The sequence below is a fragment of the Bacillus sp. CH30_1T genome (genome assembly GCF_008364765.1).
GTDB lineage: Bacteria > Bacillota > Bacilli > Bacillales > Bacillaceae_B > Rossellomorea.
The window spans coordinates 290,857-348,527 of sequence record NZ_VTUY01000002.1; the positions used below are offsets into that span (position 1 = coordinate 290,857).

At 43.2% G+C, this 57,671-nt stretch carries 56 protein-coding genes and 1 riboswitch (2 of these 57 only partly in view); of the genes, 19 read left to right on the forward strand and 37 right to left on the reverse strand.

Going from position 1 to position 57,671, the window contains the following annotated elements; all coding sequences use genetic code 11:
- The 11 genes from F0342_RS04520 to F0342_RS04570 form a co-directional block, all read right to left on the reverse strand.
- Positions 1-216: the 5' end (the start) of a sugar ABC transporter substrate-binding protein gene (locus F0342_RS04520; protein ID WP_149154825.1), read on the reverse strand. Its footprint begins 870 nt before the window's first position; the window shows 216 of its 1,086 coding nt (coding positions 1-216); its start codon is at positions 214-216; the stop codon falls past the left edge of the window.
- Between the two features lie 747 nt (positions 217-963).
- Positions 964-1,070, reverse strand: a riboswitch (SAM riboswitch).
- Positions 1,071-1,261: 191 nt separating this feature from the next.
- Positions 1,262-2,866: a CTP synthase gene (locus F0342_RS04525; RefSeq protein ID WP_149154826.1), complete on the reverse strand. Its 1,605-nt coding sequence runs from the start codon at positions 2,864-2,866 to the stop codon at positions 1,262-1,264.
- A gap of 494 nt (positions 2,867-3,360) precedes the next feature.
- Complete coding sequence (gene rpoE / locus F0342_RS04530; protein WP_149154827.1) at positions 3,361-3,915, reverse strand: DNA-directed RNA polymerase subunit delta; 555 nt, start codon at positions 3,913-3,915, stop codon at positions 3,361-3,363.
- A 160-nt stretch (positions 3,916-4,075) separates the two neighbouring features.
- The gene (locus F0342_RS04535; RefSeq protein ID WP_149154828.1) at positions 4,076-4,258 is read right to left on the reverse strand and encodes a hypothetical protein; all 183 of its coding nucleotides are present in this window, start codon (positions 4,256-4,258) and stop codon (positions 4,076-4,078) included.
- Positions 4,259-4,777: 519 nt separating this feature from the next.
- Positions 4,778-8,044 carry a fused isobutyryl-CoA mutase/GTPase IcmF gene (gene icmF / locus F0342_RS04540; protein WP_149154829.1) on the reverse strand — a complete coding sequence of 1,089 codons (3,267 nt, stop codon included), beginning with the start codon at positions 8,042-8,044 and terminating at the stop codon, positions 4,778-4,780.
- Positions 8,041-8,694, reverse strand: a complete 654-nt coding sequence (locus F0342_RS04545; RefSeq protein WP_262481640.1) for a TetR/AcrR family transcriptional regulator — start codon at positions 8,692-8,694, stop codon at positions 8,041-8,043. Before F0342_RS04545 ends, icmF begins: the two co-directional genes overlap by 4 nt.
- Positions 8,695-8,958: 264 nt before the next feature.
- A complete protein-coding gene (locus F0342_RS04550; protein WP_149154830.1) occupies positions 8,959-10,098 on the reverse strand; it encodes an acyl-CoA dehydrogenase in 1,140 nt (379 codons plus the stop codon).
- A 168-nt stretch (positions 10,099-10,266) separates the two neighbouring features.
- Positions 10,267-11,403 carry an acyl-CoA dehydrogenase gene (locus tag F0342_RS04555; protein WP_149154831.1) on the reverse strand — a complete coding sequence of 379 codons (1,137 nt, stop codon included), beginning with the start codon at positions 11,401-11,403 and terminating at the stop codon, positions 10,267-10,269.
- A 29-nt stretch (positions 11,404-11,432) separates the two neighbouring features.
- Positions 11,433-12,284, reverse strand: coding sequence for a 3-hydroxybutyryl-CoA dehydrogenase (locus F0342_RS04560; protein WP_149154832.1), 852 nt, complete (start codon positions 12,282-12,284; stop codon positions 11,433-11,435).
- A gap of 131 nt (positions 12,285-12,415) precedes the next feature.
- Positions 12,416-13,603, reverse strand: coding sequence for an acetyl-CoA C-acetyltransferase (locus F0342_RS04565; protein WP_149154833.1), 1,188 nt, complete (start codon positions 13,601-13,603; stop codon positions 12,416-12,418).
- Positions 13,604-13,944: 341 nt separating this feature from the next.
- Positions 13,945-16,062 (reverse strand): 4Fe-4S dicluster domain-containing protein, encoded by a 2,118-nt coding sequence (locus tag F0342_RS04570; RefSeq protein ID WP_149154834.1) that lies wholly within the window; start codon positions 16,060-16,062, stop codon positions 13,945-13,947.
- 303 nt (positions 16,063-16,365) lie between these two features.
- Between F0342_RS04570 and cls the strand changes: the two genes are divergently transcribed.
- Positions 16,366-17,571: a cardiolipin synthase gene (cls, locus tag F0342_RS04575; RefSeq protein ID WP_149154835.1), complete on the forward strand. Its 1,206-nt coding sequence runs from the start codon at positions 16,366-16,368 to the stop codon at positions 17,569-17,571.
- 11 nt (positions 17,572-17,582) lie between these two features.
- Positions 17,583-18,536 (forward strand): UV DNA damage repair endonuclease UvsE, encoded by a 954-nt coding sequence (gene uvsE / locus F0342_RS04580; RefSeq protein WP_149154836.1) that lies wholly within the window; start codon positions 17,583-17,585, stop codon positions 18,534-18,536.
- 109 nt (positions 18,537-18,645) lie between these two features.
- Here uvsE and F0342_RS04585 read toward each other — a convergent pair whose 3' ends face one another.
- The 5 genes from F0342_RS04585 to speE all read right to left on the reverse strand — a co-directional run bounded on the left by F0342_RS04585 (position 18,646) and on the right by speE (position 23,078).
- Positions 18,646-18,825 (reverse strand): XapX domain-containing protein, encoded by a 180-nt coding sequence (locus F0342_RS04585; RefSeq protein WP_149154837.1) that lies wholly within the window; start codon positions 18,823-18,825, stop codon positions 18,646-18,648.
- Positions 18,826-18,929: 104 nt separating this feature from the next.
- The gene (gene argS, locus F0342_RS04590; RefSeq protein ID WP_149154838.1) at positions 18,930-20,600 is read right to left on the reverse strand and encodes an arginine--tRNA ligase; all 1,671 of its coding nucleotides are present in this window, start codon (positions 20,598-20,600) and stop codon (positions 18,930-18,932) included.
- A gap of 4 nt (positions 20,601-20,604) precedes the next feature.
- The gene (locus F0342_RS04595) at positions 20,605-21,042 is read right to left on the reverse strand and encodes a YwiB family protein (protein WP_262481641.1); all 438 of its coding nucleotides are present in this window, start codon (positions 21,040-21,042) and stop codon (positions 20,605-20,607) included.
- A 208-nt stretch (positions 21,043-21,250) separates the two neighbouring features.
- On the reverse strand, positions 21,251-22,123 hold the full coding sequence (speB, locus tag F0342_RS04600) for an agmatinase (protein ID WP_149154840.1): 873 nt from the start codon (positions 22,121-22,123) through the stop codon (positions 21,251-21,253).
- A 124-nt stretch (positions 22,124-22,247) separates the two neighbouring features.
- The gene (speE, locus tag F0342_RS04605) at positions 22,248-23,078 is read right to left on the reverse strand and encodes a spermidine synthase (protein WP_149154841.1); all 831 of its coding nucleotides are present in this window, start codon (positions 23,076-23,078) and stop codon (positions 22,248-22,250) included.
- Between the two features lie 416 nt (positions 23,079-23,494).
- Between speE and F0342_RS04610 the strand changes: the two genes are divergently transcribed.
- A complete protein-coding gene (locus F0342_RS04610; RefSeq protein WP_149154983.1) occupies positions 23,495-25,561 on the forward strand; it encodes a transglycosylase domain-containing protein in 2,067 nt (688 codons plus the stop codon).
- A 496-nt stretch (positions 25,562-26,057) separates the two neighbouring features.
- On the opposite strand, the gene F0342_RS04615 is transcribed toward F0342_RS04610, so the two are convergent.
- Both F0342_RS04615 and F0342_RS04620 read right to left on the reverse strand, forming a co-directional pair.
- The gene (locus F0342_RS04615; protein WP_149154842.1) at positions 26,058-26,561 is read right to left on the reverse strand and encodes a YwhD family protein; all 504 of its coding nucleotides are present in this window, start codon (positions 26,559-26,561) and stop codon (positions 26,058-26,060) included.
- 28 nt (positions 26,562-26,589) lie between these two features.
- Positions 26,590-27,195, reverse strand: a complete 606-nt coding sequence (locus F0342_RS04620; protein ID WP_149154984.1) for a site-2 protease family protein — start codon at positions 27,193-27,195, stop codon at positions 26,590-26,592.
- A 292-nt stretch (positions 27,196-27,487) separates the two neighbouring features.
- Here F0342_RS04620 and F0342_RS04625 point away from each other — a divergent pair, with 292 nt between their 5' ends.
- Together F0342_RS04625 and F0342_RS04635 are read left to right on the forward strand one after the other, a co-directional pair.
- Entirely contained in the window at positions 27,488-27,673 is a 186-nt protein-coding gene (locus F0342_RS04625) for a 2-hydroxymuconate tautomerase (protein WP_034765056.1), read from the forward strand.
- Positions 27,674-28,009: 336 nt separating this feature from the next.
- Positions 28,010-28,198 (forward strand): DUF4083 family protein, encoded by a 189-nt coding sequence (locus tag F0342_RS04635; RefSeq protein WP_149154843.1) that lies wholly within the window; start codon positions 28,010-28,012, stop codon positions 28,196-28,198.
- 99 nt (positions 28,199-28,297) lie between these two features.
- Here the strand turns inward: F0342_RS04635 and F0342_RS04640 are convergent, their stop codons facing one another.
- From F0342_RS04640 to F0342_RS04650, 3 genes are all read right to left on the reverse strand, one after another.
- Positions 28,298-28,807 carry a YwgA family protein gene (locus tag F0342_RS04640; RefSeq protein WP_149154844.1) on the reverse strand — a complete coding sequence of 170 codons (510 nt, stop codon included), beginning with the start codon at positions 28,805-28,807 and terminating at the stop codon, positions 28,298-28,300.
- Positions 28,808-28,865: 58 nt separating this feature from the next.
- Positions 28,866-30,167 (reverse strand): HD domain-containing protein, encoded by a 1,302-nt coding sequence (locus tag F0342_RS04645; protein ID WP_149154845.1) that lies wholly within the window; start codon positions 30,165-30,167, stop codon positions 28,866-28,868.
- Positions 30,168-30,450: 283 nt separating this feature from the next.
- Positions 30,451-30,675, reverse strand: coding sequence for a YuzB family protein (locus tag F0342_RS04650; RefSeq protein WP_034765044.1), 225 nt, complete (start codon positions 30,673-30,675; stop codon positions 30,451-30,453).
- Between the two features lie 246 nt (positions 30,676-30,921).
- Between F0342_RS04650 and F0342_RS04655 the strand changes: the two genes are divergently transcribed.
- Positions 30,922-31,734: an RsfA family transcriptional regulator gene (locus tag F0342_RS04655; protein ID WP_149154985.1), complete on the forward strand. Its 813-nt coding sequence runs from the start codon at positions 30,922-30,924 to the stop codon at positions 31,732-31,734.
- Between the two features lie 114 nt (positions 31,735-31,848).
- Here F0342_RS04655 and lipL read toward each other — a convergent pair whose 3' ends face one another.
- Both lipL and pta read right to left on the reverse strand, forming a co-directional pair.
- Positions 31,849-32,691, reverse strand: coding sequence for an octanoyl-[GcvH]:protein N-octanoyltransferase (gene lipL, locus F0342_RS04660; protein WP_149154846.1), 843 nt, complete (start codon positions 32,689-32,691; stop codon positions 31,849-31,851).
- A gap of 338 nt (positions 32,692-33,029) precedes the next feature.
- Positions 33,030-34,001: a phosphate acetyltransferase gene (gene pta / locus F0342_RS04665; RefSeq protein ID WP_149154847.1), complete on the reverse strand. Its 972-nt coding sequence runs from the start codon at positions 33,999-34,001 to the stop codon at positions 33,030-33,032.
- Positions 34,002-34,309: 308 nt separating this feature from the next.
- Here pta and hemQ point away from each other — a divergent pair, with 308 nt between their 5' ends.
- On the forward strand, positions 34,310-35,056 hold the full coding sequence (gene hemQ, locus F0342_RS04670; RefSeq protein ID WP_148970657.1) for a hydrogen peroxide-dependent heme synthase: 747 nt from the start codon (positions 34,310-34,312) through the stop codon (positions 35,054-35,056).
- A gap of 293 nt (positions 35,057-35,349) precedes the next feature.
- Positions 35,350-35,781: a spore coat protein GerQ gene (gene gerQ, locus F0342_RS04675; protein WP_149154986.1), complete on the forward strand. Its 432-nt coding sequence runs from the start codon at positions 35,350-35,352 to the stop codon at positions 35,779-35,781.
- A gap of 48 nt (positions 35,782-35,829) precedes the next feature.
- Here gerQ and F0342_RS04680 read toward each other — a convergent pair whose 3' ends face one another.
- From F0342_RS04680 to F0342_RS04700, 5 genes are all read right to left on the reverse strand, one after another.
- Positions 35,830-36,201 carry a DUF423 domain-containing protein gene (locus F0342_RS04680; protein WP_149154848.1) on the reverse strand — a complete coding sequence of 124 codons (372 nt, stop codon included), beginning with the start codon at positions 36,199-36,201 and terminating at the stop codon, positions 35,830-35,832.
- Positions 36,202-36,234: 33 nt separating this feature from the next.
- Complete coding sequence (locus tag F0342_RS04685) at positions 36,235-36,528, reverse strand: YwdI family protein (RefSeq protein ID WP_149154849.1); 294 nt, start codon at positions 36,526-36,528, stop codon at positions 36,235-36,237.
- 130 nt (positions 36,529-36,658) lie between these two features.
- The gene (locus tag F0342_RS04690; RefSeq protein WP_149154850.1) at positions 36,659-36,835 is read right to left on the reverse strand and encodes a uracil-DNA glycosylase; all 177 of its coding nucleotides are present in this window, start codon (positions 36,833-36,835) and stop codon (positions 36,659-36,661) included.
- Between the two features lie 73 nt (positions 36,836-36,908).
- Positions 36,909-37,580, reverse strand: coding sequence for a uracil-DNA glycosylase (locus F0342_RS04695; RefSeq protein WP_149154851.1), 672 nt, complete (start codon positions 37,578-37,580; stop codon positions 36,909-36,911).
- Between the two features lie 15 nt (positions 37,581-37,595).
- Complete coding sequence (locus tag F0342_RS04700; RefSeq protein ID WP_149154852.1) at positions 37,596-38,363, reverse strand: DUF4230 domain-containing protein; 768 nt, start codon at positions 38,361-38,363, stop codon at positions 37,596-37,598.
- Between the two features lie 146 nt (positions 38,364-38,509).
- On the opposite strand from F0342_RS04700, the gene F0342_RS04705 reads away from it, so the two are divergent.
- From F0342_RS04705 to F0342_RS04740, 8 genes are all read left to right on the forward strand, one after another.
- Positions 38,510-38,860, forward strand: a complete 351-nt coding sequence (locus tag F0342_RS04705) for a YflT domain-containing protein (RefSeq protein WP_149154853.1) — start codon at positions 38,510-38,512, stop codon at positions 38,858-38,860.
- A 167-nt stretch (positions 38,861-39,027) separates the two neighbouring features.
- Positions 39,028-39,837 carry a pyridoxine/pyridoxal/pyridoxamine kinase gene (gene pdxK, locus F0342_RS04710; protein ID WP_149154854.1) on the forward strand — a complete coding sequence of 270 codons (810 nt, stop codon included), beginning with the start codon at positions 39,028-39,030 and terminating at the stop codon, positions 39,835-39,837.
- A gap of 175 nt (positions 39,838-40,012) precedes the next feature.
- Complete coding sequence (locus F0342_RS04715; RefSeq protein WP_149154855.1) at positions 40,013-40,360, forward strand: YojF family protein; 348 nt, start codon at positions 40,013-40,015, stop codon at positions 40,358-40,360.
- Between the two features lie 33 nt (positions 40,361-40,393).
- Positions 40,394-41,077 (forward strand): bacillithiol biosynthesis deacetylase BshB2, encoded by a 684-nt coding sequence (gene bshB2, locus F0342_RS04720; RefSeq protein ID WP_149154856.1) that lies wholly within the window; start codon positions 40,394-40,396, stop codon positions 41,075-41,077.
- Between the two features lie 182 nt (positions 41,078-41,259).
- The gene (locus F0342_RS04725) at positions 41,260-41,988 is read left to right on the forward strand and encodes an ABC transporter ATP-binding protein (protein WP_149154857.1); all 729 of its coding nucleotides are present in this window, start codon (positions 41,260-41,262) and stop codon (positions 41,986-41,988) included.
- A complete protein-coding gene (locus F0342_RS04730; RefSeq protein ID WP_149154858.1) occupies positions 41,978-42,994 on the forward strand; it encodes an ABC transporter permease in 1,017 nt (338 codons plus the stop codon). Before F0342_RS04725 ends, F0342_RS04730 begins: the two co-directional genes overlap by 11 nt.
- 34 nt (positions 42,995-43,028) lie before the next feature.
- A complete protein-coding gene (locus tag F0342_RS04735; protein ID WP_149154859.1) occupies positions 43,029-43,676 on the forward strand; it encodes a TetR/AcrR family transcriptional regulator in 648 nt (215 codons plus the stop codon).
- Positions 43,677-43,975: 299 nt separating this feature from the next.
- Positions 43,976-44,770, forward strand: a complete 795-nt coding sequence (locus F0342_RS04740; protein WP_149154860.1) for an SDR family NAD(P)-dependent oxidoreductase — start codon at positions 43,976-43,978, stop codon at positions 44,768-44,770.
- 52 nt (positions 44,771-44,822) lie between these two features.
- Here the strand turns inward: F0342_RS04740 and F0342_RS04745 are convergent, their stop codons facing one another.
- Entirely contained in the window at positions 44,823-45,200 is a 378-nt protein-coding gene (locus F0342_RS04745; protein WP_149154861.1) for a hypothetical protein, read from the reverse strand.
- Positions 45,201-45,379: 179 nt separating this feature from the next.
- On the opposite strand from F0342_RS04745, the gene F0342_RS25135 reads away from it, so the two are divergent.
- Positions 45,380-45,478, forward strand: a complete 99-nt coding sequence (locus F0342_RS25135) for a putative holin-like toxin (protein WP_220154059.1) — start codon at positions 45,380-45,382, stop codon at positions 45,476-45,478.
- 74 nt (positions 45,479-45,552) lie between these two features.
- Here the strand turns inward: F0342_RS25135 and F0342_RS04750 are convergent, their stop codons facing one another.
- Both F0342_RS04750 and F0342_RS04755 read right to left on the reverse strand, forming a co-directional pair.
- Positions 45,553-46,650, reverse strand: coding sequence for a PQQ-dependent sugar dehydrogenase (locus F0342_RS04750; RefSeq protein ID WP_149154862.1), 1,098 nt, complete (start codon positions 46,648-46,650; stop codon positions 45,553-45,555).
- 55 nt (positions 46,651-46,705) lie between these two features.
- Complete coding sequence (locus F0342_RS04755; protein WP_149154863.1) at positions 46,706-47,578, reverse strand: Cof-type HAD-IIB family hydrolase; 873 nt, start codon at positions 47,576-47,578, stop codon at positions 46,706-46,708.
- Between the two features lie 203 nt (positions 47,579-47,781).
- Between F0342_RS04755 and F0342_RS04760 the strand changes: the two genes are divergently transcribed.
- A complete protein-coding gene (locus F0342_RS04760; RefSeq protein WP_149154864.1) occupies positions 47,782-49,095 on the forward strand; it encodes a short-chain fatty acid transporter in 1,314 nt (437 codons plus the stop codon).
- Between the two features lie 141 nt (positions 49,096-49,236).
- On the opposite strand, the gene sda is transcribed toward F0342_RS04760, so the two are convergent.
- Positions 49,237-49,368 (reverse strand): sporulation histidine kinase inhibitor Sda, encoded by a 132-nt coding sequence (gene sda, locus F0342_RS04765; protein ID WP_149154865.1) that lies wholly within the window; start codon positions 49,366-49,368, stop codon positions 49,237-49,239.
- Positions 49,369-49,780: 412 nt separating this feature from the next.
- Between sda and F0342_RS04770 the strand changes: the two genes are divergently transcribed.
- Entirely contained in the window at positions 49,781-51,142 is a 1,362-nt protein-coding gene (locus F0342_RS04770; RefSeq protein ID WP_149154866.1) for a YjiH family protein, read from the forward strand.
- A gap of 180 nt (positions 51,143-51,322) precedes the next feature.
- On the opposite strand, the gene F0342_RS04775 is transcribed toward F0342_RS04770, so the two are convergent.
- From F0342_RS04775 to F0342_RS04795, 5 genes are all read right to left on the reverse strand, one after another.
- Entirely contained in the window at positions 51,323-52,567 is a 1,245-nt protein-coding gene (locus F0342_RS04775; protein WP_262481644.1) for an ATP-binding protein, read from the reverse strand.
- Between the two features lie 54 nt (positions 52,568-52,621).
- Positions 52,622-54,172, reverse strand: coding sequence for a hypothetical protein (locus F0342_RS04780; protein WP_149154868.1), 1,551 nt, complete (start codon positions 54,170-54,172; stop codon positions 52,622-52,624).
- 452 nt (positions 54,173-54,624) lie between these two features.
- The gene (locus F0342_RS04785; RefSeq protein ID WP_149154869.1) at positions 54,625-55,566 is read right to left on the reverse strand and encodes an L-threonine 3-dehydrogenase; all 942 of its coding nucleotides are present in this window, start codon (positions 55,564-55,566) and stop codon (positions 54,625-54,627) included.
- A gap of 106 nt (positions 55,567-55,672) precedes the next feature.
- Positions 55,673-56,863, reverse strand: a complete 1,191-nt coding sequence (locus F0342_RS04790; RefSeq protein ID WP_149154870.1) for a glycine C-acetyltransferase — start codon at positions 56,861-56,863, stop codon at positions 55,673-55,675.
- A 309-nt stretch (positions 56,864-57,172) separates the two neighbouring features.
- Positions 57,173-57,671, reverse strand: the end of a protein-coding gene (locus F0342_RS04795; RefSeq protein ID WP_149154871.1) for a MalY/PatB family protein. The gene runs 680 nt beyond the window's last position; 499 of the gene's 1,179 nt are visible here — the last part of the coding sequence; its start codon lies off the right edge, out of view; the stop codon is at positions 57,173-57,175.

Consider the following 57,671-nt stretch of genomic DNA (forward strand, 5'->3'; position numbering starts at 1 on the left):
TACCTGCTCTTTGACACCTTCTATGTATTGAGCGGAAAATGTCCCTAAATTGATTTGCATAATTAGGGCAATCTTTTTATTGGCTAACGGATGACCAGACGTTGCTTCCTTCTTATCTCCACTGTCTGCGTCCGCCTCCTGGGATACCTTTGGCTGACAAGCCACTAAACTGAAAATAAGTGCGAGTAATACGAGTAATGATGTCGTTTTTTTCATCTTTCTTTTCTCCTCCCGAGGTGATATACCTCAATTTTTTAAAATACTCTTTTCATAAAGATAGTTGTTGTTTTAAAACCGGGATCTGCAAAGGCTCTGTCAACCAGTATGTGCTGGATGGTGAGGGGAACCGCTCCGCTTTCCGCGGACGTACGGCCGAGCCTCCTCAGCTTCGCTTCCGGGGTCTCGGCACGCCCGTTTTTCCGCAGGAGTCTACGCAGTTCCCCTCACCATTTAAACAAGATTGGCGTGACAGAGCTCAGTAGTGACAGAGCACTGTAAAGAAAAGTATCTCTACTTTTAAAGCTATTATCGACCTCCGAACATCTGGAAAATACTGTTTGTGCTGTCTTGTAGGTATTTATATTTGTCTATTTTTCAGGACTCATGCTTAGAGTTGATTGGAGCGAAGGTGCTCGTCTCCTGCGGGAATAGCGGGAAAGTACGAAAAGCGTAGGCGGCTCGCACAGCCCCGACAAGCATAAGATGAATGGACCGGGAAGGCGTTTTTTGCCTTCCAGGGCCATTCATCTTATGACCTCGAGGGGCTAGCCGCCGGAGCTAGACAGGTGAGACCCACAGGGCAATGCCCGAGGAGTCTCAACTCACGCCTTGCGGAAAGCGAGCACCTGGAGGGGAAATCAACCAGCACTTTCCCTTTAAAAGCAACAAAGTTTACGAAAACATTCTTCAAATAAAAAAACCCCTTTTCCCAAGAGAAAAGAGGTTTATATATAAATAAACGCACTCTTATCACTCAGGAAAATCTTCCTGCAGGTTTTAGCACCTTTCCGTGTGTACGGTAGGTTGCCGGGCGTCATCGGGCCAGTCCCTCTGCCAACTCTTTATAAGAGATTATGAAATTTGGTATAGTTCGCTTCGCTATAATCGATATATTAACGATATGTGGGAATATTGTCAATATTCTTTTTTAGGAATTTTCTATAGAGGATTAAAGAGGAGTTGACGAAATTTGTCTTAAATTACCCTATAAAACAAAAAAACCGCCCTCCCAAACAAGGGAGAGCAGTTCCGAAAGAAATCTTTATTTCTCACCATACGCAAGTGATGCTTCCACGAAGTCTCTGAATAGAGGCTGCGGTCGTGTCGGGCGTGATGTGAATTCAGGGTGGAACTGAGATGCGACGAACCATGGGTGGTCGCTTAGCTCGATGATTTCCACAAGACGGCCATCAGGGCTTGTGCCTGAGAAGATGAAGCCGGCTTTTTCCATTTGCTCACGGTAGTGATTGTTGAATTCGAAGCGGTGGCGATGACGCTCGTAAACCACTTCTCCATCATAGGCCGTATAGGCTTTTGAACCTTTCGTCAGCTTACATGGGTATAGTCCAAGGCGCAGTGTTCCACCAAGATCTTCGATGTCCTTTTGTTCCGGTAACAAGTCGATGACCGGATATGGCGTTTCAGGATCCAACTCAGCAGAGTGAGCTCCTTCCAGACCAAGAACATTACGTGCATATTCTACAGACGCCAGCTGCATTCCAAGGCAGATTCCAAGGAAAGGAATCTTGTTTTCACGGGCATATTGAGTCGCAGCGATTTTCCCCTCTACTCCACGGTCACCGAAACCGCCTGGTACAAGGATTCCATCTACATCCGCCAGTTTTTCTGCTACGTTTGCGCTGTCGATCAGCTCAGAGTTCAACCATCTTACTTCAATATCGCTATCGAAATGATAACCGGCATGACGAAGGGCTTCCACTACTGAGATATACGCATCCTGCAACTCAACATATTTCCCTACCAGGGCGATTCTTGTTTTACGAGACAGGTTTTTCACGCGATCAACGAGTTCATTCCACTCGGTCATGTCTGCTTCATGGCAGTTCAGCTTTAAATGCTGACATGTTATTTCATCAAGCTTTTGATCCTGAAGCGCAAGTGGTACAGAGTATAGTGTGTCTGCATCCATTGCTTCGATGACAGCATTTTTATCAATATCACAGAATAACGCGATTTTGTCTTTCATGTCTTGAGTCATTGGCATTTCTGTACGCACGACGATGACATTTGGCTGGATACCTAGACTGCGAAGCTCTTTTACGCTATGCTGAGTCGGTTTTGTTTTCATTTCACCCGCTGCTTTGATGTAAGGTACAAGAGTACAGTGGATGTACATCACATTGTCACGACCTACATCGCTCTTGATCTGGCGAATCGCTTCAAGGAATGGTAGAGATTCGATATCCCCGACCGTTCCACCGATTTCCGTGATCACGACATCTGAATTCGTCTCGCGTCCAGCGCGGTATACGCGTTCTTTGATTTCGTTGGTGATGTGTGGGATAACTTGTACAGTACCACCAAGATAATCACCGCGACGCTCTTTTTTCAGTACAGTTGAATAGATTTTACCCGTTGTCACAGAGCTGTATTTCGTCAGGTTAATGTCAACGAAACGCTCATAGTGACCTAAGTCAAGATCCGTTTCCGCACCATCATCTGTTACGAATACTTCACCATGCTGATAGGGACTCATCGTTCCCGGATCCACGTTGATGTATGGATCGAACTTCTGGATCGTGACACTCACTCCACGGTTTTTCAATAGTCTTCCAAGGGACGCTGCTGTGATCCCTTTCCCTAGTGACGACACTACGCCGCCTGTTACGAAAATATACTTAGTCATGTATATGTCCCCCTTCAAAGTAAGTTTGGTTCAAAAAAAGTAGAGGGTGTCTATTGTAGGTATGTCATGAATTTATCTTGTTCAAAGAAGGACAAGTCCATTCTCTTAATATAAATTCATCTGCATACTCAAGCTAAAAGACAGCCTCTTATTATCAATATACATAAAAATGTAAGGGGTCTTAAAGAATCGATCCGCCACACATAAAGGTATAGACCATACCCTGTTACGGCAAAAGCTTTCTTCTTATAAAATAAAAAAAGCCCCACTTACAAAACATGTAAGGGGAGCATTGTATACATAATTCGTCCTTTTTTAAGGAGCCCAAATAAAATACTACCTTCCTCAAAGAAAGAAGTCAAGCATAGAATAATGAGGGAATTTTCAATCAATAGCATCACTCGGTCCACAAGGTTCAAGACCATAAAAAAACCTATCAAAAAGGCAAAAAGCGCTTTTTGATAGGTTCGTCTGATGTTTAACTGAGGTGACGATTACTTATCGTCCTTTTCCTCATCAAGATCTTCTTCTTCGTCTTCATCGAATTCATCGATTTCAAGTTCTTCCTCGTCTTCATCGATGTCCAGATCTTCATCTGCATCGTCGTCAACGGCATCTACATCGTCATCATCTGTCAGATCATCGTCATCGTCCGTGTCATCAAGATCATCATAATCAAGATCTTCATCGTCCAGGTCATCGAAATCTTCAAGATCTAAATCTTCATCGTCTTTTTTCTTCGCTTTTTTCTTTTTGCTGGATTTCATCGTTGGAACGGTTTCTTCCTCGATTTGATCCACCGGATACCATTCTCTTAATCCCCAACTGTTATCGCCCATGGCAATAAAACGTCCCTCGACATTAAGATCCGTGTAGAATTGAAGTAAGCGGCTGCGAACCTCTTTTTCAGAGATTTCAAGCAAACCTTTAATTTCTTTGACTACGTCTTCGAAAGGCATCGCTTTCTTTTTCTCTGTTAAAATCTCATGTGCCAACTCAATGAATGATGTTTGACGTAATTCTTCTTTGGATAACTGCTTAAGACTCAATTAACGCACTTCCTTTCTCTATTTCAGACTCTACTAAGTAGAGTAAAAAAGGGCAAAATTTCTCCATTATCAATTTTAACCATATTCATCATTATAAACAATAGAAAAGACTTTATGCTATACCTATCTGGTTTTTCTTGCATTTTTTTCACAACTGGGGTCAGGAGGGTCTGCTGCTTTCCCATTTCTCTTCTTTTTCACCGTTTCGAATCACACGGAAGGCTTCATAGAAAAGATAGAAAGAGAGTAGAAAAAAAGGAATCGCTCCTAATTGCAATTGATATAGAAGTACTGCAGCAAATATGATGATGGTTAATAGTATATAACGAAAAATGGTCTTCACAGTCTCACATCCAAACGTATGTATCGTTCTTATCCTCTCACTAATCTGACAATTCTCATTATATAGGAAATGATACCTGACTACTATTAAGATCGTGTTAAAATTGGTTTATTTTGTTTAAAGGATAGACGATATTTGGATTTTTTAAACTTGTTGGGTTATTTTTATTCTCGACTGCTCTCATAAACTTTATCGATATTGAAAAAAGCGAGTAGTGGTTGATTTCCACTCCAGGTACTCGCTTTCCGCGGTGCATGAGTTGAACCTCCTCGGGCTTTGCCCTGTGGGGTCTCAACTTTCCCGCTATCCCCGCAGGAGTCGAGCACCTGCAGCGAGAATCAACTTAGCTAATATTACTTTCTAATTCACAAGGCAGACCTATTTATTATAGAAAACAGTCTTAATAAAACACAACTCCCCCATCGCTATGAATATGTCCATTGATCATCATATTGATTGCCCGCCTAGAGAAAGAGACCACTGCACCCCTACAGTAGTCTCCTCTTCTTCATGATTTCTTTACATATTACGGCGATACTGTCCGCCTACTTCGTAGAGGGCGCGTGTTATTTGGCCGAGACTGGCTACTTTTACTGTTTCCATGAGTTCTTCAAAGATGTTTCCTCCGTTCACTGCAGCTTGTTTTAAGCGGGTCAGTGCTTCTTCGGATTGATCTTTATGTTGTGATTGGAAGTCTCGCAGGTTATGGATTTGTGTTTCTTTTTCTTCCTTCGTTGCACGTGCAAGTTCCATGCTGTCCATTTGTTCTTCTGAAGGTGGAGTTGGATTCAGGTACGTGTTCACTCCCACAATTGGAAGTTCTCCGGAATGCTTTTTCATTTCGTAGTACATGGATTCCTCTTGGATTTTCCCTCGTTGATACTGAGTTTCCATCGATCCAAGTACGCCTCCTCGATCATTCAGGCGATCAAATTCGGTCAGAACCATTTCCTCCACCAGATCGGTCAGCTCTTCTGCGATGAACGATCCTTGAAGCGGATTTTCATTTTTGGATAATCCGTGTTCTTTCGTGATGATCATCTGGATCGCCATGGCACGGCGGACGGATTCCTCTGTAGGTGTCGTGATAGCTTCATCATAGGCATTGGTATGCAGGGAGTTACAGTTATCCTGCAGGGCCATCAAGGCTTGAAGCGTAGTACGGATATCGTTAAAGTCAATCTCCTGGGCATGAAGAGAGCGACCGGATGTTTGAATATGATACTTCAGCTTTTGACTTCTCTCATTGGCGCCGTATTTATCACGCATCACCGTTGACCAAATGCGGCGGGCCACACGGCCGATCACTGTATACTCGGGATCCAGACCATTCGAGAAGAAGAACGATAAGTTTGGTGCAAACGCATTGATGTCCATTCCGCGACTTAAATAGTATTCTACGTAAGTAAACCCGTTCGCCAGTGTGAAGGCAAGCTGTGAAATCGGATTTGCTCCCGCTTCTGCAATATGGTAGCCGGAAATCGAAACAGAGTAATAGTTTCGTACTTTATGATCGATGAAGTACTGCTGAATGTCACCCATCATGCGAAGGGCGAATTCCGTTGAGAAGATACAAGTATTCTGTCCTTGATCTTCTTTTAAAATATCTGCCTGCACGGTACCACGGACGACTTGAAGGGTTTGATCCTTCACTTCCACGTATTCTTCCACTGTCAGGACTCGGCCAAGCTCCTCTTCCTTCATGCGGATCTGCTGATCGATCGCCGTGTTCATATACATGGCAAGGATGATCGGTGCCGGACCATTGATCGTCATGGATACCGACGTAGAAGGCGCACATAGATCAAAGCCGGCATACAGCTTCTTCATGTCTTCAAGTGTACAGATGCTCACTCCGCTCTCTCCGACCTTACCATAAATGTCCGGGCGGTGATCCGGATCTTCACCATATAAAGTCACAGAGTCAAAGGCTGTACTCAGGCGTTTCGCATCATCATCCTTAGATAGATAATGGAAACGGCGATTCGTCCGTTCAGGTGTGCCTTCCCCTGCAAACTGACGCTTCGGATCCTCCCCTTTTCGTTTAAAAGGAAAAACTCCTGCTGTGTATGGGAACGACCCTGGAACATTTTCTTTATATACCCAATCCAGAATCTGACCGTAGTCTTTATATTTCGGAAGGGCCACTTTCGGGATATTAAGCCCCGATAAGCTCTTTGTCTTTAACTCGGTGACGATTTCTTTATCACGGATTTTTGTGATGAATTGATCTTTGCTGTAGGTCTCTTTTAAAGAGTCCCATTTCTCTAAAATCTGTTTCGATTCTGCTGTTAATTTATTTTCGACTTCATCTTTCAACGTCTGAAGAGATGTAACGACCCCATCATTCGTTTCCTTTTCGTTAACGGCTTCGATTGCCCCTTCTAATTGGAACAATCTTCGGGCGAGATTCACCTGCTCTTCGGCTTTTTTATGATAGTTCCGGACCGTTTCCGCAATCTCCCGCAGATAGTAACGGCGATTGTTTGGAATGATGACGTTTTGCTTTTCCACATCCACGTCTTTGGAGAAACCCGTTTTCCAATCCAGTTCCATTTTATTATTCACGGTTTCAACGATCGCTGCAAACAAGGCATTCGTACCTGGATCATTGAACTGACTGGCAATCGTTCCGTATACCGGCATCTCATCTAAGTCTTTATCAAAAAGCAAATGACTGCGCTGATACTGCTTTTGCACTTGACGTCTTGCATCCTCTGAGCCTTTGCGCTCAAATTTATTGATTACAATAAGGTCGGCAAAATCAATCATATCGATTTTCTCAAGCTGGGACGGAGCACCGAACTCACTTGTCATCACATACATGGACATATCACAGATTTCAGCGATTTCCGCATCTCCCTGACCGATCCCGCTCGTTTCAACGACGATCAGGTCATAACCTGCCGCTTTGACCACATTGATGGCATCCTTGATGGCCAGTGAAAGCTCTGTTTTCGACCCACGGGTAGCAAGACTTCGCATATAGACACGAGGGTTGAAGATGGCGTTCATACGAATGCGGTCCCCAAGAAGGGCTCCTCCCGTTTTCTGTTTCGTAGGATCGATGGATAGGATCGCGATCTTCTTTTCAGGAAGCTCGTTGATGAATCGACGGATCAGCTCATCCGTCAAGGAACTCTTCCCTGCTCCACCCGTTCCTGTGATCCCTAGTACAGGAACTTTTTTCGCTAAGTTCTTTATCTCAGAAAAAACGGTTTGGGCCGTCGCTGCCACTTCTTCATTCGCCCCGACTTGATACTCGGCAAGTGAAATCAACTTCGAAACCGTGTTCACACTCCCAGTCGAAAGCTTTTCAACCTCTTGATTCACACTTCCCTTGATCGTCGGGAAATCACACTCCTCGATCATGTTGTTGATCATCCCTTGAAGACCATGCTTTCGACCGTCTTCCGGTGAGAAGATACGGGCAATCCCGTATTCGTGCAGCTCCTTGATTTCACGTGGGATGATGACGCCCCCACCCCCGCCATAAATGCGGATATGAGACGCTCCTCTTTCTTTCAAAAGATCATACATGTATTTGAAATATTCAACGTGACCTCCCTGATAGGACGAAATCGCGATTCCCTGCACATCCTCTTGAATCGCAGCATTGACGACTTCCTCCACGGAGCGGTTATGACCTAAATGGATAACCTCAGCTCCACTTGCCTGGATAATCCGACGCATTATGTTGATCGACGCATCATGTCCGTCAAACAGACTCGAAGCCGTGACAAAACGAACATGGTGCTTTGGTTTATAAATTTCAACCGTGCTCATATTACTCCCCCTGTTCTCCCTTGTTTTTCAAACCCTTTGACGCCTGCAAAAGTGAGTTCGATTTGAAGATTGATGTATTCATCGAGTGTAAAACGCTTCTGCATTGCCCAACGACGGAATCCCCACATCTGTCCCTGGACGAATACATTTTGAGCCAACATATGGATCTGATCTTCATCAAGCTCAAGCTTTCCACTCTCGACACAGCCTACGATGAGATTTTCCACCATCCCCACCATTTCAAGTTCTTTACGCAGTACATATGGAAGGGCGTCCTTCGATAAGGATTTCGCCTCCTGATACATGACGAGGACTTCATCCTGCATACGATCCATCACTTTAAAATAATGAGCGATGCCAAGCCTTAAGCTCTCAAGTGTCCCTTTTCCGACATCCAGCTCCTCAAGCTCCAACCGAACCTGCTCATAGATGCTGTCACACACTAAATACAGGACATCTTCCTTTGTTCGAATATATTCGTATAGCGTCCCGATACTGAATCCGGCGGCCTTTGCGATCTCTCTAGTCGTGGTGCGATGAAACCCCTTTTGTTTAAATAGAGAGACGGCCCCACGAATCATCTGATCACGCCGCTTTTCTACTAAACGCTCATCCTTAACCGAAGCATGAACTTCCCTCTTCTTATTCAAAACAACCGACCGCCTTTACTATCCATTTCTCCCATTGACCTGAAGTCCAAAACCACCTGCTCTATCCCCAACAAAGCAGATACCAATCTATCTCTCTAACCACATATCTATACATACCGAGTCTGGCACCCTAAAGTCGCATGCAATAATACGAACCCCTTTACGCCATGAAGCATCTAAAGAACCTATCAGGTGCCTGACACGCTTCAGGACGACCAAGAGATCCTCTTAAAAAATCCTCACATACAACCCCAATCAAGTACCCTACTTCGTCACCATCCGAGAAATAACCAACCTCTGAATCTCCTGCGTCCCCTCATAAATCTGCGTAATCTTCGCATCACGCATATAACGCTCTACCGGATAGTCTTTTGTATATCCATATCCACCAAAGATCTGAACAGCTTCCGTTGTCACTTTCATCGCTGTATCCCCGGCCATCAGCTTCGACATTGCCGATTCTTTTCCGTACGGAAGACCTTCTGACTCCAACCAGGCAGCTTGATAGGTTAGTAGACGTGAAGCTTCGATGGACGTCGCCATATCGGCAATCTTGAATGAAATTCCTTGGTTCGCTGCAATCGGCTTCCCGAATTGCTCACGCTCTTTTGCATAATCGACAGACGCATCAAGGGCCCCTTGCGCAATCCCGACCGCCTGAGCAGCAATTCCGTTACGTCCGCCATCAAGAGTCATCATGGCAATCTTGAATCCATCGCCTTCGTTCCCTAGCATGTTTTCTTTCGGTACCTTACAATCTTCAAACACGATCTCAGTCGTTGGAGATGAACGAATCCCCAGCTTCTTCTCTTTCTTCCCTACAGAGAATCCTTCAAATTCTTTCTCTACGATGAACGCACTCGTTCCACGCTGACGCTGAGATTGATCTGTCAAAGCAAATACGATGTACGTATCGGCAATTCCACCGTTCGTGATGAAAATTTTAGAGCCGTTCAATACGTAGTGATCACCTTCTAAACGAGCCGTCGTTTTCATACCGCCGGCATCAGATCCTGAACCAGGCTCAGTCAATCCGTAAGCCCCGATTTTTTCACCTTGCGCCATTGGACGAAGGTACTTCTGCTTTTGCTCTTCTGTACCGAATTTATATACTGGCCAGCCTGCTAAAGACGTATGAGCGGAAAGAGTCACTCCTGTAGATGCACATACTCTTGATAGCTCTTCAACAGCGATACAGTATGCCAGGTAGTCACTCCCGATTCCACCGTACTCTTCCGGCCAAGGAATCCCCGTCAGCCCAAGCTCAGCCATCTTCTTAAACAAATCCATATCAAAGCGCTCTTCCTCATCACGCTCGGCAGCAGTCGGCGCCACCTCATTCCGCGCAAAATCACGCACCATCTTACGTATCATTTCATGCTCTTCCGATAACTTAAAATTCATCTCAATTCCCCCATAACTAAATTTGTCCGGGTCTGGCACCCTTACAAGTCAGGCGATGCCCCAAACCCCTTTACGCCACTAAACATCGCAATCTAAATCGGGTGCCTGACACGCTTCAGAATGTATGCCCGACTACACTCTTCCAAAAGGTTAAACCCACCCGATCCATCAAACCAACAAATTCTTCCCAATCACCATTCTCTGAATCTCACTCGTACCCTCATAAATCTCCGTCACCTTCGCATCACGGAACAAACGCTCAACCGGATATTCTTTTGTATAACCATATCCGCCGTAGACTTGAATCGCTTCGGTCGACACTTCGACCGCTGTTTTAGAGGCAAATAACTTTGCCATGCTTGCTTCTTTTGCACAGGAAATGTTGTTTGAACGAAGATTTGCCGCACGGTACACAAGAAGCTTCGATCCTTCAACAGCCGTCGCCATATCGGCAAGCTTAAATCCAATGCCTTGCTGGGCTGCGATCGGCTTACCGAATTGTACGCGCTCTTTGGCATAAGCGGTGGAATAGTCGAAAGCCGCTTCAGCAATCCCTAATGCTTGTGCTGCGATCCCGATCCTGCCGACATCCAGATTCGCCATGGCGATTTTGAAGCCTTCCCCTTCTTGACCCAGAAGGTTTTCAACCGGGACTTTCATATCTTCAAAGGTCAACTGAACCGTTCTCGAACCGTTGAGACCCATTTTATGTTCGTCTTTTCCAATCACAAGGCCCGGTGCATCTTTCTCTACGATGAAAGCTGATACTCCCCTGCTCCCTTTTGACGGGTCCGTTGCAGCAAAGACAATATACGTATCCGCTTCGCCACCATTTGTAATAAAGACTTTTGAGCCATTTAATACATAGTGATCGTCACGTTTTTCGGCTTTCGTTTTCAAGCTTTTCGCATCCGATCCTGCACTTGGTTCCGTTAAGCAGAAAGCGCCTAAATATTCCCCGGTCGCAAGCTTAGGAAGATACTTTTGTTTCTGATCTTCGTTTCCGAAATATAGAATCGGATTTGTTCCTACTGAAGTATGCACAGACAGGATCACCCCGATGGTTGCGCTTACTTTAGACAGCTCATGAATGGCAATGATATAGGATGTGAAATCCATTTCAGAACCACCATATTTCTCAGGAATCGTGATTCCCATCAGGCCAAGCTCAGCCATTTTGCTCAAAATCTCCCTCGGGAATTGTCCCTCTTCCATCTTCTCGATAAACGGCTGGATTTCCGTTTCGGCAAAATCCCGTACCATTTTTCTCATTATCTGTTGCTCTTCCGTGAATCGTAACTCCATGAATGGTTCCTCCCTGATGTTCGTCGTTATTACTCGTATGAATAGAAACCGCGGCCTGTTTTACGTCCCAACCAGCCTGCTTTCACATATTTTCTAAGTAGCGGGCATGGGCGATATTTGTCATCACCGAAGCCTTCATGCAGTGTTTCCATGATGTATAGGCATGTATCAAGTCCGATGAAGTCTGCAAGAGTAAGAGGACCCATTGGATGATTCATACCGAGCTTCATCACTTCATCTATCGCCTCTTTACTCGCGACTCCTTCATACAGCGTGTAGATCGCTTCATTGATCATCGGCATAAGGATACGATTTGAGACGAATCCAGGAAAATCTTCAACTTCAACCGGTACTTTGTGGAGGGATTTCGTCATGTCTTCGATCACTTGATACACTTCATCCGTTGTTGCAAGGCCACGAATGATTTCAACTAGTTTCATGACCGGTACCGGGTTCATAAAGTGCATTCCGATTACTTGCTGGGGACGCTTTGTTGCTGCAGCGATTTCTGTAATCGGTAGTGATGAAGTGTTAGAAGCAAGGATCGTGTGCTTTGGTGCAATCTCATCCAGTTGAGCAAAGATTTTTGTTTTGATATCCATGTTTTCAACTGCTGCCTCGATGACAAGGTCTACTTGCTTCGCGTCGTGAATATCGGTTGAAGCCGTTAACCGGTTCACTGTAGCTGTTCTATCTTCTTCTGACATTCTTCCTTTTTCAACGGAGCGCGTCAGATTCTTTGTGATCACGCCGATGCCCTTTTGTACAAATTCTGCTTTCAAATCGTTCAGGTAGACGTCGAATCCTGCTTGCGCACACACTTGAGCGATCCCTGATCCCATTTGTCCTGCCCCGATGACCATTACTTTTTTGATGTTCATTATTTTCTCCCCTTTGTTATAGCTAACACTAGTAATCTAGTTGGATTCGTTTGTAATTGAAGTTGTGGCCGATCACATTTATGCGTGCCAGGCATAAATTAGCCGTTTTGTACTGGTACAATCCTATCGCCCTACTGCTTCGCGACCTCTATCATAATCGCATCCCCTTGACCACCGCCGCTGCAGATCGATGCAATTCCTACACCGCCTCCGCGACGCTTCAGTTCGTATGCCAGTGTCAGGATGATACGTGCTCCGCTTGCTCCGATCGGATGACCAAGGGCGACTGCTCCACCGTTCACATTGACTTTTTCCGGATCTAACCCGGCGATTTTCCCACTTGTTAATGCAACAGCTGCGAATGCTTCGTTAATTTCAAACAAGTCGATTTCTTCAAGTGATTTGCCTGTTTTCTTCAACAGCTCATTGATGACGAGTCCCGGTGTTTGCGGGAAGTCCTTTGCTTCAACGGCAATTGCTGTATGTCCAAGGATAGTAGCTAATGGCCGCTTTCCTTCTTTTATGGCTCTTTCTTCGCTCATGAGTACCATTGCTGCCGCCCCGTCGTTGACCCCTGGTGCGTTCCCTGCTGTGATCGTTCCTTCTGATCCGAAGACCGGACCTAATTTGGCCAGAGCTTCGATGGACGTTTCTTTGCGTGGGGCTTCATCTTTACTGACTACTACTGGTTCCCCTCTACGCTGTGGTACTTCCACCGCGACGATTTCTTCCCCCAGAATACCTGTATCTGTCGCTTTAAGAGCGCGTTCATGGCTTCTAAGTGCCCACCCGTCCTGCTCTTCTCTTGATAGTTCAAATTCCTTCGCTGTTTCATTTCCGTACGTTCCCATGTGAACATTGTTGAAGCTGCATGTTAATCCGTCATGAACCATTAAGTCCTTCACTTGGGAATCCCCCATCTTGAAGCCCCAGCGAGCTTTCGGAAGGATGTACGGTGCATTTGACATGGATTCCATTCCCCCCGCTACGATCACTTCGCCGTCACCTGAACGGATGATTTGGTCACCCATTGTCACACTGCGCATTCCTGAAGCACATACCTTGTTGATGGTTTCCGTTTTGACGTTCCACGGTAATCCTGCATGACGGGATGCTTGTCGGGACGGGATCTGCCCCTGCCCCCCTTGTAGTACAGATCCGAGGATCACTTCTTCTACCTCTTCGCCTTTTATTCCTGATCGTTTCAGGGCTTCCTTCACGGCAAAACCGCCCAGCTCTGAAGCTGTAAAACTGCTTAAGGTTCCACCAAATTTACCGAATGGCGTTCTTGCTCCATCTAAAATAACCGTTTTTCCCATCTCAATCGCTCTCCTTTATATCTGAATGATTTGATTCGACAAAAACAAATTGTATACGCTTTCAACTGTTCTTAAAAAAATAGGACTTACTAATATTCGACTGAACGCTCGCTCAACCAGTCCCCAAAAGAGAAGGGACAGATTTCGTCCCTTATATACCTTTATTGTACTTCATATTAGGATAGAACGTAATGATTTTTTAGAAAGTTTTTATTTTTCTTTTAATTATATTATTGTAGAAAAACAACAGGAGTGAAACGCAGGTAGAGGCTTTTGTTTCACTCCTGATTCTTCAACTACTGAGAAGCAGACTTTTCATTATTAAACAGATAATATTCTTTTTACGATGCAGCTGGCTGATCTTTTTGATCGCCACATACCGCTTTTTCAAGGATTTCTGCCACATCCTGAGTAGAGACGGTTTCTTCTACTTCCTTCGCTTTCGTTCCATCAGATAGCATCGTTAGGCAGTATGGACAACCCGAGCTGATGACCGATGGGCTGACCTCAAGTGCCTGCTCTGTACGGGAAACGTTCACGCGGTGACCTGCGTCTTCTTCCATCCACATGAGTCCTCCACCCGCTCCACAGCACATGCCTTTTTCACGGTTACGTTCCATTTCAACCAATTTCACGCCGGAGATCGATTTCAGGATTTCCCGTGGTGGATCGTATACTTCATTGTAACGTCCCAGGTAACAGGAATCGTGGAAGGTGATCGTTTCATTCACTTCGTATTTCGGCTTCAGACGCCCTTCTTTTACCAGGTCATACAGAAGCTCCGTATGGTGATACACTTCTGCTTCCAGACCGAAGTCCGGATACTCATTCTTAAAAATGTTATACGCATGTGGATCGATCGTAATAATTTTCTTAATTTCATTCTTTTCAAACTCGGCGATGTTTTGACCTGCAAGCTCCTGGAATAGGAACTCATTACCGAGTCGGCGTGGTGTATCACCGGAGTTCTTTTCTTTGTTACCTAAGATTGCGAATTTCACGCCTGCTTCATTCAGCAGCTTGGCAAAGGATAACGCAATTTTTTGGCTGCGGTTATCGAATGAACCCATGGATCCAACCCAGAATAAATATTCGAAGTCTTCTCCCGCTTTTTTCATTTCTTTCACCGTAGGAATATGAACGTCTTCTCTCGCTTCACGCCAGTTTTCGCGTTCTTTCCGGTTCAGACCCCAAGGATTCCCTTGGCGTTCGATATTTTGCATCGCGCGTTGTGCATCTGCATCCATCTTTCCTTCTGTCAGGACCAGGTAACGGCGAAGATCGATGATTTTATCCACATGCTCGTTCATGACTGGACATTGATCTTCACAGTTACGGCACGTCGTACATGCCCAGATCTCTTCTTCTGTGATGACGTCTCCGATCAGGCTTGGACTGTACGTAGCTCCAGCAGCCGCTTCTTCCGCTGCTTGAGTGGCACTCGCCATCGCCAGTTGATTCCCTTTAGTGCCATTGAATGCAAATGTCGGCACCCAAGGTTTTTTCTGCGTAACGACAGCGCCATGATTGGTCAGATTATCACGCAGCTTGACGATTAAATCCATTGGGGAAAGCATTTTCCCTGTTCCTGTTGCAGGACACATATTCGTACAACGACCACATTCCACGCAAGCGTAGAAATCGATCATTTGATGTTGCGTGAACTCTTCAATCTTCCCTACCCCGAAGCTTTCCGCTGACTCATCTTCAAAGTCGATGGGCTTAAGCTTTCCAGGGTTGTCTAATCGATTGAAGTAGACATTCGCAGGACCTGCAATTAAATGGGCGTGCTTGGATTGTGGAACATATACAAGGAAAGCCAGTAAGAATAGTAAATGGATCCACCAGGCCACATAGAAGATGAGGATGGAAGCTGTTTCTCCAATGGCTCCAAGTGCTCCTGCAATGAGTGACGCTACAGGCTCTGTCCAGGCAAGCTCTTCACCGTGCCAGATAAGGCCCATTCCGTTCCCTACAAGGACCGATAGCATTAATCCACCGATGAATAGGAGAACCAATCCTGATTTAAATCCTCTTTTTAAACGAACCAACTTCTCCACATAGCGGCGATGGAAAGCCCAAACAACCGCTACCAGGATCATCAGTGTGACAAGCTCCTGGAAGAACGTGAATCCGGGATATAACGGTCCCAGTGGTAAGTGACTACCCGGTGCCAGTCCTTTCCAGATGAAATCGATGGCTCCGAATTGAACTAATATGAAGCCGTAGAAGAACATGACATGGATCGCTCCACTCTTCTTATCCTTCAAGAGCTTCTTCTGTCCGAAAACATTGACCACGATCTTCTGGAATCGTTCTTTGAATCGCTGGTCGAACTCTACTTTCTTTCCGAGCTTAATATATTCAATTCTCGTCTTTACTACATACACAAACAGACTAAGTGCGTAAACGGTCACAAGAATAAATGCAACCCAATTGAGAATGAGTAACCCATTCATTGAAAAACACTCCCCCTTCTTTGGTTCGATTGAACTTCCCCTTTGTTCAAACTTTTACAAACCAAATTAATATTCTGAATAGTCCATATATCCATTATATTATGAATGAGCATTCAGTCAATGGTTTTTACTAAGAAAAATGAAAACCTTTACATGAATAGTCATTCATTCCTTGGAAGCAACCAGGACTTTTTGTACCCCCTATAGGTTTCAATATGAATATTTAAGGTAAAAGAAGAAAGAGTGCAAAGTAGGTAAGGTTTAAGGGCATACTAATGCCAATGCAGATGAGAGAGTGATTATATGTGGTGGTTCATCCTACTGTTCATAATAGTTGTTGTCATAGGCTGGTTAATGATCGACTTTAAGCTGGGGAGAAGTCGTTTCATCCGGACACGGACAAGAAGAGATTATGAAAAACGAAACAGCAATATTAAGTTATTTTCCAGAGGTCCCGAGCTTTTTGATCAAATGTTTAAAGAAATGAAAGAAGCCAAGTCTTCCATTCATGTTTTATTCTATATCGTACAAGATGACCACTTTTCTTTACGGTTTATGGAATTACTGAAGGATAAAGCAAAAGAAGGCGTAGAGGTCCGCCTGTTAATGGATCAGATCGGAAGTCATAAAGTACCTAAATCAAAAATAAAAATGCTACGTGACGCAGGTGTGGAGGCAGCATTCTGCGAAAAGGTGCGCCTCCCCTTCCTATTCTTCTCCTCTCAACAGCGTAACCACCGAAAGATCACGGTGATCGATGGCAAGATTGGATATCTGGGAGGTTATAACGTCGGGAAAGAATATATTGATGAAAATGACAAACCCGAGCTTTCTCCTTGGAGGGATTACCATCTTCGTTTAGAAGGGGAAGGTGTGCACGATTTACAAACAGAATACTGCATTGATTGGTTCAGAGCGACGAAAAAGGATCTGAAAGACGAACCAAAATACTTCCCTTCAGCTGAGAAAGGAAGCATTCCCCATCAGGTTTTCCCGACAGAAGGAGTGAATATCGAGGATTTCTTCAAGAATTTTATCGATGAAGCCGAGAAGGAAGTCATCATTGGGACTCCTTATTTCATTCCCACCCCTATTTTAATGGAGGCACTATGTGATGCATTGGAACGCGGTGTTATTGTAAGGATCATCACTCCAAATTATGCCGATCATATGTTAGTGAAGGAGGCCGCATTCCCTTACTTTAGAACCTTACTGGCTAAAGGGGCAAAGGTGTACCAATTTATGAACGGTTTTTACCATGCGAAGGTAATGATCGTAGACGATCATTTCTGTGATTTAGGTACCGCCAATTTTGACAAAAGAAGTTTCTTTATTAATCTTGAAATTAACAATCTTATTTTCGACAAAGAATTTATTCACACATTGAAAAAAGAAATGGCAAAGGATATGGAAGCATCCGACATGCTGAGCGAAAGCGATCTTGGAAATGTTTCCTTGCTCACCCGTATAAAAGAGCGTGTCGCTTCATCCATTTCAATCTTACTTTAGGAGGAGATCACATGAAAGTCAGACTGGGGTTCGTTGCTAATTCCCTTTCCTTATGGGACGCGAGCCCTGCCAAATCCATGACCTTCAAACGATATTCTGTTCTTCCCAAAGAGGAACGAATGGATCGTTTGAAGGAAGTAACAAGATTAAACCTGGAACATACGAAACGCATACTGTATCTGTGTGCAGCTCATGAAATTGAAGTGTACCGACTCTCAAGCTCGCTTGTTCCATTAGCTACTCACCCGGAAGTGGAATGGGATTTCCATACTCCTTTTAAAAAAGAATGGAAAGAACTTGGGGAACTGATTAAGAAGTTTGGAATCAGGGCAAGCTTTCACCCCAATCAATTCACTTTATTCACTAGCCCCAAGCAGCATGTCACTGACAACGCCGTAAAGGATATGGTATATCATTACCGCATGCTTGAGTATATGGGGATTGAGGATAGCTCTGTCATTAACATTCATATTGGTGGAAGCTATGGTGATAAGGAAGAAACGCTGATACGTTTTCATGAGAACCTGAAAGACCTCCCGACTGAGGTGAAAGAGATCATGACCTTGGAGAACGACGACAAAACCTATACGGTAGAAGAAACATTAGGTGTTTGCCAAAAAGAAAACATCCCCATGGTCCTTGATATCCACCATCACGAGGCCAACCTTAGTGAGAAGCCTCTGGAGGATTATCTTGAAGCGATTTTTGCTACATGGAAAAAGAGAGATCTGGTTCCAAAAATACATATCTCCTCCCCAAAATCGGAAAAAGCCTTCCGCTCTCACGCTGATTTGGTCGATGCGGGCTTCGTAGAGGGGTTTTTCAAATCACTCAAGACGTTTGATCAGGACGTTGACTTTATGATTGAAGCAAAGCATAAGGATTTGGCCATGCTGAAACTGATAGAGGACCTCTCGACGATTCGGGGAGTGAAGCGGATTAGTGGCGGGGCATTGGAATGGTAGAGGGAAAGATGAACACGCTGTTGTTCGTCTTTTTTTGTCTATTCCAGGAACCGGTAACTTTCAAGATCGTTGGAAGCCACCGGAAATGGAATCGATTCCCATGTGAATTTTATTTAAAGACCGATTCAATCCAAGGCTGAATGGACGTGAAGGCTTTAAATCCAAGATAAATGCCTACGATTCCTGCAATTCCTGCCAAGGCAGGCGGTGCAGGAATCGGAAGCTTGAATAAAGCAAAAATAAATCCAACCAGGAAACCGGTCACAATTGCTAAGATAACTGTTTTCATAACATCCTCCTGAACAATATGTCTACTTTTATTATACGTAAAAGCTGGAGAAATATAAGAAAAAAGGTCCACCCCGAGGGACGGACCTTCTTCATCTATCGTCATTACATTTTTTCCGGAGCGGCAACTCCGATTAATGCAAGAGCGTTTTGTAATGTGACTCGAACCACTTTTACAAGAGCCAGACGTGCCGTTGTAAGTTCACGGTTTTCTTCGTCAAGAACCTTATTGGCATTGTAGAAGCTATGGAAAGCTGATGCCAGGTCGTTAATGTAATTTGCTACACGGTGTGGTGTACGTTTCTCCGCTGCATCGGCAACCATTTGTGGGAATTCACCTAATTTTTTCAGTAAATCCACCTCTTTTTCCGTGCCGATCAGCTTTAAGTCGATCTTATCTTCGGAAGCGAGTCCCTGCTCCTCTGCTTGACGAAGAATGCTGCAAATACGCGCGTGGGCATATTGAGCATAGTAAACTGGATTTTCATTTGATTGGGATACCGCTAAGTCCAAATCAAAGTCCATATGCGTATCCGCACTTCTCATGGCAAAGAAATAACGGACTGCATCCAGGCCGACCTCTTCTACAAGCTCACGTAAAGTGACTGCTTTACCTGTACGCTTACTCATCTTCATCTTCTCACCATTTTTATAAAGGTGAACCAGTTGAATCACTTCTACTTCTAATTTCTCACGGTCAAAACCAAGTGCTTCAATCGCCGCTTTCATACGAGGGATGTATCCGTGGTGGTCAGCACCCCAAATATTGATCAGCACATCGTGTCCGCGTTCGAATTTATCCTGGTGATAGGAAATATCCGGAGTCAAATACGTGTACGTTCCATCATTCTTGATGAGAACACGGTCCTTGTCATCGCCAAGTTCAGTCGAACGGAACCAGGTTGCGCCTTCTTCTTCATAAACGTGACCATTGTCTTTTAGTGTTTTTAGCGCAGCGTCAATTTTACCGTTTTCGTAAAGAGATGTTTCAGAGTACCACACGTTGAACGGCACACGGAACATTTCCAGGTCCTTTTGAAGCTTGGCCATTTCGATCTTCAGCCCGTACTCACGGAAGAACTTGTAGCGCTCTTCGTCACTTACTTCCGCATATTTCGAACCGAATTCTTCCGCTAGTTTCTTCCCGATTCCGATGATGTCCGCCCCATGATATCCATCTTCAGGCATCGCTTTGTCTTCTCCAAGAGCTTGGAAATAACGGGCCTCGACGGAAATCGCCAAGTTATGAATTTGGTTTCCTGCATCGTTGATGTAGTATTCACGCGTGACTTTATAGCCGGCTTTTTCAAGAACGTTACATAGGGAATCACCTACAGCCGCTCCACGGGCATGCCCAAGATGAAGGTCACCTGTCGGGTTGGCAGATACAAACTCGACGTTCACTCTCTCGCCATTCCCCGCGTTAGATTGACCGTATTCCTGGTTTTGATCAAGAATCAATGGAATCAAGTCGGTCAGGTATTCATTGTTCATGTAGAAGTTAATGAATCCAGGTCCTGCGATCTCCATTTTTTCAATTGATGCCTTGGACTGGTCGAAGTTTGCCATTATGTCATCTGCAATCATGCGCGGCGCTTTTTTCGCTACGCGTGCAAGCTGCATCGCCATATTGGTAGAGTAGTCCCCGTGGGATTTTTCTTTCGGGACTTCTAAAATAACATCAGGAATCTGATCCTCTGTTGCGAGTCCCGCTTTCAGAACCGCTGCTTTTATTTCGGATTTCAGGTTTTCTTGTACTTTTTCGACAATATTCATATCGCTATGCTTCCTCCTTATAGTGAATGGACATAACATAATCCCCTACTGGACTATCTTGCATCTTTAACTCGTAAGAAAGGTTGAAATCCCCTTCCAGTTTGGAGTTACTTTGTGTATGTGAAAGTTTCTTTGTTTTGGTTGTAAGTAAGAGAGTACCCATCTGGCTTTCATATGAACCATTTTGTTCCTCCCGTTCGTTAAAGGCCATTCTCATTTTCACTGCACCGCTTCTGAGAATAAGAGCTTGTTGATCCGAGACTTTAACAATCGTATGGGTGGTTCCTTCCTCTTGCACCTCATCGTACTTCAGGAAAACGGCATCTCCTTTTTCATAGTATCGACCAAATGATACCAATTCAAAAGAGTCACTTTCCTCTCCTATTGTGATTTTGGTTTTCAAGTGAACTTTGACAGGGGTGTAATCTGTTTTTGCCGTCAAACCACTCACATCCTTTTCTATTTTAGGGTCCGATCAAGTGATAGGTCCGTCCCTCTTTTAGACGTCCCTTCCTTCTAACTAATTAAGTATAAGAAGTATTGTGGGAAATTGCAATGGAACACGGGGAGTTTTCCTTTTCCGGAGTGGATGTAAGCGGATTTATGGTAAAAGAAAAGCCTCTTCTGTCAAAAGAAGAGGCTTTTGGAATTTATTTTACCCAGCCCAGGAGCATTTCGCGAATCAGCTTACTTGCTGTATTGGCTGTTTGCTCGGACGGATCATAGATCGGGGCAACTTCTACAAGATCTGCACCTACTACATCCACGTCAGAGTGAGCGATGGCATGGATAGATGCCAGTAATTCTTTAGACGTAATCCCCCCGCAATCCACGGTTCCTGTACCAGGAGCGTGGGCAGGGTCTAATACATCAATATCGATCGTCACGTACACAGGACGTCCTGCAAGTTGAGGAAGAATTTCCTTCAACGGCTCAAGTACTTCAAATTTCGAGATGTGCATGCCGTTTTCTTTCGCCCATTGGAATTCTTCTTTCATCCCGGAACGGATTCCGAATGAGTAGACATTCTTTGGTCCGATATGCTCAGCGATTTTGCGGATTGGAGTTGAATGAGATAATGGCTCTCCTTCATACTCTTCACGAAGATCCGTGTGAGCGTCCATATGAATGATCGCAAGGTCCGGGTATTTCTTAGCGACTGCTTTCATGACTGGCCATGAGACCAAGTGCTCTCCACCCATTCCAAATGGGATTTTCCCGTCTCCAAGAAGACCGTCGATATAGTCTTCAATCATATCAATACTTCGCTGCGGGTTACCGAATGGCAATGGAATATCCCCGGCATCAAAGAATTTCACTTCTTCAAGCTCACGGTCTAAATAGGCACTGTACTCTTCTAAACCGATCGATACCTCCCGAATACGGGCCGGGCCAAAACGGGAGCCCGGGCGGTAACTCACCGTCCAATCCATCGGCATACCGTAAAGAACTACCTGGCTGTCTTCATAAGAAGGATGACTCTTAATAAACACATTACCTGAATAAGCCTCATCAAAACGCATACTTTTCAACCTCTCTTTTTAGAGGGACGGACCTCTAGGAGGTGCTTAACACCTTCTGAAGGTCCGTCCCTATCCAATTTGAACTATTTTCATTGAAATTTGAGGTCCGTCCCTCAAATTTTCTTTATTTCGTCAGGTCTTTAACGAATTTAGGAAGGGCGAATGCTGCTTTGTGCAGTTCTGGTGTGTAGTATTTTGTTTCGATTTCATGGAAACGGTCTTCCGGCACTTCGATTGGGTCGTGCTTTTTCGAACCGATGGTGAAAGCCCATAATCCACTTGGGTATGTCGGGATATTCGCAGTGTACAGACGTGTAATCGGGAAGATTTCCTTTACATCGCTTTGTACTTGGCGAATAAGATCTGCTTTGAACCAAGGATTATCACATTGAGCGACAAAGATCCCGTCTTCTTTCAGTGCTTTCGAAATTCCTGCATAGAAACCTTTTGTGAATAGGTTTACTGCTGGACCGACAGGCTCAGTCGAGTCAACCATGATCACGTCATATTCATTCTCACTTTTCGCGATGTGCATGAAGCCATCGTCCACTTGTACGTCAACGCGCTCGTTTTCCAGTTCCCCAGCAATCTCCGGAAGATACTTCTTAGAATACTCGATTACTTTTCCGTCGATTTCAACAAGTACCGCTTTCTTTACGCTTGGGTGCTTTAACACTTCACGGATTACGCCACCGTCTCCGCCACCGACAACTAATACTTTCTCAGGATTAGGGTGAGTGAATAAAGGCACGTGAGCTACCATTTCATGATATACGAACTCGTCTTTTTGGCTTGTCATCACCATTCCATCAAGGAATAGCATGTTACCCCACTCTTCTGTCTCTGCCATTTCAAGATATTGAAAATCCGTTTGCTCTGTATGTAAAGTTTTCTTGATTTTCATCGTGATTCCGAAGTTTTCTGTTTGTTTTTCTGTGTACCAAAGTCCACTCATTGTTTCAACTTCCCTTCCTGTTTTTTGTTGATTTTTCCACAATTTCCGTTCTTCGCTGTAAAAAACATATACCACTAGTTTGAGTTTTCACACGTTCATCTCAGGACAAAATAGATCACTCAGTTAAGCGAAAGCCTGTAATGACGGGCTTTACTCCTATTTATAAAAACGTCCGCAACAGACGTCATTTTTATCCTTCCCTATCATGATAAATACAAACATGAGAAAAAGTATAGTGGAATCTAGCAAAATTTCAAGTGAAATTTTTTCTAAATCTTTGACGTTTAAAAACTCGTAAAACTTTTCATACTGATACTATACGCTAAACATAATATAGGATGTTTACTATTGTCTAAATACAAACCAAGGTCCGTCCCTAAACTTACGGACCTTGGGAGGAGAAGGTGGGGAGAGGTATGGAACTGATGGCACGAATGGAGAAAACAAAAAAGTATGCCAGAGTGGCAGTCGTTGCAGGTTTATTGGTTACGGTCTTGATTCTTGGTGGGCTGATCGGAGTTTTAACATACGCTAAAATCCAGGGACCCCCTCCGCTTGCCGTGCCTCAATCCACTTTGCTCTACGGTGAGGACGGTTCGGTTATAGGGGAAACGAATACAGGAGAGAAACGATATTGGGTGAGCCTGAAAGAAATCTCCCCTGCGCTCATTGAAGCGACCATCTCCATTGAAGACAAAAGCTTCTATCAGCACTATGGCTTCGATATCAAACGTATGGCGGGAGCAGCACTTGCCGACTTGAAAGCCATGGCAAAGGTGCAAGGAGCCAGTACCATTTCCCAGCAGTATGCTCGCAATCTATTTTTATCCCATGACAAGACATGGAAAAGAAAGATTTCAGAAGCCCTCTATACGATTCGGATCGAGATGAACTATTCGAAGAAAGAAATTCTGGAAGGCTATTTAAATACCATCTATTATGGACACGGAGCTTACGGAGTCCAGGCAGCGAGTCAATACTATTTTGGCAAGGATGCCAACCAATTGAGCGTAGCCGAAGCTTCAATGCTTGCCGGCATCCCGAAAGCACCGACGTACTATTCACCCGTCGCCAATATGGAGAATGCCAAGAAGCGCCAGGAACTGATCCTTAAGTCCATGACCGAGGACGGCTTCATTACAAAAGAACAACAGGCAGTTTCAAAGGCAGCTCCGATTACCATAACAGGCGAACATGCACACCAAAAGGCAAAAACGGCTCCGTATTTTCAAGACGTTGTGAAAAGCATTCTGCGCTCTGACTTAGGCATAGAAGAGCGGACTATTGAAATGGGCGGACTGAAGGTATACACCACCCTTCATCCCGACCATCAAAAAGTAGCAGAAAAAGTCGTGAAGGATCAAATCCCTGATGAATCTGATATTCAACTGGGATTTGTATCAATGAACCCTAAAAATGGTTATGTAACAGCGCTTGTCGGTGGAAGAAGCTATGAGGAAAGCCCATTTAATCGTGCGGTTCAGGCCATTCGTCAGCCGGGATCGACGATTAAACCGCTCCTGTACTATTCTGCCCTGGAGCAAGGTTTCACCCCATCAACGACGATGAAAAGTGAGTTAACTTCATTCACATTTGATGATGGCAAAGCGAAATACACACCTCACAACTACAACAATAAATATGCAGGGGATGACATCACCCTTGCTCAGGCCATTGCTCTTTCCGATAATGTGTACGCAGTGAAAACCCACCTTTTCATTGGTCAGGATACCTTAACGAAAACAGCACAAGATACATTTGGATTAACAACAAAGGTAAAAAAGTATCCTTCCTCTGCACTCGGTACTTCAGGGGCAAGAGTCATCGATATGGTCAACGCCTATAATATCTTCGCAAACGGAGGCTATAAGGTAAAACCGGTATTCATTACACGTGTGGAAGACTGGTCCGGTAACGTCATTTACGAAAATAAATCTGAAAAAAAACAGATTTTGGACCCTGATCAGGCGTACGTCATGACACATATGCTGAGTGGTATATTTGATCCAAAGCTCAATGATTACTCCACGGTAACGGGGATCCAGATCCGGAAAGACGCCACCCGTCCCTATGCCGGAAAATCAGGTACCACTAACACAGATAACTGGATGATCGGCTACTCACCTCAGCTCACTGCAGGGGTGTGGACCGGATATGACAAAGAAAAAGAAATCTCCCTGGTCGACGATAAATATTTAGCCAAGAAACTCTGGGTGAATTTCATGGAGGAAGCGCTGAAGGATGAACCCGTTAAAAATTTCAAGCCAACGAAGGGTGTCGTCGGCGTAGCCGTGAACCCCCATAACGGGAAACTAGCCACAGAGGACTGTCCCGTGCAGCGCTTCACGTACTTTGTAAAAGGAACCGAACCTACAGAATACTGTCATGACCACCTGGGTGAAAATGAAGCTCCGAAAGAAAAGGCACCAACGAAAAAAGAAGAAAAGCCTTGGTATGAAAAAGTGAAGGATTGGATTTTTTAACCGAAAAGCGGAAGGGCTTTGCCCAGAGGCGACAAGCATAAGGCGAACCTGCCGAAAAGGCGGGTTTTTGCCTTTTTGGCAAGTTTGACTTATGACCTCGAGCCCCAAGCCCCTGGAGCTGGACATATCGAAAAGCGGAGGCAGGTTGGGCAGTCAGAAAAGTCGGTGGTCACAATTTGGCGCAACAAAGTTCAATAGTGGCACAAGTTATTTCGAAAATGCCGCAAGTTTAGCCGATTGTACCGCAACAAACCTAAAAAGCACCGCAAGTTTGTCCAAAAATGCCGCAACAAACCCACATCGCGCCCCCAAATCAGGCTAAATATCTATAAAAACGAAAAACCACGGGTTTGTGCGAACCCGTGGTTTTTCATGTCCTAGTTTATGTGCAAACTGTGATTTAAGTGTACTTTTTTTCAAGCATAAGGGCAAGATGTGAACGACATATTCAAAAAAATGTCATAGTTTGTTCACAAAAGAAGTTTTTTCTAGGATTTTAAACTTTTAACGCTTCCTTTAATTCATCTTTTGAGCGTTCCCACATACCCTCATCATGATTCTTCAGGAAGTCCGTGAGAATCCCTTTCGACTTGTCGTCCAGTTGATCGAGGACGATTTTACGTTTAATCGATTTATCCATATTATTTACATGCTCCGGCATGGACTTATATCCTCTGCGCTTCTCACGGTTCACGACCATTTCACATGCCGTCACACCTGCATAGTACGGTCCATTTTCCATACGGTCGATGGTCACCCAGATCAACCAGTAAGGTTTACCGCCTGCTGAATCCTCACGATTATTCGTGAATTTAATCCCTTTTTCGATCGGGCTCCTCGCATGCATAGCTCCGATTTCAATCGTCGCTTCCCCTTCTTCGACATCAATCATCACTGGGGAAACATTATCAAGACTTAATGAGCCTACACCATAGCCTCCGTGGCCGTCAGTAGGATCACTTTTGATGATGTTGAACCCGATGTTCTTTTTCTTTTCCATGTATCTTCACTCCTTGTCGTTGACATTCTTAGCTAAAGACTGAAAAAACAGTTGTAAATATCGCACTGAAAGCCTGGTTTGTTGCTGTCATCCCACCTTGTAACAACGGCCAGATCGTATACTCATCAAGCGGTGTAATCACGATGATCAGAAATAATACGACTCCATACTGCTCATACTGAGTCAGTTTTGCCCTGATATGATTCGGAGACAGGTCCTCTATGATCCGGTACCCATCCAGCGGAGGGAACGGCAGCAGATTAAATACAAATAACAACACATTCAGATACACAATCATCTGCAAGAGATCGATGACAAAGGGAGGAACCCCGACTCCACCAGTCACTCCTACAAAAAAATAAAAAAATCCAAATGCAATGAATGCAAGTAAGAAATTACTCAGCGGTCCTGCCACTGAAACTAATACCCCTGCCAAACGGGGATTTTTAAATCGGGATCTCATGACCGGTACAGGACGCGCCCAGCCAAACCCCGCAATTAAAATCAAAATGGTTCCCAGGGGATCCAGATGTTGAATCGGATTTAACGTGAGCCTTCCCTGATCCTTCGCTGTCGTGTCACCAAATTTGTACGCAACAAATGCATGGGCAAACTCATGAACCGTAAAAGCCATGACCAGGGCAATCACCACAAACGGAAGCTCTTCCAACCGAAAGACGGAAATGGACTCAAAAAGAGAGCTAAATGTATCCAAAGTATGTACTCCTTTAAAAAAATGATTTACTTTCTTATTCCATAGTATACAGAAAAATTCCTGCCTTCATGACCACTCTAAAGAACAATTCCAATTTCCCACCATAAGAGACTTGCTCTCACATCCCCTACCCTTTACATTTAAAAGGTGGGCTAAAACGATCATGCCTACCACAGATTGTACCAAATCCAAATGCAAGGAGCGAACCATAATGCCTTATATCACCGTAAAAATGCTCGAAGGCCGATCAGAAGAACAGAAACGCGCCCTCGTCGAAAAAGTAACCGAAGCCGTAAGTGAAACAACCGGGGCACCTGAAGAAAAAATAGTTGTCTTCATTGAAGAAATGACGAAAGGTCACTATGCAGTCGGCGGTAAGAGACTCAGTGATCAATAAGAATTAAGGACAATAAGCCTGCCATCAGACCGATCGCAGGCTCCAATCGTATCCTATACGAAGGAGCACTCATATGAAATTCTTCAAACCCATGTCCCCTAATGAAAAGACCAACTGGAACAAAAGTGCCGTACTGGGATTCTATACATATATGGGTTTACTCCGCGTTAATTATATATCTTCATTGTATTAGGCAGAGGTACCTCTTTTCCTCAGCTCTCATCTTCTTTACCGGACTGATCATCACATTCGGCTATTACTGAAATGTAAAAAAGGGGTAAATTCTCACCTTGATGAATACGATATACCAAACCCATATGGAAAGGATGAAGTGAAATGGACATAAATACCGGTGATTTACTCTACCAATTGTTCATGATGGCTTTCCTGGTAGCCATTGTGGTGTTCGCTTTCATGGTGGCAAAAGGGGTTCGAAATCGAAAGGTCCAGCAGCGGAAATATGATAAACAAATCGAAGAAAAGCTTGATCAGATTATAGAAAAAATGGATCAAACACCTAAATAAAGTGAGGAAAATCGTTACGCTCATGAGTGACGATTTTTTTTGCATTTAAAAGGGGATCACCCATTTCGAGTGATCCCCCCTTTCATATTAAAACGTCCATTACTGGACGATTTTTTTCATCTTTAATCCTTCGATGTATGCAAAGGCTTCGTCGATTTCTTCTTCTGTATATTTCTGCTTGCTCTTTAGTGTGAATACTTTCTCCACGACTTCATCTTTTGGAAGGCTATCAAAATATAAGACTGTCGAAACAAGTTCAAGAAAGCGTGCTGATTGAACGTTCATATCCGTCAGGCAATCTTCTAAACAGGGCATCTCTTTCTCATAAATCTGCAGGAAGTCTTCCCCTTCTTTGGTGACAGTGTACCGATATTGGTAATATCCACCCTTTTTCTCCTTCACCTCGGAGATGAATCCCATATTGCAGAGTTCTTCAACCCTTAGTGTAAGCTCTTCCGAGTATGGTCCATAAAAATGGAACTGAAATTTTTCCTGAAACGGGAATTCAAGCTTCTTCGCGATGAAGATCATCTTCTGAAGCTTTTTTCTTCCCACCACTTCACCCGAGGCTAAGAAGGCACTCATTAGTTTTGCATGATCTTTCAACAATGTACGTCATCTCCTACTCCTAGTATTGCGTTTGTAGATCCCCATTGTGTCGTGTCGTCTATGTTAGTTCTAGAATCGTACGTATTTGTCTTTTTATATTTTTCTTCGTTGATTCGTCATATAGTAAATCCACAGGATAATATAGTTTATGATCGGTTCGGCGTTTTCCGGAAATAGAATCGACGATGTCCGACTGCCTCGATAACTCGCGCAGCTCATCATTCCTCATTAACAGATGAATCGGAAGTCGTTCCTCTTCCTCGCCTGGTCTGTAGAAATCGTATGGAAGGTCTGAAGATGAGTCCACCACTAAATAATAGTCAGGGTCGATCCCCGCTTTTTTAAACAGAACTTCAAGCTCACTGTGCTTCTTATATTCCTTCGCTGGATCAAATTCTACGTACTTAAATAAATTACGGTTCATGAACCGCTCACATAAATCCCGTAAAATCGGATCCTCTTCTTCCTGCCAGATTTGAAAATAATACATAATGACCGCTTCATCCAGCTTTAAATAATCCTCTAGTGAAACCTCTCCTTCAAACAGGGAGTAAAAATGGATCGGGCTTTGCTTAAAGGAATAATACTCTTCATGAAGCTCCTTCGCCCTATGTAGAATCTTCGTTAAAATCACTTCTGCACTCCGGGTGACCGGATGAAAATAAACCTGCCAGTACATCTGATAACGGCTCATAATATAATCTTCCACTGCATGCATTCCGCTCTGTTTAATTACTACTTGGTCCTCACGGGGTCTCATCACACGAAGAATGCGCTCCATATCGAAGTGACCGTAGCTGACTCCTGTAAAATAAGCATCACGCTGCAAATAATCCATTCGGTCCGCATCAATCTGGCTTGAAATCAGACTGACAACCAGCTTGTTCTTATACGTCTTCGCTATCACTTCCGCTACATGCTTCGGAAAATCAGGTCCTACTTTCGCTAGAACTTCATTCACCTCTGTATCCCCTAAGATGATGGCTTGAGTGAAGTGCTCGTGATCCAGGTGAAACACTTTTTCAAAAGAATGGGAAAACGGTCCATGCCCCAGATCGTGTAATAACGCAGCGCAAAGCGACAATAATCGCTCATCCTGATTCCACTCCGGTCTACCTGCGAAGACATCGTCCACGATTCGGCGGATGATCTCATACACGCCAAGAGAATGATTGAACCGGCTATGCTCGGCACCATGAAAGGTCAGGTAAGTGGTTCCCAGCTGCCTGATCCTGCGAAGGCGTTGAAACTCTTTCGTTCCAATCAAATCCCAAATCACGCGATCCCTTACATGAACATACCGATGAACAGGGTCTTTAAATACTTTTTCTTCATGTAATTTCTGCTTGGCATACTCCATCTTCTACCCTCTTCCTAAACTAGCATATTTCTATTATAGCGACTTTTATCCTGGCATTCATCTCGAATTTTGTCGAACAAAATAGGTAATTGGCTTCTGAATGATCCGCGGCAAGCGTTCCGTTTCCTTCAAGAAAATTTCAGCTTTTGGGCACTCTTGACAATAATCTACGCATTCCCTACTTATTCTCTACCCTCTAACTAGTTTCCTTTTCCAAGAAGAACCAAACCTATAATTTTTTGTTCAGCAGAAAAGAAAAAACTCCCTCACTGGAAGTTTTCCTTTATTTCTTTATTTTCTTGATTACTTTTTCCATGAGTTCTTCTTCCGTCAACGCCGCTACAGGACGATTATTCACAAAAGCGAATGTCTTCTTGCGCCCTGGACCACAATAGGATTGACACGCAATATCTATCGGTGCATCCGGGTCAATTTCTTTTAATTTGGGAATCAAGGTCTTCAGATTAACGGCCTGACAATCATCGCAAACACGAAATTCGTTTGCCATTTGTCAACAACCCTTTCTATCTATTTAAATGATTTTTATTCGTCGTAAACATCGATTTATAGAATACAGTTTTCTGCAATGTTTTGCAAGAGAACATCGTTTCCAGATTGTAGGAACCCCCACTTATACAACGAAACTAGCAGACAAAAAATAATTTTAACATATTCGTATAAAAACCTATAAAACTGTCCATCCTTAAACCAACGAATCATTTAAGAAAACTATGGGAGTTGAGATGAAATGATGATGAAAACAAGACAGGATGCCTGGACGGAAGAAAATGATCTATTATTAGCCGAAACGGTCCTACGTCATGTACGGGAAGGCAGCACACAATTAAATGCCTTTGAAGAAGTCGGGGACAAACTGAACCGCACATCTGCCGCATGTGGATTCCGCTGGAACGCAGTCGTGCGTCACCAATACGAGAAAGCTCTTCAACTAGCAAAAAAACAACGAAAACAGCGCCACCGCATCCTCGGAAAAGACCAGGGCGGCAAGAAAAAGCTATTGTATCAGCCACCAACGCCTTCATTCGAAGATTTAGATGCTATGTCTCTATCAATGTCTGAAGCCGAAGAAGAAATGGAATTTGCTGAGTACGAGAACTATGTGCCAGAAACGGAACAGCTGGGGAAAGAATCCGAAGAAGCCCCGAAATTCGAAATGGAAGCAAGCGAGGAACAAGTCTACGTCACACAGCAGGCGCCTGCCGCTAACCATGTGGTAAAGTCTTCAGGATTAAAAGGTGAAGTGACACTGGAAAAAGTCATTGCCTTCCTGCAAAACCTTGCTCAAACTAACATGAATTCCGACTATGTAAAAATTGAGAATCAGAGATTGAAGCAGGAAATCGCTGAAATCAGAAAAGAAAACAGTGAGCTTGAAAAGAAAGTCAAAGCTCTTGAAAACAATTCCGTCACCATGCAGGAAGACTACGAAACACTTATGCAAATCATGAACCGTGCCAGAAAGCTTGTCCTATTCGATGAAGACGATGCCAAAGCGCCACGTTTCAAAATGGATCGTAACGGAAACTTAGAAAAAGTAGCTGAATAATGTTCGTTCCCAACCAGTGCGCCTGTGGGTGTGCTGGTTTTTTCGGTTGGGTTGCCCATTCTTACACAACCAAAAAAGCCAGACCCCAAACCAATCGAAGTCCAGCCTATCCTTCTATCCCAAAAACTTCTCATTCCGATCAACGACTCTCTGATAATACATTTCATACATTCCATACTCTTCCCCTTGAAGAGCACTGCTATAGAACTCACCGCTGAATCCTTTCAACGACTGCAGGAACCTGAGCATCACGTCTTGAATCGACAACTCGACTCCAAGCAGCTCCGATAAAGAAGCCATCACTTCAGGATCAATTACAGGAAATGTGAACTTCGTCGTTCCATCCTTCAATCCGATCTCATAAAAACGCTGAATCAGCTTCGCTCGTCCAGCACCACTTCCATTGACGCAGAGGTACACCTGTACGGCTACTCCATTTCGAATTCTGCGCTGGGAAATACCCGCAAATTTCTGATCATGTATGCTCAAATCATAACTTCCAGGACAGTAGGACTGCGTGATTTCCTTCGCCTCGATCTTCACATCAAAGTCCTTGAACATATCCTCAACAAGCAACCACATGGCATCGTAGCCACGGTTAATATCGATCCCTTTTTCAGAATCGGGGAAAACCAATGATAGATTCAATACTCCTTCATCCAATACAACGGCAAGGCCTCCGGAGTTTCTTACAATATATTGATAGCCTTCTTCTTCCAACACCTTCAAGGCATCAGAAAGAAACGGCAGCTTTGTATCCTGAATGCCCAGTACGACTGTCTGATGGTGAACCCATGAGCGTGCCGTCGGGTCAGACTGAGCCGCTCCAACTGCCGTGCACAACGTATCATCCATGGCAAACGACTGCAGGGCCCCGAACATCGGTCCCAAGCTCGATTGATCAATCACTCTCCATCTGTCTTGACGAAGCAGTGCATATGCTTTTTCCTTATCCATAACGCTTCTCCTTCACTCACAACATGCGAGCTCATTATATCATATATTGGCGGGGTTGCTAAAAAAGGGGTTGGACAAGCCAAGAGGGCCGCTTTTCGTTTGAAGTTGATTGTCTGTTAAAGAATGTGGTTATTTTGATATCCCGATTTATTTGCCTGTTAAAAACTGCGGCTATTTTGACAGGTGAATATCTCGATTTATTTCCCTGTCAAAAAAACAAGTGATATTTAAAAGGCAAACGTAATTCTCTCCTGGTGCCAGGCACCAATTGAGCACACACAAACGAAAAAAAGCCGAACCCCCAAAAGGATCCAGCTTTCTTCACAGCATCTATAAAATTACAGCGCCTGAGCACCCGTAATCAACGCCAGCTTATACACATCTTCTTCGTTACAACCACGTGAAAGATCGTTTACAGGTGCGTTCAGTCCTTGAAGGATCGGGCCAACTGCTTCGAAGTTTCCTAGGCGTTGGGCGATTTTGTATCCGATGTTTCCTGCTTCAAGGCTCGGGAATACGAATACGTTCGCATTACCTTGGATGTCGGCACCCGGTGCTTTTTTCTCTGCAACAGATGGAACGAATGCTGCGTCGAATTGGAATTCACCGTCGACAGTCAGTTCCGGTGCTTTTTCTTTTGCGACCGAAACGGCTTCAACCACTTTTTCCGTTTCCGGTGATTTAGCCGAACCTTTTGTAGAGAAGCTTAGCATTGCTACGCGTGGGTCGATGTCAAACATTTCAGCTGTTTTCGCACTTTCGATAGCGATTTCAGCAAGATCCTGGCTGTCAGGTGAGATGTTGATGGCACAGTCAGCGAATACATACTTCTCTTCTTCACGTACCATGATGAAGACACCGGAAGTTTTGCGGACGCCTTCTTTTGTTTTGATGATTTGAAGAGCCGGACGAACCGTATCAGCTGTCGAGTGAGCTGCTCCACTTACAAGACCGTGAGCTTTGCCCGTGTATACGAGCATTGTTCCGAAATAGTTTCCGTCTAATAGGATTCTTTTCGCATCTTCTTCTGAAGCTTTTCCTTTACGACGCTCTACAAATGCCTTCACAAGCTCGTCCATTCCGGAAAATGATACCGGGTCTACAACGTCACAACCGTCAAGCTTCACACCCAGCTGGTCGGCTTTTGCATTGACTTCATCCACGTTTCCGACTACGATTGGCGTCAATATGCCGTCGCCAGCTAAACGGGAGGCTGCTGTTAGAATACGCTCGTCTGTACCTTCAGGGAAAACGATTTTTAACTCTTTGCCTTTTACTTTATCTGTTAGTGTTGTAAATAAGTTGCTCAATAGAGGGACCTCCTTGATTTATACATATCCAATCTTAGAATACTCTTCTCATATAGGAATTCAAGGAAAAGGAGAAATGATATCGGTTTCACATAAAAAGTCTTTGTTTTCTAATAATTTCTATTTCCTATTACCCTTTCTTCTACAGCCCTAAGCCTATGTAATAATCTACGAAGATAGTGTGTTCCAGATATCCGTTGCCTATCCACTATTTGTGCCATTTTAACGACATTGGGTTTTGTATTCTTACTCTAAGGTCAAACTATGATATAGTAAAGTTGGAAAAAGTACTTTAAGGAGTGATTACGATGGCAGAACCCGCACAAACGTTAGATGGTTGGTATTCCTTGCATGATTTTCGCGCGATGGATTGGACTTCCTGGAAGATGCTTCCGAGTGAAGAAAGATCCTCGGCGATTTCTGAATTCCACCGTTTCTTAGATAAGTTAAACAGCACGCAGGATGCGAAAGAAGGAAGTCACGCTCTTTACACGATCGTTGGTCAAAAAGCAGACTTTATGCTGATGATCCTTCGTCCTACTATGGAAGAATTAAATGAGCTGGAAAATGAATTCAACAAGCTGAAAATTGCTGAATTTACGATTCCGACATACTCTTATGTTTCTGTAGTGGAACTTGGCAATTACATGCCATCTGAGGGCGATCCTTATGATAATCCATATGTACAGGAGCGCATCTACCCGATCCTTCCGAAAGCGAATCATATCTGCTTCTATCCAATGGACAAGCGTCGCCAGGGAAATGATAACTGGTACATGCTGCCGATGGAAGAGCGTCGCGACATGATGAGAAGTCATGGAATGATCGGCCGCCAATACGCAGGAAAAGTTAAACAGATCATCACAGGTTCTGTTGGTTTTGATGATTACGAGTGGGGTGTGACCCTATTTGCTGACGACGTCCTTCAATTCAAAAAGCTTGTATACGAAATGCGTTTTGATGAAGTAAGTGCACGCTACGGCGAATTCGGTACCTTCTATGTAGGTAATCTATTAAAAGAAGAAGCAATTGCGAAATTCCTTCACGTGAACTAAATACAATGATAAACGACAAGTCCTCGCGGCTTGTCGTTTTTTCATGAAAAAAGTTCGTCTTCCTCATTAAAAAAACAAACGAATATATTATTCTCCCCCTACATAGACATGAAATAGTGAGACAGATAGCATCTTCAAAAGTGAGGTGGCTGTTATTCCTTATAACGAGAAGGAAGTGAAACTTCTGGAAGTCCCACAGTTTCTATCAGCCTGCTCAAAGAGATTGTCCGAAAGTATTCTAACTTTATTAAAAGGAGGTATTCGGTTTGGCGAATCAACAATCAAACCCGTATATGCAAGGGTATAATCCATATGGTCAGTATTATGGAGGAGGGCAAGTTCAAGGTCAACAATATTATCCCCAACAGCAAGGTGGTGGAGGTTTCCAAGTACCTCCACCGACGAGTGCTCCAGCCCCTACACAAAATATTCAGGGGATGCTACCTATTGAAGAATCGTATATCGAGAATATTCTTCGTTTGAACAAAGGAAAAGTAGCGACTGTTTACACTACGTTTGAAAACAATACAGAATGGAATGCAAAAATCTTCAAAGGAATCATAGAAGCCGCGGGCCGGGATCATCTTATCCTGAGTGATCCACAAACGGGGACCAGGTACCTCATCCCAATGATTTATTTAGACTACATTACATTTGATGAAGAAATTGAATATGAATATCCGTATGGAGCTGGAGGCTCTATGCAAAGTTATTCCCAGCGATAAAAAAATACCCTGACAGGAGAATATTTTCCTGCCAGGGTTTCTTATTTTTTATAACGTTTTTGCTGCAAAGACAATCAGAAGCACCCATGCTGCCAAGAAACTGACGCCTCCTAGAGGTGTGATTGCTCCAAGCACCTTGATTCCGGATAGGCTCAATACATAAAGGCTTCCTGAGAATAATACCGTTCCGATCAGCATCAGCCAGCCGGACCAGGACAGTAATGAGGTTGGTGTAACATTCCCCATCAGTACCCCGACAATGATGATTCCAATCGCGTGAAACATCTGATAGAGAACTCCGGTATTCCAAATATCAATATACTTCTGTGAGATTTTTCCTTCCAACGCGTGGGCACCGAATGCTCCTAAAGCGACCGATAAAAAGGCGTTGATTGCTCCAATAATAATAAATGTTTTCATGATGGCCCTCCTGTTCCTTCTTTCACTTAGTGACTAAAAGTCGAATAACGAATTTCCATTCGCTCCGTCATCCGTCTCCAGAGGCTCTTCTTTCTGGATGGTGACAGGCTTCTGACTCGGTTGTGACGCTTGTAAATATGGCATCGTTTGTTGGGGTTGAAACGAAGATGCTGCAGTAGCTGCCCCGTGGTTTTCCTCCAACAAAACTTCACATAGAGCCTTTATCGAATACACATGCTCACGGATTTGCTGTGACTTTTCCGCTGATTTTGCTTTTCCGAGTTCATGTTCTATTTTCTTTATTAATGATTGATGTGGGATATTCACAATTGATGACTCCTTCCACAAGTCTTCCCGTTCATGATTTATCTTTTTACATACAGTATGTACTTCCTCTGATGAACCTACATCCCTATCCTAATTCTAAATGAAGGATTTCGCAAATATCTTCTTGTCATCATTTCACTTTAGGCTTGAATTTCATACAGGGACTTCCGGAGGATTGGAAAACCACCAGTGAAGGCATTGCCTTCGTTTTGAACCCGTAGCCTTTACAACCCCGGGGGTGAGCCTGCTCCCAGGTTGTATAGAAATATTGACATTGAAAGCAGTTGATACGCTTCTCATTTTTCATTTGGCATCCCCCTTATACAAAATAACCCCTCCATATACGAGGGGCCATCCATTGTTTCACGTGAAACATCCGGTTATTCGATACACCAGTCAATCTCTTTTATCCCATGGTCCCGTAAAAATCCGTTTGTTTTTGAAAATGGTTTACTTCCAAAGAAACCCCGGTATGCAGATAATGGACTTGGATGAGGAGCCGTCACGATATAGTGATTGGAAGAATCGATGAGCGCCTGTTTCGCCTGAGCGGGTTTCCCCCATAAAATAAATACCATCGGCTTCTCTCGTTCATTCAGGATCGAGATGACATGATCTGTGAATTGTTCCCACCCTTTTCCCTGGTGGGAGTGCGCCTTCCCATCTTGTACGGTTAAGACAGTATTTAACAGCAGGACACCTTGCTCTGCCCATTTTACAAGTGAGCCATGGTCAGGAATCGGACATCCGATATCACCCTGAAGCTCCTTGTACATATTTCGTAATGACGGCGGAATCTTGACTCCTTTTTGGACCGAAAAGCTTAAACCTTCTGCCTGATTCGGTCCATGATATGGATCTTGTCCAAGCAATACAACCTTCACATCTTCGTATGCTGTGTAATGAAAAGCATTGAAGATATCATGCATAGAAGGATAAGTTGTGTTCGTTTCATATTCCCCTTTAAGCCATTCTCTCAAGTTTTGATAGTACTCTGACTGAAGTTCATCTTCCAGAATGTCTGCCCAATCGTTTTGAAAAATCTTTGTCACTGTTAGACATCCTTTCTAGTCCTTAAATTGAATCGTAACGTCATAGCCCAATTGTTCAAAGAAACCCTTCAACGATTTCTCAGCATTTTTCTCCGCGGCTTGAAGCAATCCCTGCTCAACCGCTTCCTGACTGATTTGGTCCTTTGCCACTTCCGCAAGGGCAAACCCTTCATTCCAGTCCACATCATTTCTGAATATCCCTTCCACCGAGAAGGTCTTAATGTTCTCAGTATCAATGGAAGGGTCTTGCAGAATCTCTGCACGCGGCAGGGCTAATTGAATTTCTTTCTTCTCTTCATCAACTACTATATCGCCTTCATCGATCCCCTGTAAATCAACCCCTGCCAGGACGGTTCCGGGTACTACCATCAGAAGCTTCCGTTTTGTCCCGGGTATATCCGTATTGATGTCTTTCCCGAATAATTGATTATCCTCCTGCTCGATCACGGCCTTTACAAACCCTGAAGCCGTCGCCAGGGAATTCATTTCTTGAATTCGTTCGACAAACGCCCCCTTCTCTTCTGTAAAGGTAGATCCGGCTAACCACGAATAGACCCCTATGGATACTCCTCCTATTATTAGGATGAAAAGAAGGATAATCAACAACACTCTATTTTTCCAAAAGGACAGAACGGATGTTGTTAATTTCCAAGCCGGGAAACGTCTACTGCTTCTATTTTCAAACGCCAAAGAGGCACCGGTTTCTCTTTCACTCGCTTTCAAATCTGCTAAAATCGCCTCAATTTCTTGTATTTTCTTGTATTGATTTGTCAAATGCTTCACCTTCCTCTCTTCTATTATAGGAAATAATGTAGAATCTTGGAAACAATTATCCTCTCGAAAATATTTCTATATTATGGAAAGTTTGATTTTTGTACAACCGGGAAAAGAAGGGACAAGACATTAAATTAAAACTGGAGGTAATGATTATGTATAAAATTCAAACAGCTGAAAATGTGGTAGAAGCGAAAAGAGAAATTGAAATGTTTACAAGTGAAGGCTACTCAAAAGATGAAATCTATGTGTTCGCCCATGACAAACATCGATTTGAACATATTACTGAAGCAACCCATACGGAATCCACCGGTATAAAAGAACAAGGAATCATTGAGTCCATGAGTAACCTATTCAACAGCCGCGGAGATGAATTACGTTCGAAAATGAAGTCCGTGGGGATGAACCAGGCAGAAGCAGATGTCTATGAAGAAGAACTCGATAAAGGAAAGCTTGTCATCGTCGCTTCCAAAGAAGCAACAACTAATGATGCGAAACCATTCTAATTTTTACGATCCATCCCATCCAAAAAAGACGTCGAGGATATCATTCCCGGCGTCTTTTTTTGTAACTAGCCATAGTCAAAAGAATTTGTATTTACCTGTCCATTATTATATTCTTTAGTCAGACTTTTACAATTATAACGAGTTACTTTCTTAGGAGGAATGCAACTATGACATTGAAAAAAACCCTTACGATCGCTGGATCCGATACAAGCGGTGGAGCCGGTATCCAAGCTGACCTTAAAACATTCCAGGAGCATGGCGTGTATGGCATGACGGCTCTTACAACGGTTGTTACGATGGATCCGAACAACCATTGGCACCACCAGGTTCATCCATTATCCATTGATACATTGGAAGCACAACTGGAAACGGTTCTTTCTGTTGGAATCGATGCCATGAAAACAGGCATGCTCGGTACAGTCGAGATCATTGAGCTTGCAGCGAAGAAAATCGATGCATTCGGTTTGGATAAAGTCGTCATCGACCCTGTAATGGTATGTAAGGGCGAAGATGAAGTGTTAAACCCTGAAACAACGGATGCCATGAGAGAGCATTTGCTCAAGCGCGCTACCGTAGTGACTCCTAACCTGTTCGAAGCAGGTCAGCTTGCCGGGTCAGGTCCCATCAAGACGATTGATGCAATGAAGGAAGCCGCAAAGAAAATCCACGACCTTGGAGCGAAACATGTTGTCATCAAGGGCGGAAAGCAATTACAACATGACAAAGCTCTTGATTTATTCTATGACGGAAACGAATTCACTCTACTTGAAGAAGAGAAAGTAGCAACGACGTATAACCACGGTGCCGGCTGTACTTTCGCAGCAGCCATCACATCAAACCTTGCAAATGGACAAAACGTGAAAGAAGCTGTACAAAACGCGAAAACCTTTGTTACAGCAGCCATCAAACATGGCTTCAAACTGAACGAATACGTCGGACCTGTCATGCATGGTGCTTATAATCATTTTGAAAAATAATTACCTGCTGGTGCCAGGCACGAAAGAATGATCTCGTGCCTGGCACTTTTTTTGAGGGACGGACCTTTCAAAAAGCACATCCTCCCCCAATCATACTTTTCGCATTCATTCATGAATTTTAGTAAGATAGTACATAATGGTTAAGAGTCTTTTCTGTATTTAAGGAGGAAAAAGAATGGAACCGATTAAGATTGCTGATGTGCAAGGGATCATTACCCAGCTTGCCCGTCAGGACGTTTATATACATTTAGAAACCACCAACGGAGCCTATGCATCTCACTTTAATGAGGGCTTCTTTTCAGCCGGAGCCTATATCCGCAACGCGAAGGTCAACTATGAGCACGGGAAGATCATCGGGGACGGACCTTACCGTGTCGGTTTGAAAATTGAAATCGGCTGGATTTATGCTGAAGGACTGACTCATTATGAATTCGATGAAGAGGGCCGCCTGTTACTTGCAGGACATGGCGCCGACGGGAAACTGGCCGTTGCCCTTGAAATCAGCCCGACACCTTTCAACTAAACCACTAGAATCAATATAAAAGGAGAGGTCAAAATGGAAAAAGAAAGACAAGTACTCGTCATCTTTCCCCACCCCGATGATGAAGCATTTGGTGTATCAGGAACCATTTCCACTCACGTGAATAATAGAACACCCGTCACCTACGCATGCCTCACATTAGGGGAAATGGGAAGAAATTTAGGGAACCCACCCTTTGCAACAAGAGAGTCGCTTCCACTGATTCGTAAAAAAGAATTACAAAAAGCGGCCGATGTGATGGGAATACAGGATTTACGCATGATGGGATACCGGGATAAAACCCTTGAATTTGAAAATGATGAAAAGCTTTCAAACATGGTGACTGAGTTAATTGAAGAATTAAATCCTTCACTCATCATCACCTTCTATCCGGACTACTCCGTTCACCCCGATCACGAAGCAACAGCAAGAGCTGTGGTCCGTGCCGTTCGACGTTTGCCGAAAGCATCAAGACCGAAGCTCCACTGCCTTGCCTTCTCCAAGAATTGTGAGGAAGCGTTAGGACAGCCGGATATCCTTGTTGATATCACACCAGTTAAAGATCAAAAAATTGATGCCATGAAGGCACATATCTCCCAAACAGCATGGATGCTCAAGGATTTAGAAAAAGGCATTCAGCAAAATGACCCTGAAGCATTAAAATGGGTGACTGTTGAGCGATTCTGGAGTTACCAATGGGGAAATGACACAGTAGAATAATGGTTTTAAAAGAGTTTGGGCTTTGCTCAAGCTCTTTTTTAATTATGCGCTTCTAAGGGCTCATTTTGTGAATAGAATAAGTAAAAATGGTTAGTGAGTGATTACTCACTTTACAAATCACTCGGCATACTTTATATTAATAGTGAGTAATCACTTACTAACCTCCGAAAGGTGTGATTCAATTGAATTCCATCATCCAATTGAACGGGCTGTCCAAGTCATTCGGCTCTCAAGAAGTATTGAAAAGTGTTTCTCTCAACATTCAAAAAGGTGATATCTATGGATTATTAGGACCCTCTGGCTCGGGTAAGACGACTTTGATCAAGCTTATGATCGGTCTCGAAACCCCCTCGACAGGGAGTGTAACTTTCAAAGGGAACAAGCTGAAAGCAAATGAGCTGTATCCATCCATCGGATATATGGCACAATCCGATGCCCTTTATGATGAGCTGACCGCAAAAGAAAACCTATCCTTTATGGCTTCCCTCTACGGATTAAAGACAGCTGAAAGGAAAGAACAAATTGAAAAAGTGATGACGACCGTAGATCTGCTTGATCACCTCTATAAGCCTGTCCATCAGTTCTCAGGAGGAATGAAAAGAAGGCTTTCCCTTGCCATTGCTCTTCTGCATGAACCTGAAGTCTTATTTTTAGATGAACCGACTGTCGGGATTGATCCCGTTTTAAGAAAGGAAATATGGGATAGCTTTCACCGTCTTAAGGAAGAAGGCAGAACCCTTGTCATTACAACCCATGTGATGGATGAAGCAGAAAGATGTGACCGGCTGGGCCTCCTGTCGCATGGAGAAATCATTTCAAGCGATACACCGGATGCCATTAAAGAAACGTATGGAGTGACTTCGATTGAAGATGTATTTTTGAAAAATGGGGGTGTTTCCATTGCGGATTAGAGGTTTTGTCATTCGGATTCTTCAACAGCTGCTAAGGGACAAACGAACATTGGCTTTGATGTTTTTAGCTCCGTTATTGATACTCAGCATGCTGTCTCTCGTATTTAACTCGGATGATTACGATGCAAAGGTGGCGATTGTCGATCTGCCACAGCAACTAGAAGCGAAATTCGATACGAAGGATTTTCAATCTTATGCGAGTCCCGATAAGGCCATGAAAGACATTAAAAATGGTGAACTGGATGGCTATATTTCATTCGAGGACCCTACTTCCCCTTCGATTGTCATTGAAGGAAGTGACCCCACAGTCAACGGTACTGTGATGAAAAAAATTCAAACTTTGTTTCCCTCCAACTCTCAAAAACTATCAGATCAGATTGAGTTTGTATACGGAAGCGGGGACATGGAGATGTTTGATTCCTTTGGACCGGTACTTCTGGGCTTTTTCGTCTTCTTCTTTGTCTTTTTGATCAGCGGGGTATCTTTCCTGAGAGAGAGAACGACGGGCACACTTGAGAGGTTGCTTGCTTCCCCGATCAAGATTTGGGAAATGGTTGTTAGCTATGTCCTTGGTTTCGGTATCGTCACCCTCCTGCAAGCATCCTTGATTTCCTGGTATGCCATCTATGTATTGGATATGATGATGGAAGGAAGCTTTTTCAATGTATTGATCATCATTGTTTCATTATCATTCACGGCCCTGACACTTGGAATATTGCTATCGGCTTTTGCCAAGAATGAATTACAGATGATGCAGTTCATTCCGATTGTGGTCGTGCCTCAGATATTCTTTTCAGGATTATTTAATTTAGATGCGATCTCTGAATGGCTGAGCTGGATCGGTCCCATCACCCCTCTATATTATGCTGCGGATGCTTTAAGAGATGTGATGATACGGGGGTTTGCTTTTGAGGATTTGCTCTTTAACTTATCGGTATTGATTGGGTTTTCTCTACTCTTTATCGTTCTCAATGTTGCAGCCCTCAGAAAATACCGTAAAATATAGGTAAGTAATGAACGACAAGTTAGGGGTTTAAAGCATGACTGAAGAAAAGAATATATTTAAACAGCTATTTGATCAGGAAGAAACATTGACTGATAAGCAACAGAAAATCGTGGAGGCAGCCATTGAAATGTTTGCAGAAAAAGGCTACGCTTCCACCTCTACCAGTCAAATCGCAAAAAAAGCCGGCGTCGCAGAAGGAACTATCTTCCGGCATTACAAAACGAAGAAGGACCTGCTTCTTTCGATTGTATCCCCTACGATGGCCAAGCTGATCGCCCCATTTGTGATCCGGGATCTCAATAAAGTGCTCGATGCGAAATATGATCGGTATGAAGATTTCCTGAAAGCGATGATTTTGAATCGGCAGGAATTCTTAAAGGAAAACATGACTGCTTTCAAAATATTAATACAAGAAATCCCTTTCCATCCTGAGCTGAAGGAACAATTCAAAGAGCATATCGCTGAAAAAGTGGTCGAGAAATTCGTGAGGCTCGTCGATCATTATAAAGAAAAGGGACAGATCATCGACCTCCCTTCATACACAGTCGTGCGATTTTCAGCCACCAGTATCTTCGGTTTGCTGCTTGTCCGGTACCTCTTCCTTCCTGAAGCCGATTGGGATGACGAGAAGGAGATCGACATGACGGTGCAGATGATTGTGAATGGGATTGGTAAGGGATAAACGTGTAGAAAGGACTCCAAATGAGAGATTTGGGGTTCTTTTTTTAGGCTGTAAAGGACCATTGGGACTGAAAATGGATCCTGGACGCAGATATTGATTCGTCTTGCTCATGCAATGAGGGATTTATTTTCAATTTCATCCTACTTATTTTCAAATTTCCATTTTTATTTTCAATTCTCCACCATTTATTTTCAAAACCACGAATTTATTTTCAAAACCGACATTCCACTCCGCAGTCACCTGTTTTCCTCCTCCCCGAAACGGGTAAATCCTACTATACAACACAAGGAGGTAAAAAAATGAGTTTCCTTTTCCATGAAAACACATTGAAAGACCAGCATATCCTCATTACTGGTGCCACAGGCGGCATCGGATTTGAAACGGCGAAAGTGGCCGTTCAGGCAGGCGCAAAGGTGACGGTTACAGGAAGAAATGAAGAAAAGCTGAAGCAACTGAAAAACGAATGCCGGGACTCAGACAAGGTCTTCCTATATATAGCGGATCTTACCAACACTGAAGATCGCGAAAAGCTTCTATCGGCAGCAAGAAACCAGCACGGCCCCAGCACAGGTCTCGTGAACTCAGCCGGGATAGGCGGCGGTGATATGGTCGAGAGTCTATCCGAGGAAAACCTGAGAAATATAATGGAGTTAAACTACTTCTCACTGGTTCAACTCTCACAGGCCGTCTATAACCAAATGAAGGATAAGAAAAGTGGTTCCATCGTCAATATCTCTTCCCTGTCAGGTTTAAGAGGGACACATGGGAATAGCGCGTACAGTGCTTCTAAGTTTGCCGTAACCGGATTTACACAAGCCTTTGCACATGAAGCGATTGAAAACAACATACGAGTGAATGCCATTTGCCCGGGTTATGTAGATACCGATATGGGAAGAAGCGCCATAAAATCAAAAGGCGAACGTGAAGGCAGAAGTTACGAGGAGCAATTGGAGATCGCGAAAGACAGTATTCCTTCTGGACGGCTTACCTCACCGACTGAGGTGGCAAATACGATTGTATATCTACTAAGTGATGCCGCTCGGAACATTGTTGGTGAATCAGTGAAAATATCAGGCGGCAGCGTCATGCGCTAATGAGTGGCCACACATGAACAAGCAAGGATTTTTTCATCCTTGCTTGTTTCTTTCAATTATTTGTATCACCTTCGGAAGAATTTCCCTCTTGGATTTTCTTTTTAATCTCCTCAATGTATTTCTTCTTCTCTTTTTCATTAATCAGTTGGTTGCTATTTTTATCTTTAAGATATTTTTGAAGAGCTTTTTCTATCTCTTCGGGGGAAGCATCTTCAGATATCACGCCGGTCTTTTTTAACATCTCTATGATCTTTTCATCGTTGGCAAGAACATCTAACTTATCTGCCGTCTGATTGGAATCAGGTGAAGGCAAATCGGAATTCACTTCAGACGAATCCAGATCTTCCTGAACCGGTTGATCATCTGTTCCTCCACATCCACTAAGTAAAATGGGAACGAGAAAAAATGAGAGTATCCATTTTCCATTCATGTCACCACATCCCTTTCAAAGAGTTTTCATCCTTGGTATTTCATATTAAATAAAACACCATTGATTTCCTTTATTGAAATGACATTGCTAAATATTTGAGGTTTTTATGTTTTTATTTATCGCGGCGTATAGGACAATCTTATGTCCGGGAAGCCTTTAAATAAGGAGGCGATGTATTCATGAATACGTTTGAGGTATTATCTCTGATGCTCAGCTTTGGGATGTTTGTGATCGCTATTCTGAAATATAAAGACAATGATGAGAATAAGAATTCATAAACACGCTCTTTAGCGTGTTATTTTTTTGCGAAAAACACCTCCCTCAGCTCAACGTTAAGGAAGGTATCTCTTTCTTATTCTTCAATTGTCAATGAATTCAAATCCACCTCATACAATTTATCATCATTCTCCCGGGGGATCCCGCGTCCATCTGTGTTATTCGATACAAAGTAAAGGGTGTCACCTTCAACAAGCACGTCTCGAATACGACCAAAGCCTGTCAGCAAGTCTGATACTTTCCCGGTTTCAGGGTCAAATCGCTTTACACTTTGACCGGCGAGAGAGGCAAATACTAAATCTTCTTTCCAAAAGTCCGCTCCTGACGGGGCCCATGATGGTTCTCCAGAGTGAGCGAGAGGCGAAATCAAGGAATCCTCTTTTTCATCCCCGGTAATCTTTGGCCAGCCATAATTGTTGCCCGCTTCGATACGATTCACTTCATCATATCCGTTAGGTCCGTGCTCAGTTTCATAAAGCTCTCCCGCTTTGTTCCATGCCAGCCCCTGAGGATTGCGATGGCCGTAGCTGTATACGTAAGAATCCTGAAATGGATTGTCGTCTGGTATTCCACCATCCAAATTCATCCGAAGAATTTTCCCACCAAGAAAGGAGAGGTCCTGAGCCTTATTCTGTTGAGTCGCATCCCCTGCCGTAATGTAAAGCTTGTTATCCGGACCGATTTCCAACCGTCCACCATGATGGTATTGACCGCTTGGGATTCGGTCCAGCAATACTTTTTCCTCGCTCCATTGATTTTCCGTTCGCTTCAATACTACGACACGGTTGTACGGGTCCCCTGAGTCATCATACGTATAGTAGACATATGCCTGCTGATTTGTTTTAAAATCCGGATGAAGCACAAATCCCAGCAACCCCGCTTCTGGCCGTTTAGATAATGGCTTTGAAAGATTGGTTTTCACAACGGTTTTCTTGCCATCCTTTATTTCAATGATATCCCCTGTCCTTTGGGTGATGTAGAATACATCATCAAGCTTTTGAATCGACCAGGGAATGGAGAGATTCTGTGCGATCACGCTGCTTTCGACTCTCGGTTTACTGACGGATTCGCTTTCTTCCTGTTGTTCATCTGGCTGTCCCATTGAGCAGGCACTAAGTAGCAAGCTAAGACCAATGACGAATAAGAACGAACGACTTCTGATTCGGTTTCCCATTTTTTCAAGCTCCCTTATTCACTTTTTTTACCAGTATGGACAACAGAAGACGTTCTCATGAGTTTGCCGTCTGTTGAAGAACTTCCTGAATCGCTTTTGCGACACCGTCTTCACGGTTTGTTGCCGTGACGAATGGACAGAACTCTTTTACCTGATCCAGGGCATTCCCCATGGCCACTGGTCTTCCCACAACTTTCATCATGGATAGATCGTTAAGGTTATCACCCATTGCCATGGCATGTTGCGCTGAAAGCCCTTTGTCGTTCAGTAGCTTCTGCAGAGCGACTCCTTTTTGTGCCTCAAGGCTATTCACTTCAATGTTTTCTTTACCCGACGAGCTAATGGCAATACCTGTTATTTCATTTAATTTTTCATTAGCTTCTGTTAATTGCTTTTCATCAAAAGAGAAAACAAGAAACTTGTAAACAAGTTGGGAAGCGTCCTCGAATAATACCCCGTAATCTTCAACTAATTTGATATGACCTTTATCAAATCGTTCTTTGGCTGCTTGTCTCACCTGCTCTTCTGATACCTCAGGGTTGGCTGTCGTGAAAATATCGACGATCAACTCGACGCCCATCTCATAATTTTCAGTGTATGTTCCCTGATCTGTGTAGATTTCAAAGTAAATACCGGTTTCGTTTAAGACAGCGGCAATTTTTTTCGCTTGTGCTGATTCAATGCCTGCCTGATAGACGATTTCACCCTTTTTATTTCGAACCTCCGCTCCATTGGCACAAACGATATCACATGAGATACCGGCCTCCTGTATGACATAGCGGGCTTCTTCATATGATCTTCCTGTGGCAACTACGACTTCTATTCCTTGCTGTTGCGCATCCAGGATAGCTTGTTTGTTGGCTTCGCTGATTTCCTGTTTTTCATTCAATAAAGTTCCGTCCATATCTGTTGCGATACATGTAATCATAAGTAGACACCTTCCTAACGTTGAATGTTATTAATTTAGCCATTGTATCATGAAATATTTATCCTCTTGTACTGAAGTCCCTTACTCTTAACAAAATTCATACACACACTCTTATTTTCAGTTAATTCATACAATTGAAAGGGTTTTCAATAATCGTTATAGAAGAATAAAAAGTGTAGGTATTTAATAAGGGGGATTAAAAGATGAAAGCACTTATTTCATTCTCTAATAAGATCATGCAACGCTATCTGCCTGATCCATTTTTATTTGTTGTCATTTTAACACTGGCAGTATTTGGATTTGGTCTTATCTTCACTGAAAGTTCAAGCCTCGAGATGGTTCAGTATTGGGGTAACGGATTCTGGAGCCTGCTTGCCTTTTCCATGCAGATGGTCCTTGTGCTTGTTACGGGGTATGTACTGGCAAGCAGTCCATTGTTTAAACGGTTTCTTGGTTTTCTGGCCTCATTTGCGAAATCACCTAGTTCCGCGATTGTCATTGTTACAGTCGTTTCGATGATTGCCAGCTGGATCAACTGGGGCTTCGGGCTTGTAATCGGGGCATTATTTGCGAAAGAGTTGGCAAAGCGGGTGAAAGGGGTCGATTACCGGTTGCTGATTGCCAGTGCTTATTCTGGATTTGTTGTCTGGCATGCAGGGTTCTCTGGTTCCATTCCGTTATCGATTGCAACAGCCGATCATCCATTCCAAGATATGATCGGTGTCATCTCGACAAGTGAGACGATCTTCGCTACGTTCAATGTCCTGATTGTGTTAGCTCTATTTATTGTTCTTCCGGTCATTAACAGGATGCTGATGCCGTCAAAAGAAGAAACTGTAACCGTAGATCCTGAAATCTTTAATGAAACAGCCGCCACTCTTGAAAAAGAGGCATTAACACCTGCTGAGCGCCTAGAAAACAGTATGATTCTATCAATTATTGTTGCCGTTCTCGGGATTGCTTTCCTATTTTCATATTTTATTCAAAACGGTTTCTCCCTAAATTTAGATATCGTCAACTTTTTATTCTTATTCCTGGGCATTCTCTTTCACGGGACGCCAAAGCGCTTTCTTGCGGCTGTACAGGAAGCGATCAAAGGCGCTAGCGGGATTGTCATTCAATTCCCTTTCTATGCAGGAATCATGGGAATGATGACTGCATCTGGTCTTGCTGTCGTCATGTCTGAGGCTTTTGTATCGATTTCAAATGATGTGACCTTTTACTTCTTCGCCTTCCTCAGCGCCGGGATTGTGAACTTCTTTGTCCCTTCCGGGGGAGGACAGTGGGCCGTCCAAGCTCCTATTATGCTTGATGCCGCTCAAACACTGGATGCTTCTGTGTCTAAGACCGCTATGGCTGTTGCTTGGGGAGACGCCTGGACAAATCTGATCCAGCCGTTCTGGGCATTGCCTGCTTTAGCGATTGCAGGGTTAAAGGCGAAGGATATTATGGGTTACTGCGTAATTATCCTTGTCATTAGTGGAGTCGTCATTTCCCTTGGATTACTATTCTTATAAAAAACTAAAAGTGCCTCAGAGCGTCTCGACTTTGCCTGAGAATCACCAGGGCACTATTGTCTTATGAAAATAAAAATAGGCTGACCTCCCATTTGGAGATCAGCCGTTATGTATGGCGTTTCATTGTTTTTATTCTAGGTCCTATCGAGCAACTTCTCTTCTTTCCAGCTCTCCTTCTAACATCTCAATAAATTCTTCTTCCAATCCTTCTTCCTGTGCTAATTGATAGACATTAGCCAATTGCTCTTCCGTAAGTATCGTTAACGATGTCATCGATTACAACTCCTGACTTACCAAGGTATGAATTTCTTAATACCCTCTTTCATACTACTTAAACCTCATTATAGAAATAGCTAATAATCTTTTTTAGGTAATAATCCCCCGTAACTTCAGACTTTTTTTACTTAAAATGTGAGAAATAAAAATGTTTTTCATCTTATAATTGAAATTTTTAAAAATTTTAGTAAAATAGAGAGGTACCGAAAGATAGCGCTTTCTTTTTTGTATACATTCATTTACTAGATCGATAATTCAATATTTTATGTTTCACTTTCACACCGTTTGGGAAAAACAGCTAGGTAATGCATAATCCCCCTTGTGGGAACTTCTTATGGACAAATTTATATGTATGCATTAAAATGAATAATGTTTCATTTTCCGTTATAACTACATCTGAGGTGAATTTATGAATCGACAACATCGCTTTACATTAACAAGCCATTTACGATTTATCATTCCTTCCCTATTGGGAATTTTTCTTTTTATGGTTCCGATTCCACAGGAAGACGGGATCACGATACCAATTGCCATTCTTTCAGGACTATTACAGGACTGGATTGGAAGCTATGTACCTGCGATCATGACAGGATTAATCATCCTTACCGTATTAGGGACTTTTATCACTAAGTTCGTACGCCCGGCTTTCATTGAAAAATCTCCGTTTTTCACAAGCCTGTTCGATGTAAGACCTGTTTGGGTTTTTGTCAGAGTACTAGGTGCTGTGTTTGCAATCATGACTCTATTTAAATTAGGGCCTGAATGGATCTGGTCAGACGCAACTGGTGGACTTCTATTAAACCCGGATGGACTTCTCACTATTCTATTCTCTGTATTTTTATTTGCCGGACTTTTTCTACCTTTATTATTAAATTTCGGTCTACTTGAATTATTCGGTGCTCTCTTAACGAAAGTGATGCGTCCCGTATTCGGTTTACCCGGGCGTTCTTCCATCGATTGTTTAGCTTCCTGGTTAGGAGACGGAACGATCGGGGTGCTACTGACAAGTAAGCAATATGAAGAAGGATACTATACGAAGAAGGAAGCAGCAATCATTGGTACGACATTCTCTGTTGTATCCATTACCTTCAGTCTAGTCGTCATTTCTGAGGTTGGTCTTGGAAAATACTTCATTCCTTTCTATATAACTGTAGCAATTTCAGGAATTATTGCCGCAATCGTGCTGCCGCGAATCCCGCCATTATCTCGTAAGCCTGACACTTACTATAATGATCAAGAAGGCAAGAACACGATGGAAGTCATTCCAGAAGGCTATAGCCGCGTAGGTTATGGATATGAGCAAGCCCTTGTTCAGGCTAAGAATAACAATAGTACTTCTAAGTTTTTCACTGATGGAATGAAAAATGTGTTGGATATGTGGATGGGGGTTGCGCCCATCGTTATGGCGATCGGAACAACGGCACTGATCGTAGCCGAGAATACAAAGTTCTTCGAATACATCGGTATGCCGCTAATTCCCTTACTGGAGCTTCTTCAAATTCCAGAAGCAGCAGAAGCGTCTCAATCGATCCTTGTCGGTTTTGCCGATATGTTCCTTCCAGCCATCTTTGGATCTGGAATTGAAAGTGAGCTGACACGCTTTGTGATTGCTTGTTTATCTGTAACACAATTGATCTACATGTCTGAAGTCGGGGGACTGTTACTAGGTTCTAAGATCCCAGTTGATTTCAAGGACTTAGTGATCATCTTCTTACAACGTACATTCTTGACTTTACTTGTGATTGTTGCAATTGCTCATATGATTTTTTGATGAAGTAAAACCCAGGTTCGAATTCGAACCTGGGTTTTTATCTTTTCGTAAACTTTTTTCTGAAGGAAGTAATGGTTGATGAGATTCTTCAAGAAGCATGACTATGCAACTTCCTCGTCATTTGAGCATACCACTGCTTACATAATTCAAGGCTGCATCGCAATGAGGCAGCCTTGGATTTCATTTATGTTTCACCGGTAAGGTTACTTCTACTTTTGTTCCCTTGTTCACTTCTGATTCAATGTGTATAGACCCTTTATGGTCTTCAATGATCTTTTGACTGATGGTCAGCCCGAGTCCCATCCCTTTTTCTTTCAAGGTAAAGAATGGCTCGCCGAGTCTCTTTAAACGTTCAGGTGGAATTCCCACCCCTTGATCTTGAATCGTGATGATGATCGTTTCGTTCAGAACATTCCAGTTGACGCGGATTTCTCCTTCATCCATTGATTCGATTGCATTTTTTATAATATTTATAAAGACCTGTACACATTGATTCTTATCTCCAAATACGTGAATGAAGGAGGATGGTACTTGAACACTTAATGTGATCCCTTTGAGGATTGCTTCATGCTCCATTACCTTGATCACATAGTTTAACACTTCATTCATATCAAAGACCTGGTATTCCCTCATTTGAGGTTTTGATAAAATGAGTAACTCTCCTACAATTTGGTTAATTCGATCCATCTCGGAGGACATGACCTGAAGATAGTTTTCGGATACATGCTCATTCTCTTCAAGCAGTTGAATGAAGCCCTTGATGCTCGTAAGGGGATTCCGGATCTCATGGGCGATTCCCGCCGCAAGCTCCCCGACCACAGATAATTTCTCTTTTCTTAATAACATTTCTTCAGCTATTTTCTGCTGAGAAATATCCCTGCCGATGATGACTAATCCCTTTCTTGTCTGATTCGAATGAAATAACGGAACTTTTATGACATCAAAGGTCTTGTATTCACCGTTCGGAAGGTAGAATCCTTCTTCACATCTCGTTACCTTTTCAGCTTTCCACGATTGTTCATCCGAGTCAACACAATAGTCGAAGGCGTCTTTAAAAAAGGGAACCAGATCTCCTAATTCACTATCAGTCTTCCCTACATAATCAATTCGTTCAAGGTTATACAGTTTTCTGCCAAATTGATTGACCTTTAACCAGCGGCCCTGTCCATCCTTAAAGCACACAAAATCAGGCAGGGAGTGGAGAAGGGTGGACAGCTGATTTTCTTCTTCCAGCAATTTTCGATGCTCTGTCAGAAAGGCTTTCCCTGTTATCAATAAGTGTGCCAGGACCGTTACCCCTATAATAGTAACCAGAAGGGCAACGATTACGTTCCATGGCTTGTCAATCAAGAGTAAAAAGATGAACTGTAAGACAAATAGAGCCATGAGGATCATTATTTTGTTGTAAAATGTATGTTTTTTCATATGATTCATTTTCTCTATCATCCAAGTCACCCGTCCCACTCATACTTTTATTCGTTAAAATAAGTTAAATATATATGGACCGATTGAAGTAATATAAAACAATATATATATTCCCATGAAGTAAAAGGCACCTGCAAATGATCCCCAATCAGGGTCCCGTCCTATTTTCCAAATCACCCAAGTGATCACACTAATCAACAATAATAGTGCGTAGCCGCTTCCCGGAAACACCAAATACTCCGGTGCCACTTGGTAAAAATATGCGTTCATTGCATTTCTTGTATAGCTGATCGGCATCAGCATAAAAATGATGATCGATACATATTCAGCCCAGCTGATCCCGTCTTTTTCAAACGCGTTTGGTCTGAATATATACAATAAGATTAATAGAAAGAGTGATGGAAGCACCCAGTAAAAGGATGTCAATACCGTCACCAAGCTGCTGAACATCATGAGAACGCCGTTGTTAAGTGCCTCTTTCACTGATCTTTTCGACCAGTTTGTACTTTCTGAAACGACTTGATCGTTCTGAGATGCCCCGTATAGTTCATATGTACCACCATCATAATTAAACCAAACCAGTGCTTCGTCTGTTAATTGAACGGGTGAATATGTGACATGCTTGGTCGTACTAAGAGGAGAACCCTCCAGAATCCCCTGATTTTGAAAAGGAGCCGCATACAGGCTCATCGCACTGTTATCACCAATACGCTGTCCTTCTGAAGTGAACACCACGGATTCTTTCCCATCAACGTTTACAAACTGTACTCCACCGGCACTCGCCAACTTTTCGCTGGTATCTTTATTGACGAATTCAATCTTACTCCCGGATAAAATCGATGAGCCCATTTCCTGTAATGGAACCTGCACCTTGTATGTACTGTACGAAAGCGTGCCTTGTGTGCGTGATTTCTCATTGTATAGTAAGGTGAGCCGCTCGTCTGTTACTTTAAACGTTAAACCTTCCACCTTTTTATTCGGTGCTGTATTTACTAATAAAAAAGGCTTCTCACTTACTTCACGGTTATCATTCATATAATAGACGTAATCATGAGTATCATCTTGTTTAACTTGAATGATGGCACTTCCATTGTCTCCTGCGTGAATCTCGGAAATTTGAGACGGAAAAGTATAGACTTCCCTGGAAGAATCTTCTTGCACATTATATTCATATAGTTGTTCGTTTCTCCAATAATAGATATGGTTTGCGCTTGCTCCGAGACCCGTAATCTCTTTCGAAAGGATTTGATCCTCATTGTCCCGGGTCGAAACTAAACCTCCATCTTTATAGTAGATGAATTCGTTGCCATCGGTCCAAAATGGATAGCCCCTAGTAATAGTGGTATCAATGACTCTTTCATCTGCTACTTTCATTTCATCATTGATTGTAAAAGCATGAATCTTCCCTTTACTTGAAATGTAAAGCTCCCCATTGTTTTGAAACACCTGTGGTCTCTCTTTTGCTGTGTAGTCTAATGGGAGAGAACGGCTCCAGTTTGGCTGAGGTAATTCCTTCACTAACAACAGCTGGTGAAAGAACAAGGCAGCGATGAATAGAAGCATGATTCCTATAGGTATCCCAAATACTTTCAATTTTTCTCTCATCTGAATCCCCCTTATGTAAAATCCTTAGACTTCTGAATTTTAGCATAATTTATATTGGTTATCACCATTTTTTTCCACAAAAAGGAGCTTGGTTTCATTTATTCATTCTGTTTCAGTATAACATTTCCCTTTCAATTTACTATCAATTATTGTCATATTTTGTCGTATTTTAGAATTTAAAAGAAAGTTTTTACGGGATGGGGATGAGTACCAGTGTGAATAGAATATGGACCGTTCCTTTCGGCTCCAGACACTTGCTTTCCGCGGGGAGGAAGTCGAGCCTCCTCGGGCTTTTGCCCTGCGGGGTCTCGACCTTTCCTCTATTTTATTTCCCGCAGGAGTCAAGTGTCTTCCGCTACAATCCACTCTGTGCTTTTACATTATGACTGCCTAATGATAGACAAACAAAAAATGACCCCTAAGAAACTAATGCTTCTCAGGGATCATTCTGCTTACTTCGTTTTTAATTTTTCTAACATATCAGCGGTCATTTTGGCTAGGTCGTACTCTGCTTTGAAGCCCCATTCGTTCATGGCTGCGCTGGAATCTATGGCGTTCGGCCAGCTTTCGGCAATGGTTTGGCGGACTGGATCTACGCTATAATCCAGCGTAAAGTCCGGTTGGTGAACGCGGATCGCTTTTGCAATATCCTCTGGTGCTACGCTCATGGCAGATACATTGAAGGAATTACGGTGCTCAAGCTTTGAACCGTCCGCTTCCATAAGGTCGATGATCGCATTAAGTGCATCAGGCATATACATCATATCCATATAGGTTCTTTCACCGATGTATGAAGTATACTGGTTATTCTTGATTGCTTCATAGTAAATTTCAACTGCATAATCAGTGGTCCCGCCACCTGGTAATGTTTCATATGAAATCAGACCTGGAAAACGCAGTCCTCTTGTATCCACCCCAAATTTAGTGAAGTAATAATCAGATAGAAGTTCTCCTGACACTTTGTTTACTCCATACATGGTGGTAGGGCGCATGATGGTATCTTGTGGAGTTGAATCCTTTGGCGTGGATGGACCGAAAGCTCCAATTGAACTTGGTGTGAAGAACTGACAATCCAATTCTCTTGCTGCTTCCAGGGCATTTACCAGTCCGCCCATATTTAAATTCCAGGCAAGAAGCGGTTTTGCTTCCGCTGTTGCAGATAATAGAGCTGCCAGGTGAATAATGGTATCCACCTTATTCGTTTTGGCAATATCAAACATTTTCCCGGCATCGGTCACGTCTAATTGCTCAAAAGGGCCATCCGTTACGACCGGGCTGTCTGTTTCCCGGATATCTGTCGCAATGACATTATCAGAACCGTACACAGTACGAAGTTTATTGGTGAGCTCAGAACCGATTTGTCCCAAGGCACCCGTTACTAAAATCTTTTTCATCGTCTTTCCTCCTGCATTTCCCTATGGTGATAGAATGATTTTATTATTCATACAGATAGGGCTGACTTTTTTCAGCCAGACCCTATCACGTTATTTTAAAGAGGGATTAGATAATTCCCATTTCCTTACCGACTTTTTCATATGCTTTAATCGCTTGATCGAGCATTTCCTTGGTATGTGCTGCTGAAGGCATGTTTCTCACACGGCCGGTTCCTCTTGGTACTGTTGGGAACACGATGGATTTGGCATATACACCCTCTTCATATAGGCGTTTACTGAAGTCCTGGGTTGCCTGCTCTTCACCGATGATAACCGGAGTGATAGGCGTCTCACTGTTTCCGATGTCAAAGCCAAGCTTCGTCAACTCTTCTTTCAGATAACGACTGTTTTCCCACATATTATCTTGAAGCTCTGTAGAGTTCATGATCAGGTCAAGTGCTTCTGTACAAGCCGTTACATCTGCCGGAGTCAAGGATGTAGAGAATAGGAATGGACGTGAGCGGACCTTTAACCAGTCGATCAGGTTCTGAGTTCCTGCCACATATCCACCTACTACACCGATTGCTTTCGATAACGTACCCATTTGGAAGTCCACTTTGTCTGAAAGGCCAAAGTGTTTAACTGTACCTGCACCTTTTCCAAGGACACCCGAACCGTGAGCGTCATCTACATACGTCATGATATCAAATTCCTCAGCAATTTCAACGATTTCAGGAAGTTTACATACATCTCCATCCATTGAAAATACTCCGTCGGTGATGATCATGATTTTGTTGTATTGACCTGACTCCTTTACTTCTTTTGCTTTCGCACGAAGATCTTCCATGTCTGAGTGACCAAAACGGATAATCTTAGCTTTCGAAAGACGACAGCCATCAATAATCGATGCGTGGTTCAATTCATCAGAAAGGATGGCGTCGTTCTTGTCCATAACCGCCGAAATCGCAGCCATATTACAGTTGAATCCTGACTGATAAGCAATGGCAGCTTCCGTTCCTTTAAACTTCGCCAGCTTCTCTTCAAGCTTCACATGAAGATCAAGGGTACCATTGATTGTACGGACGGCCCCAGCCCCTACACCATATTCTTTCACCGCTTCAATCGCTACTTTTTTTAAGCGTTCATCCGTTGCGAGTCCAAGATAATTGTTAGAAGAAAGGTTCACAAGTTTCTTATCATTGATCGTAATCACCGGACCGTTTGCACCTTGTAATGGGTCGATCTCATTATATAAACCACGTGATTTTAGGTCTTCAAGATTTTCCTGTAAAAAATGATCTAATGTTTTACTAGTCATATACGTATCCTCCTGTTATGTAAGCGTTTTAAAAACAAATGTCCACTCCAAAAACACACTATTTATCAGTTGATTCTTTATTATTGCTAATGATTATTCTGATTCTTAGTTTAACATGTTTTTTTGTGATGGACAAAAATTTTCTTCAAATTCATCCTGTCATTTAGTGTTCCCCTTATACTAAAAATACTTCAGACTTTTTTACAGCACGATATATGGTCTGTTATCAGGGAGTATCGGAGCCCTCGTTCTTTATTTCTTTTAAAGAAAAAGGATGAACAAATGGCATCTCATTTGTTCATCCTTGTTTTATTTCATGACGTTACGGGTGACCCTATAGTCCAATATCGCCTCGTGGATTCTTCTTAATGCCAAATCGATCCGCTCTTTCGGACAGGCAATGTTCATTCTGACAAAGGTGTGCCCGCTCTGACCAAATTTAAAGCCTTCATCAAATTTCACTTTGGCTTTGTTTAAGAAAAACGTACACAACTCTTCACCTGTCATGCCTAATTCCGTGCAATCCATCCAAATAAGGTGTGTAGCCTGTGGGGTAATGCCTTTCAGCTCTGGAAGGTGTTGTTCTAGATAATTCAGTACATACTGTTTATTCTCTTCAAGAACCATTAATAGCTCATTAAGCCATGGTTCGCCTTCCTCATAAGCCGCAATCGTCCCTTCAATCCCAAACACATTCGGTCTCATCAGGCCATAGCCCGTAAGCTTTTCATTATACTTATCTCTCAGGTCTTTATTCGGTATGAGAAGGATGGAGGTTTGAAGCCCCGCGATATTAAAGGTTTTACTT

Bases quoted from the DNA above. Each gene is read 5' to 3' on its own strand.
- F0342_RS04555 (WP_149154831.1), bottom strand. From the start codon at position 11,403: ATGGAGTTACGATTCACGGAAGAGCAACAGATAATGAGAAAAATGGTA.
- sda (WP_149154865.1), bottom strand. From the start codon at position 49,368: ATGACATCGTTAACGATACTTACGGAAGAGCAATTGGCTAATGTCTAT.
- F0342_RS04650 (WP_034765044.1), bottom strand. From the start codon at position 30,675: ATGGCAAACGAATTTCGTGTTTGCGATGATTGTCAGGCCGTTAATCTG.
- F0342_RS04645 (WP_149154845.1), bottom strand. From the start codon at position 30,167: ATGGAGTATGCCAAGCAGAAATTACATGAAGAAAAAGTATTTAAAGAC.
- icmF (WP_149154829.1), bottom strand. From the start codon at position 8,044: ATGAGCACGGTTGAAATTTATAAACCAAAGCACCATGTTCGTTTTGTC.
- F0342_RS04760 (WP_149154864.1), top strand. From the start codon at position 47,782: ATGAAAGCACTTATTTCATTCTCTAATAAGATCATGCAACGCTATCTG.
- F0342_RS04775 (WP_262481644.1), bottom strand. From the start codon at position 52,567: ATGAAAAAACATACATTTTACAACAAAATAATGATCCTCATGGCTCTA.
- F0342_RS04785 (WP_149154869.1), bottom strand. From the start codon at position 55,566: ATGAAAAAGATTTTAGTAACGGGTGCCTTGGGACAAATCGGTTCTGAG.
- F0342_RS04620 (WP_149154984.1), bottom strand. From the start codon at position 27,195: ATGGCTTTTACGGTTCATGAGTTTGCCCATGCATTTGTTGCGTACAAA.
- F0342_RS04770 (WP_149154866.1), top strand. From the start codon at position 49,781: ATGAATCGACAACATCGCTTTACATTAACAAGCCATTTACGATTTATC.
- F0342_RS04655 (WP_149154985.1), top strand. From the start codon at position 30,922: ATGAAAACAAGACAGGATGCCTGGACGGAAGAAAATGATCTATTATTA.
- F0342_RS04565 (WP_149154833.1), bottom strand. From the start codon at position 13,603: ATGGGAAAAACGGTTATTTTAGATGGAGCAAGAACGCCATTCGGTAAA.
- F0342_RS04780 (WP_149154868.1), bottom strand. From the start codon at position 54,172: ATGAGAGAAAAATTGAAAGTATTTGGGATACCTATAGGAATCATGCTT.
- lipL (WP_149154846.1), bottom strand. From the start codon at position 32,691: ATGGATAAGGAAAAAGCATATGCACTGCTTCGTCAAGACAGATGGAGA.
- F0342_RS04560 (WP_149154832.1), bottom strand. From the start codon at position 12,284: ATGAACATCAAAAAAGTAATGGTCATCGGGGCAGGACAAATGGGATCA.
- F0342_RS04750 (WP_149154862.1), bottom strand. From the start codon at position 46,650: ATGGGAAACCGAATCAGAAGTCGTTCGTTCTTATTCGTCATTGGTCTT.
- F0342_RS25135 (WP_220154059.1), top strand. From the start codon at position 45,380: ATGAATACGTTTGAGGTATTATCTCTGATGCTCAGCTTTGGGATGTTT.
- F0342_RS04715 (WP_149154855.1), top strand. From the start codon at position 40,013: ATGGAACCGATTAAGATTGCTGATGTGCAAGGGATCATTACCCAGCTT.
- speE (WP_149154841.1), bottom strand. From the start codon at position 23,078: ATGAGTGGACTTTGGTACACAGAAAAACAAACAGAAAACTTCGGAATC.
- F0342_RS04680 (WP_149154848.1), bottom strand. From the start codon at position 36,201: ATGAAAACATTTATTATTATTGGAGCAATCAACGCCTTTTTATCGGTC.
- F0342_RS04570 (WP_149154834.1), bottom strand. From the start codon at position 16,062: ATGAATGGGTTACTCATTCTCAATTGGGTTGCATTTATTCTTGTGACC.
- F0342_RS04745 (WP_149154861.1), bottom strand. From the start codon at position 45,200: ATGAATGGAAAATGGATACTCTCATTTTTTCTCGTTCCCATTTTACTT.
- speB (WP_149154840.1), bottom strand. From the start codon at position 22,123: ATGCGTTTTGATGAGGCTTATTCAGGTAATGTGTTTATTAAGAGTCAT.
- F0342_RS04740 (WP_149154860.1), top strand. From the start codon at position 43,976: ATGAGTTTCCTTTTCCATGAAAACACATTGAAAGACCAGCATATCCTC.
- F0342_RS04705 (WP_149154853.1), top strand. From the start codon at position 38,510: ATGTATAAAATTCAAACAGCTGAAAATGTGGTAGAAGCGAAAAGAGAA.
- F0342_RS04625 (WP_034765056.1), top strand. From the start codon at position 27,488: ATGCCTTATATCACCGTAAAAATGCTCGAAGGCCGATCAGAAGAACAG.
- F0342_RS04615 (WP_149154842.1), bottom strand. From the start codon at position 26,561: ATGGAAAAGAAAAAGAACATCGGGTTCAACATCATCAAAAGTGATCCT.
- gerQ (WP_149154986.1), top strand. From the start codon at position 35,350: ATGCAAGGGTATAATCCATATGGTCAGTATTATGGAGGAGGGCAAGTT.
- F0342_RS04550 (WP_149154830.1), bottom strand. From the start codon at position 10,098: ATGAATTTTAAGTTATCGGAAGAGCATGAAATGATACGTAAGATGGTG.
- pdxK (WP_149154854.1), top strand. From the start codon at position 39,028: ATGACATTGAAAAAAACCCTTACGATCGCTGGATCCGATACAAGCGGT.
- argS (WP_149154838.1), bottom strand. From the start codon at position 20,600: ATGAATATTGTCGAAAAAGTACAAGAAAACCTGAAATCCGAAATAAAA.
- F0342_RS04790 (WP_149154870.1), bottom strand. From the start codon at position 56,863: ATGACTAGTAAAACATTAGATCATTTTTTACAGGAAAATCTTGAAGAC.
- F0342_RS04635 (WP_149154843.1), top strand. From the start codon at position 28,010: ATGGACATAAATACCGGTGATTTACTCTACCAATTGTTCATGATGGCT.
- F0342_RS04525 (WP_149154826.1), bottom strand. From the start codon at position 2,866: ATGACTAAGTATATTTTCGTAACAGGCGGCGTAGTGTCGTCACTAGGG.
- hemQ (WP_148970657.1), top strand. From the start codon at position 34,310: ATGGCAGAACCCGCACAAACGTTAGATGGTTGGTATTCCTTGCATGAT.
- cls (WP_149154835.1), top strand. From the start codon at position 16,366: ATGTGGTGGTTCATCCTACTGTTCATAATAGTTGTTGTCATAGGCTGG.
- uvsE (WP_149154836.1), top strand. From the start codon at position 17,583: ATGAAAGTCAGACTGGGGTTCGTTGCTAATTCCCTTTCCTTATGGGAC.
- F0342_RS04690 (WP_149154850.1), bottom strand. From the start codon at position 36,835: ATGAAAAATGAGAAGCGTATCAACTGCTTTCAATGTCAATATTTCTAT.
- F0342_RS04755 (WP_149154863.1), bottom strand. From the start codon at position 47,578: ATGATTACATGTATCGCAACAGATATGGACGGAACTTTATTGAATGAA.
- bshB2 (WP_149154856.1), top strand. From the start codon at position 40,394: ATGGAAAAAGAAAGACAAGTACTCGTCATCTTTCCCCACCCCGATGAT.
- F0342_RS04735 (WP_149154859.1), top strand. From the start codon at position 43,029: ATGACTGAAGAAAAGAATATATTTAAACAGCTATTTGATCAGGAAGAA.
- F0342_RS04585 (WP_149154837.1), bottom strand. From the start codon at position 18,825: ATGAAAACAGTTATCTTAGCAATTGTGACCGGTTTCCTGGTTGGATTT.
- F0342_RS04610 (WP_149154983.1), top strand. From the start codon at position 23,495: ATGGAACTGATGGCACGAATGGAGAAAACAAAAAAGTATGCCAGAGTG.